At 73.9% G+C, this 57,671-nt stretch carries 28 protein-coding genes (2 of these 28 only partly in view); 20 read left to right on the top strand and 8 right to left on the bottom strand.

Annotated features, from left to right (window positions below; all coding sequences use genetic code 11):
• The 3 genes from ACZ6EG_RS05590 to ACZ6EG_RS05580 all read left to right on the top strand — a co-directional run.
• On the top strand, positions 1-131 hold the final stretch of the coding sequence (locus ACZ6EG_RS05590; protein WP_469601843.1) for a ricin-type beta-trefoil lectin domain protein. The gene continues 1,174 nt to the left of window position 1, outside the view; only the last 131 of its 1,305 coding nucleotides appear in the window; the start codon falls outside the window, past its left edge; it ends in the stop codon at positions 129-131.
• Between the two features lie 74 nt (positions 132-205).
• Positions 206-3,520, top strand: coding sequence for a right-handed parallel beta-helix repeat-containing protein (locus ACZ6EG_RS05585; protein WP_469601840.1), 3,315 nt, complete (start codon positions 206-208; stop codon positions 3,518-3,520).
• Positions 3,517-4,752: a S8 family serine peptidase gene (locus ACZ6EG_RS05580; RefSeq protein ID WP_391968753.1), complete on the top strand. Its 1,236-nt coding sequence runs from the start codon at positions 3,517-3,519 to the stop codon at positions 4,750-4,752. Before ACZ6EG_RS05585 ends, ACZ6EG_RS05580 begins: the two co-directional genes overlap by 4 nt.
• A gap of 77 nt (positions 4,753-4,829) precedes the next feature.
• On the opposite strand, the gene eccCa is transcribed toward ACZ6EG_RS05580, so the two are convergent.
• Complete coding sequence (gene eccCa, locus ACZ6EG_RS05575) at positions 4,830-8,912, bottom strand: type VII secretion protein EccCa (RefSeq protein WP_469601835.1); 4,083 nt, start codon at positions 8,910-8,912, stop codon at positions 4,830-4,832.
• 461 nt (positions 8,913-9,373) lie between these two features.
• Between eccCa and eccD the strand changes: the two genes are divergently transcribed.
• From eccD to ACZ6EG_RS05525, 10 genes are all read left to right on the top strand, one after another.
• Positions 9,374-10,780, top strand: a complete 1,407-nt coding sequence (gene eccD / locus ACZ6EG_RS05570; protein ID WP_469601832.1) for a type VII secretion integral membrane protein EccD — start codon at positions 9,374-9,376, stop codon at positions 10,778-10,780.
• Between the two features lie 121 nt (positions 10,781-10,901).
• Positions 10,902-12,539, top strand: coding sequence for a type VII secretion protein EccB (gene eccB, locus ACZ6EG_RS05565; protein ID WP_469601828.1), 1,638 nt, complete (start codon positions 10,902-10,904; stop codon positions 12,537-12,539).
• Positions 12,540-13,001: 462 nt separating this feature from the next.
• Positions 13,002-13,337, top strand: coding sequence for a hypothetical protein (locus ACZ6EG_RS05560; RefSeq protein ID WP_391968749.1), 336 nt, complete (start codon positions 13,002-13,004; stop codon positions 13,335-13,337).
• A gap of 88 nt (positions 13,338-13,425) precedes the next feature.
• Positions 13,426-13,734 carry a WXG100 family type VII secretion target gene (locus ACZ6EG_RS05555; RefSeq protein ID WP_391968748.1) on the top strand — a complete coding sequence of 103 codons (309 nt, stop codon included), beginning with the start codon at positions 13,426-13,428 and terminating at the stop codon, positions 13,732-13,734.
• A 126-nt stretch (positions 13,735-13,860) separates the two neighbouring features.
• A complete protein-coding gene (locus ACZ6EG_RS05550) occupies positions 13,861-14,331 on the top strand; it encodes a type VII secretion system-associated protein (RefSeq protein ID WP_391968747.1) in 471 nt (156 codons plus the stop codon).
• Positions 14,332-14,395: 64 nt separating this feature from the next.
• The gene (locus ACZ6EG_RS05545; protein WP_469601822.1) at positions 14,396-18,046 is read left to right on the top strand and encodes an AAWKG family protein; all 3,651 of its coding nucleotides are present in this window, start codon (positions 14,396-14,398) and stop codon (positions 18,044-18,046) included.
• A 124-nt stretch (positions 18,047-18,170) separates the two neighbouring features.
• Positions 18,171-18,626, top strand: coding sequence for a YbaB/EbfC family nucleoid-associated protein (locus ACZ6EG_RS05540; protein ID WP_391968745.1), 456 nt, complete (start codon positions 18,171-18,173; stop codon positions 18,624-18,626).
• 1 nt (position 18,627) lies between these two features.
• The gene (locus tag ACZ6EG_RS05535; protein ID WP_391968744.1) at positions 18,628-19,017 is read left to right on the top strand and encodes a hypothetical protein; all 390 of its coding nucleotides are present in this window, start codon (positions 18,628-18,630) and stop codon (positions 19,015-19,017) included.
• An 81-nt stretch (positions 19,018-19,098) separates the two neighbouring features.
• Positions 19,099-43,785 carry a lonely Cys domain-containing protein gene (locus ACZ6EG_RS05530; RefSeq protein ID WP_469601817.1) on the top strand — a complete coding sequence of 8,229 codons (24,687 nt, stop codon included), beginning with the start codon at positions 19,099-19,101 and terminating at the stop codon, positions 43,783-43,785.
• Positions 43,778-44,386 carry a type VII secretion system-associated protein gene (locus ACZ6EG_RS05525; protein ID WP_391968742.1) on the top strand — a complete coding sequence of 203 codons (609 nt, stop codon included), beginning with the start codon at positions 43,778-43,780 and terminating at the stop codon, positions 44,384-44,386. Before ACZ6EG_RS05530 ends, ACZ6EG_RS05525 begins: the two co-directional genes overlap by 8 nt.
• Positions 44,387-44,449: 63 nt before the next feature.
• Here the strand turns inward: ACZ6EG_RS05525 and ACZ6EG_RS05520 are convergent, their stop codons facing one another.
• Entirely contained in the window at positions 44,450-45,358 is a 909-nt protein-coding gene (locus tag ACZ6EG_RS05520; protein ID WP_391968741.1) for a DUF6597 domain-containing transcriptional factor, read from the bottom strand.
• 81 nt (positions 45,359-45,439) lie between these two features.
• Here ACZ6EG_RS05520 and ACZ6EG_RS05515 point away from each other — a divergent pair, with 81 nt between their 5' ends.
• Positions 45,440-46,036 (top strand): TIGR03086 family metal-binding protein, encoded by a 597-nt coding sequence (locus ACZ6EG_RS05515; RefSeq protein ID WP_391968740.1) that lies wholly within the window; start codon positions 45,440-45,442, stop codon positions 46,034-46,036.
• Between the two features lie 218 nt (positions 46,037-46,254).
• Here the strand turns inward: ACZ6EG_RS05515 and ACZ6EG_RS05510 are convergent, their stop codons facing one another.
• A complete protein-coding gene (locus tag ACZ6EG_RS05510) occupies positions 46,255-47,052 on the bottom strand; it encodes a hypothetical protein (protein ID WP_469601812.1) in 798 nt (265 codons plus the stop codon).
• A gap of 999 nt (positions 47,053-48,051) precedes the next feature.
• On the opposite strand from ACZ6EG_RS05510, the gene ACZ6EG_RS05505 reads away from it, so the two are divergent.
• The 4 genes from ACZ6EG_RS05505 to ACZ6EG_RS05490 all read left to right on the top strand — a co-directional run bounded on the left by ACZ6EG_RS05505 (position 48,052) and on the right by ACZ6EG_RS05490 (position 51,511).
• Positions 48,052-48,252: a hypothetical protein gene (locus ACZ6EG_RS05505; RefSeq protein ID WP_361013453.1), complete on the top strand. Its 201-nt coding sequence runs from the start codon at positions 48,052-48,054 to the stop codon at positions 48,250-48,252.
• On the top strand, positions 48,249-48,902 hold the full coding sequence (locus tag ACZ6EG_RS05500) for a sigma-70 family RNA polymerase sigma factor (RefSeq protein WP_356609981.1): 654 nt from the start codon (positions 48,249-48,251) through the stop codon (positions 48,900-48,902). The genes ACZ6EG_RS05505 and ACZ6EG_RS05500 overlap by 4 nt, the downstream gene beginning before the upstream one ends.
• Before the next feature lie 4 nt (positions 48,903-48,906).
• Positions 48,907-49,533 (top strand): hypothetical protein, encoded by a 627-nt coding sequence (locus tag ACZ6EG_RS05495; protein ID WP_356609979.1) that lies wholly within the window; start codon positions 48,907-48,909, stop codon positions 49,531-49,533.
• Between the two features lie 172 nt (positions 49,534-49,705).
• Positions 49,706-51,511: an NHL domain-containing thioredoxin family protein gene (locus ACZ6EG_RS05490; protein WP_469601807.1), complete on the top strand. Its 1,806-nt coding sequence runs from the start codon at positions 49,706-49,708 to the stop codon at positions 51,509-51,511.
• A 258-nt stretch (positions 51,512-51,769) separates the two neighbouring features.
• Here the strand turns inward: ACZ6EG_RS05490 and ACZ6EG_RS05485 are convergent, their stop codons facing one another.
• From ACZ6EG_RS05485 to ACZ6EG_RS05470, 4 genes are all read right to left on the bottom strand, one after another.
• Positions 51,770-52,597 (bottom strand): MerR family transcriptional regulator, encoded by an 828-nt coding sequence (locus tag ACZ6EG_RS05485; protein ID WP_469601805.1) that lies wholly within the window; start codon positions 52,595-52,597, stop codon positions 51,770-51,772.
• The gene (locus ACZ6EG_RS05480; protein WP_469601802.1) at positions 52,582-52,962 is read right to left on the bottom strand and encodes a nuclear transport factor 2 family protein; all 381 of its coding nucleotides are present in this window, start codon (positions 52,960-52,962) and stop codon (positions 52,582-52,584) included. Before ACZ6EG_RS05480 ends, ACZ6EG_RS05485 begins: the two co-directional genes overlap by 16 nt.
• A 31-nt stretch (positions 52,963-52,993) precedes the next feature.
• Positions 52,994-53,767, bottom strand: a complete 774-nt coding sequence (locus tag ACZ6EG_RS05475) for an SDR family oxidoreductase (protein WP_391968735.1) — start codon at positions 53,765-53,767, stop codon at positions 52,994-52,996.
• 243 nt (positions 53,768-54,010) lie between these two features.
• A complete protein-coding gene (locus ACZ6EG_RS05470) occupies positions 54,011-55,021 on the bottom strand; it encodes a serine hydrolase (RefSeq protein WP_469601799.1) in 1,011 nt (336 codons plus the stop codon).
• 618 nt (positions 55,022-55,639) lie between these two features.
• Between ACZ6EG_RS05470 and ACZ6EG_RS05465 the strand changes: the two genes are divergently transcribed.
• A complete protein-coding gene (locus ACZ6EG_RS05465; protein WP_391968734.1) occupies positions 55,640-56,362 on the top strand; it encodes a VOC family protein in 723 nt (240 codons plus the stop codon).
• 332 nt (positions 56,363-56,694) lie between these two features.
• On the opposite strand, the gene ACZ6EG_RS05460 is transcribed toward ACZ6EG_RS05465, so the two are convergent.
• Positions 56,695-57,453, bottom strand: coding sequence for an SDR family NAD(P)-dependent oxidoreductase (locus ACZ6EG_RS05460; protein WP_391968733.1), 759 nt, complete (start codon positions 57,451-57,453; stop codon positions 56,695-56,697).
• Positions 57,454-57,571: 118 nt separating this feature from the next.
• On the opposite strand from ACZ6EG_RS05460, the gene ACZ6EG_RS05455 reads away from it, so the two are divergent.
• Positions 57,572-57,671: the start of an Rrf2 family transcriptional regulator gene (locus ACZ6EG_RS05455; protein WP_391968732.1), read on the top strand. 335 nt of this gene lie beyond the right edge of the window; the window shows 100 of its 435 coding nt (coding positions 1-100); the start codon lies at positions 57,572-57,574; its stop codon lies beyond the right edge, outside the window.

Raw genomic sequence — 57,671 nt, 5'->3', positions numbered from 1 at the left:
ACGAGGCCCACGACCTCGTGAACACGGCCGTGGGCATGTGCGTCGAGATCGAAGGCCACGACCACAACGCCCGGGCCCGTGTGCAACTGTGGACCTGCACGGGGCTGGACAACCAGAAATGGAGCGTCTGAGCGGGGAAGCGGCCGTCCGCTGCCCGTTCGACCGGGCCCTGCCCAAGACGCAGAATGAGCTAGGAGGTTCGCGCGTGTCGCGCCAGGTACTGTCGGTCGGTCCCGACGACCGGGACCGTTTCCGGACGATCGGTGAGGCACTCGCCGCGGCCCGCACCGGCGCGCTCATCAGTGTCCGGCCGGGGACGTATGCGGAGAACCTGGTGATCCACACCCGGGTCACCCTCACCGCCGCCGAGGGACGGGGCACCGTGGAGATCCGGCCCCGGTCGGGCAGCGTCCTCGCGCTGCGCGCCGACGCCGTGATGCTGTCGGAGCTGACGCTGCGCGGCAACGACGCCGAAACGCCCGCCGTGGACGTGCGGCGCGGCCAGGCCGCGCTCGACGGCTGCGAGATAGCCGGTGCCGCCTGGACGGCGATGCTGGCCGGCGGCACCGGCTCGCTGGCGCTGCGGGACTGCCGGGTGAGCAACTCCCAGGGCGCGGCCATCGTGGTCACCTCGACCACGCCGACCACCGTGGAGAGCTGCACCCTGGAACACCTCGGCACCAGTGGCCTGGTCATCGCCGAGCAGGGTGAGGCCCGCGTCCGGGGCTGCACGGTGCGTGACGCCCGCGGCAACGGCATCCTCGCCAACGGTGAGGCCCGCGGCTCGATCGAGGACTGCGACATCTCCTCCACCGACAAGCCGTCCCTCGCCCTGGAAGGCAACTCCGCACTCACCGTGAGCCGCACGGTCGTGCACGACACCGCCAACGGCGTCCACCTGAGCAGCGGCGGCCGCACGACGCTGGAGGACGTCCGGGTCACCGGCGCGTCCGGCACCGGTGTCACCCTGGCCGGGGGCACCGACCCGGTACTGCGCCGTTGCCGGGTCTCCCGTACCCGGGGCCACGGGGTGGTCGTCACCGACCGGGCGCGGGGGACCTTCGAGGACTGCTGGGTGGACGGCGCCCAGGGCGTGGCGCTGCGGGTCGCCGGCGCGGCCTCCCCGGCACTGACCGGCCTGACGGTCCGCGACTGCGCCGAGACCGGAGTGCTCCTGGAGGAGGACGCGGCGGCGGAGCTGGACCGACTGGAGGTCATCGGCGGCGCCCCGGCGATCGCGCTGCGCGCCGGGGCCAACCCGCTGCTGCGCCGCGCCCGTCTCGTGGAGCCGTCGGGTGACGGCATCACCGCCGCCAAGGACGCCCGCGGCCGGATCGAGGACTGCGAGATCGTCCAGCCGGCCGGTTCCGGTGTGCGCGTCGCCGGCGGCAGCACCCTGTACCTGGCCGGCGGCGGTGTCTTCGACGCCACCGACAGCGGCCTCGTCCTGGAGGACGGCGGCAACGTCACCGTCCGGGACTTCCGCGTCGAGAGGTCCGGCGCGGACGGCGTCGTCGTCGACGCCGGCGGCGAGCTGACCGCCAACCGCACCTCGGTGCACACCCCGCGGGGTCACGGCGTGCTGCTGCGCGAGGGCGCCATCGCCTCGCTCAGCGGCTGCGAGGTGGCCGGCGGGGCGAAGGACGGCTTCCGCGTGGAGTCCACCGCGTCGATCTCGCTCGTCAACTGCCTCGCGCGAGAGAACGAGGGCGGCGGCCTCGTCCAGACCAACCCCGGCGAGCGACTCGCCGTGGAAGGACTCACCAGCACCGGCAACGGCAAGCGCGACGCCTGGGGTTCGGGCAGCGCCGAGAACACCGACCCGGCGGGCTCGGGGGCCGCGGACGCGCCCGCCAAGGACCGGCCCGAGGGACCGCTGGGCGCCCTGAACGCGCTGATCGGCCTGGACAACGTCAAGGAACAGGTCCGTACGCTGGTCAACCTCACCCAGCTCGCCCAGCGTCGCGAACAACTCGGCATGTCCGCCCCGCCGATGAGCCGCCACCTGGTCTTCACCGGCCCGCCCGGCACCGGCAAGACCACCGTCGCCCGCCTCTACGGCGCGATCCTCGCCGAACTGGGATCGCTGCGCGACGGACACCTCGTGGAGGTCTCGCGCGCCGACCTCGTCGCCCAGGTCGTCGGCGGTACGGCGATCAAGACGAGCGAGACCTTCGAACGGGCCCTCGGCGGTGTCCTCTTCGTCGACGAGGCGTACACCCTGACCTCGGACAGCGGACACGGCGGCGCCGACTTCGGCCGCGAGGCCGTGGACACGCTGCTGAAGCTGATGGAGGACCACCGGGACGACGTCGTCGTCATCGTCGCCGGCTACACCGACGAGATGACCAGGTTCCTCGCCTCCAACCCCGGACTCGGGTCGCGTTTCTCCCGCACGGTCGAGTTCGAGAACTACTCCGTGCCCGAACTGGTCGCCATCATGGAGAGCATGTGCGCCGCGCACCAGTACGAGCTGGGCGAGGGCACGGCGGCGGCGCTGGCCGCGCACTTCGAGGCGATGCCCCGGGACGCCGGATTCGGCAACGGCCGTGCCGCGCGCGGTGTCTTCGAGGAGATGGTGGACCGGCAGGCGGTCCGGCTCGCCACCCTCCAGCAGGTCGGCGAGCGCGACCTGCGGCTCCTGCTGCCGGAGGACGTCTCCACGTCCGCCGCCGAGCAGGCCGCCGGGACCGGCGTGCCGGAGGACGACCCGCTGACCCGCCTCGGCGACATGGTGGGCCTCGCCGAGGTCAAGCGCGACGTCACGGACCTGGTCAACCTCATCACCACGGCCCGCCACCGCGCCGCCGCCGGACTGCCGGTCCCGTCGCTCAGCCACCACCTGGTCTTCACCGGCCCGCCCGGCACCGGCAAGACCACCGTGGCGCGGCTCTACGGCGAGATCCTCGGCCGGCTGGGCATCCTCCAGCGCGGCCAGCTGGTCGAGGCGGCCCGCGCCGACCTCGTCGGCCGGTACGTCGGACACACCGCCCAGCTCACCCGGGAGGTCTTCGACCGCGCCCGCGGCGGCGTCCTCTTCATCGACGAGGCCTACACCCTCACCCCGCGCGGCGGCGGCAACGACTTCGGCCAGGAGGCGGTGGACACGCTGCTGAAGCTGATGGAGGACCACCGGGACGACGTCGTGGTCATCGTCGCCGGCTACACCGGCGAGATGGAACGCTTCCTCGCCTCCAACCCGGGCCTCGCCTCGCGCTTCCCGCGCCGCGTCGCCTTCGCCGCCTATACCTCCGAGGAACTGGTCACCATCGTGCGCGCCCAGGCCTCCGCCATGGGGTACGAGTGCGGTCCGGGGACCGGTCCGCTGCTGCGCGAGTACTTCGACACGCTGCCCCGCGACCAGTCCTTCGGCAACGCCCGGCTGGCCCGGCAGATGGTCGAGGCGATGGTCACCCGGCAGGCCGGGCGGCTCAGTTCGCTCGCCGCGCCCACACTGGACGACCTGCGGGTCCTGCTGCCGGCGGACGTCACCGCCGCGATTCCGAAGGCGGCCCGGTGAGGCGTCGCGGGACGGGCGCGGTCCGCCCCCTGTGCGGCGCGGCGCTGGCCGCGACCCTGCTGCTGCCCGTGGCCGCGCCCGCCGCGGCCGGGCCGGCGAGCGCGGCGCCCGCCGCCGACGGCAAGCGCCAGGGGCTGCCGCCGATGCCCTCCGCTCTCGATCCCGGGGCCGACGCCGTGGAGTGCACCGCGGCCTCGCGGGAGAGGGCCGAGAAGCAGGACTGGTCGCGTCAGCGCCTCGACCTGGCCCGGGCGCACCAGCACGGCACCGGGGCGGGGACGACCGTCGCCCTGGTCGACACCGGGGTCCGCGCCGACGCCGCCGGACTCGGCGGCCGGGTCACCGCCCGGGGCGCGGCCGGTGACGACTGCGTCGGACACGGCACCTTCCTCGCCGGACTGATCGTCGGGGAGGGCTGGGGCACCACCCGGCTGCCCGGCGTCGCGCCGGGTGCGGAGCTGCTGGCCCTGCGCGGCACCGACGAGCGCGGTTCGGCCGACGCCGCACTGGTCGCGCGGGCGGTGCGCGACGCGACCGCCGCCGGCGCGGACGTGATCGCCATCGGGGTGGCCCTGCCGAAGCGGGACGAGGGGCTGACCTCCGCCGTCGCCGAAGCGATCGACGCGGGCGCGGTGGTGGTCGCCGCCGCCACCCCCGACCCCCCGACCGGCAACGCCACGCGGGAGACGCCGACCCGCACCTACTGGCCGGCCGGCGAGCCCGGGGTCCTGTCCGTCGCCGACATGCTCCCCGGCGGCGACCGCCCTGACGACGCCCTGCCCACCGCCGACATCGACCTCGCCGCGCCCGGCGCCGGCGTGGTCTCCGGCGGTCCGCGCGGCGACGGCCACTACCTGGGGGCCGGTGCTTCCGTCGCCGCCGCCTACGCCGCCGGGACCGCCGCGCTGATCCGCGCCGCCCGCCCCGACGACACCCCCGAGGAGATCGTCCACCGGCTGACGGCCACCGCCTATCCGGCGGACACCCCGCAGCTGGACGCGTACGCAGCCCTCACCACCGTGCTGGACGACGCGGGCGCCCCCGCCCGGACGCGGGCCGCGGCGGGGCCGGTCACCGTACGGGACACCGCCTCCGCCGACCGGGCCGCGGACCGCGCCACCGTCTTCGTCCTCCTCGGCACCGCCGGCGTCCTCGCCGTGCTCTGGGCCGTCATCGCCGTCCCGCGGGCCCGCGCCCGCGGCTGGCGCCCGGCGGACACCGGCCGCGACTGAGCACCGCCTCCCTTCCGCGGCGCCCGGGGGCGGTCACCTGAGTGACTGCCCCCGGGCGCCGCGCGTACCGCGGTCCGTCAGCTCTCCGTTGTGCTCTCCACCAGCGCCGTCTGGATCAGCTGCGCCTTGCGGCGGGCGACGTGCAGGGCGCGGCCGGGCGGGAGGTTGCGTGGCTTGGTATTGCCGAAGAGGTTGCCCTCGGTGGGCGGGCAGGACAGCAGCACCGCCGGGTTGTTGGCCTCGTCGAGGCGGCGCAGCAGCGCGTCGCTCATGGCGCGGCCCGCGCCCATCGCGCTGCGGGCGACGATCATGTGCAGGCCCATCTCGAAGCCGAGGGCCAGGTGCTCGAAGAGCGGCTCGAAGGGGCTCTGGAAGGAGTTGCCGGAGACCATGTCGTAGTCGTCGACGAGGACGAACAGGCGCGGGCCCGTCCACCAGTCGCACCGGCGCATCCGGGACGGCGCGACGTCCGCCCCGGGCACCCGGGTCTTCATCGCGCGGGCCGCGCCCTCGACCGTCTCTTTGAGGTTGTCCAGGGAGATCACGTGCCCGATGCGGTACTCCTCGGGGATCGTGTCCACCAGCGTACGGCGGTAGTCGACCACGATGATCTTCGCCTCGTTGGGCGCGTACCGGGCGGTGATGCCCTCGGTGATCCGGCGCATCAGGTTGGTCTTGCCGCTCTCGGTGTCGCCGATCACGGTCAGGTGCGGCGTGCGGCTGAAGTCGTGCCAGACCGGCTCCAGGGCATCCTGGTCGATGCCGAGCGCCAGCCGCATGCCGCCGCCCTCGGTCGGCTGCGGGGCGGGGAGTTCGGCCACCGGCAGCCGGTGCGGCAGCATCCGGACCTGCGGGGCGGACGGCCCCGTCCAGTGCCGGGAGATCTCGGAGACCAGGTGGGCGACGCCCTCGCCGAGATCCTCCAGGAAACCGCTGCCGTCGATGCGGGGCAGGGCGGCCAGGAAGTGCATCTTGCTGTCGGGGGTGATGCCGCGCCCCCCGCTGCGGGGCACCGAGCGCGCCTTGCGGGTGTCGATCTCGGAGTCCATCGGGTCGCCCATCCGCAGTTCCAGACGGGTGCCCGACTGGTCTCGGACCTGCGCGGACAGCTCCACCCAGCGGGTCGTGCTGATCAGCAGGTGGATGCCGTAGTTGAGGCCACGGGCGGCCAGCTCGTTGAACTTCGGCACCAGGTCGTCGTAGTCCTGGCGGACCGTCGACCAGCCGTCGACCACCATGAACACGTCGCCGAAGGGCTCGTCGGGGAACTCCCCGGCGGCCCGGCGGCGCCGGTAGGACTGCATCGAGTCGACGGCGTGGTCCACGAAGAACTGCTCGCGGCGGGCCAGCAGTGTCATCACCTCGGCGACGGCCCGGTGCACGCGCTCCGGATTGAGCCGGGCCGCGACCCCGCCGACGTGCGGGAGGGAGGCCAGCTGGGAGAGACCGCCGCCGCCGAAGTCGAGGCAGTAGAACTGCACCTCGGCCGGGGTGTGGGTGAGCGCGAGGGCGGCGATCAGCGTACGGGTCAGGGTGGACTTGCCGCTCTGCGAACCGCCCGCGATGGCGACGTGGCCGCCGGCTCCGGACAAGTCCACGACGTGCGGGTCGCGGCGCTGCTCGAAGGGCTTGTCGACCAGGGCGACCGGCACGCGCAGCCGGCCGGTGCCTGACCAGCCGGCGGCGCTCAGGCCCCGCTCGGGGTCGGCGACGATGCCGGGCAGCAGCGCGTCCAGGGGGACGGGCGTGTCCAGCGGCGGCAGCCACACCTCGTGGGCGGCGGGACCGGAGTCGCGCAGCCGGTCCAGGGCCACGTCGAGCAGCGTCTCCTCCTCCTCGTCGGCCTCCGGGGTGACCGGCTCGGGCTCCGCCGGGGCCTCCGGGGCACGCGGCACGACCCAGCCGCTGGTCCACGGCACCACCTGACTGGCGACCCGGGCCCGGGCCACCGCGCCCGTACGGCGGGTGTAGGTGCCCGACGAGTACGCGGCGCGGAACCGGGTCAGCGACTCCACGCCGGACTTCAGGTAGCCGTTGCCGGGCGCGGAGGGCAGCTGGTAGGCGTCCGGCACCCCCAGCACACCGCGGCTCTCCATCGCGGAGAAGGTGCGCAGGCCGATCCGGTACGACAGATGGCTCTCCAACTGGTGCATGCGGCCCTCGTCCAGGCGCTGCGAGGCGAGCAGCAGGTGGACCCCGAGCGAACGTCCGAGGCGGCCGATCATCACGAACAGGTCCATGAACTCGCGGTGCGCGGAGAGCAGTTCACTGAACTCGTCGACCACCACGAACAGGCTGGGCAGCGGTACGAGACTGGCGCCGCCCGCGCGGGCACGCTCGTACTCCAGGGCCGAGGTGTAGTTGCCGGCCGCGCGCAGCAGCTCCTGCCGGCGCATCAGCTCGCCGTGCAGCGCGTCCTGCATGCGCTCCACGAGGGCGGCCTCGTCCGCGAGGTTGGTGATGACGGCGGAGGTGTGCGGAAGCTCCTCTAGGCCTAGGAAGGTGGCGCCGCCCTTGAAGTCGACGAGGACGAAGTTGAGGGTCTCGGAGGAGTTGGTCAGCGCCAGGCCGAGGACCAGGGTGCGCAGCAGTTCGCTCTTGCCGGAGCCGGTGGCGCCGATGAGCAGGCCGTGCGGGCCCATGCCGCCCTGCGCGGACTCCTTGATGTCCAGCTCGACGGGGCGCCCGTCGACGCCGACGGCCACCGGCACCCGCAACCGGGCGGACCCGGTCTGCCGGGCGAAGTGGGCCCGCGCGTCGTGCCGGTGGAGGTCGGGGATGCCGAGCAGCGCGGTCAGCTCGATGTCCGTCTCCAACGGCTGGGCGATGTCGGTGCCCAGGCTCATCCGGCGGGCGGTGAGCAGCCGGGCCAGGGACTCGGCGCCCAGCGGGCCGAGCCGGTCGGGGCGGCCCAGCGGCACCGACCGCTCCTTGCGGCTGCGGTCGGTGCGCACCAGGCTGACGGTGTCCGGCCCCACCGTCAGGCGCAGGGTGTTGCGGCCCGGACGCCAGCGCGTCGCGCCGGACACGTCCAGGACCAACGCGTTGCGGTAGCCGTGGCCGGCCCAGCGGTGGCCCTCGGGCACGGTGACGCCGTCCAGGACGACGACGGTGAACGGCTCGTCACGGCCGGGCCGGGCGTCCGGGTCGAAACCGGGACGCTCGGCGAACTCGCTGCCGAGCAGGTCGTCCAGTTCGGCCAGGTCCGCGGTGACCCGCCGGACCGGTCCGGCGCCGTCCTCCTCGTGCGGGTCCAGTACGTGCGGCAGCCACTTCACCCACTCCCAGTCGGCACGCCGGTCGTCACTGACGCAGAAGGCGAGCCACAGCTCCTCGGGGGCGTGGAAGACGGCGAGCTGCGCGATCACGGCACGCACCAGGGCCGCCAGCGCCTCGTCGGCGGGGCCGCCCGGACGCACCCCGGCCCCGGGCCGTGTCCCGCCCCCGCCACGCGCCTCCTCCGTACGCACCCCCTCGCCGGCGCGGCCGAGCGTCCGTCCCCGCGGCGGGACCTCCGCGACGGCGCCGTCCTGGCCGTCCGGATCCTCGGGGCGCAGCAGAACGCGGGCCGAAGAACGCAGGTAGAGGCCGAGGGGCTGCTCGGGAATGGTCGAGTAGGCGCGTATGAAGCGGCGCAGGGCGTGCGCGCACAGCGGTTCCAGGTCCTCGACCGGCCGGGTCGAGACCGGGTTGAGGGAGAGGGCGAGCTGCTGCTCGCCCACCGCGATGCGGACCTCGCCGAAGTCCTCGTCGGCCGGGCGCCGTTCCCACAGCCGTGAGGTGCGCGCCAGGGACCGCAGGGAGCCGGGCTCGGGATGGCGCCAGGCGAGCGCCCGCTGCTGCTCCACGATGGTCGCCCGCACCCGCTTGCGGATCTGCGTCAGGTAACGGAGGTAGTCGCGGCGCTCACCCTTCAGGCGCTGCTTGCGCTCGCCGGAGCGGCGCATCAGCTGGCCGAGCAGCATGGCGGCGGCGGAGAGCGCCATGACGCCCAGTGCCAGGTACATGAAGACGCCGTTCCCGCCGCCGGGGCGCAGGAACATCAGCATCATCGACATGGACATGAGCGCCATCGGCAGGTATGTCCAGATCGCGGAGGTGTCCGGCACGGTCTCCGAGAGGACCGGCGGTTCCTGGAGGGTCAGTTGGCCTTCGGGCATCTCCGGACCGCGCCTGCGGGCGGGACGGCGAAACAACACCACACTCAAGGACTGGACCTCCGCTATCACTGGGCATTGCGACCCGCACCGTTAATCGGTACGCCCGGGGCGGACCGGGTCGTACCGCGCCGGTTCCGGGCGGCCCGCGGGGCGGCGGAAGTCACGTGGATTTCCCGGGCGGGAATCGGGCACGGGACGTGCGCAGCGGGCAACTCCCTTTCCGGGCGCGGTGCGAGGCCCACGACACGATCCGACGGGCGTAGGCAGTAGTCTGCATTCACCGAACGCGGCCTGTCCACGCGGGGCGTGCGTACCGCTCGGTACGTGGCCCCGAATTCCCCGGCGTTCCGGCGTCGGGACCCCTCCGCTCCGCCGAAGCCGCGTTCCGTATTCTGCTCCCGTCCCCTTTTCGTGGAACTCCTTCTGCCGAAGTCCCCCCACGGATGACGAAAGTTGTGCTGATGACAGACAGCACGGTGGCCGAACTGTGCCGCCTGACCGTACGTGCGCCGAACGTCTCCGTCGACCTGGCCGTGCCCGCCGGGGTACCGGTCACCGACCTGCTGCCCACCCTGCTGCGGTACGTCGGCGAGGAGACCGAGGAGGCCGGGCTCGACCACGCCGGCTGGGTGCTGCAGCGGCTGGGCGACGCCCCGCTCGACGAGGAGACCACCCTCGCCCGCGCCGGCCTCGCCGACGGTGACGTCCTCTACCTGCGCCCGCACACCGAGGCCCTGCCCGAGGCCCGCCTCGACGACCTCGTGGACGGCATATCCGACACGGTCGGCCGCCGGATGCGCACCTGGAGCCCGAACGCCGCCCGCGGACTGCTGGGCGGCGCGGCGGTGGCGACCCTGGCCCTCGCCCTGGTGCTGGTCTTCCGGCCCGGGCTGGACGGTTCCGACTCGCTGCGGGTGGCCTGCGCCGGTGTGACCGGAGTGCTGGTGCTCGCCGGCGCGGGCTCGGCCAGCCGCGCGGTCGGCGACCGGCTCACGGCGACCGTCCTCGGCCTGCTGGTCGCGCCCTGCCTCGCCCTGGCCGGCTGGATCCTGCCCGGCGGCGACCTGACCGGCCCCGACGCGGCACGCGTGGTGGGCGCGCGCCTGCTGGCGGCGGGCGCCGCGGGCGCGGGCGGCGCGGTGCTGGCCCTCGCGGCGACCGCCGTCGCCGCCCCGTCCCTGTTCGCCACGGCGCTGGTGGCGGTGGCCACCGCCGTCACCGGCGCACTGATCGGCTACGCCGGGCTGCACGCGCCGGCCGCGGTGGCGCTGGTGATGGCGGTCCTGGCACTCGGCGCCGGAGCCGTCGCGCCGTTCGCCTTCAAGCTGGCCGGCATGCGGATGCCCGCGCTGCCGTCCTCCGCCGGCGAACTGCAGGAGGGTATCGAGCCCTACGCGGGCGACGAGGTCGCCGAGCGCACCGAACTGGCCGGACGCTGGGTGACCGCGCTCTTCGCCGCCACCGGCACCGCCGCCGTGGCGGCCCTCGCCGTCCTCGCCGAACACCCGAACCTGCCCGAGGTGCTGACCGCGCTCGTGCTGAGCCTGCTGCTGCTCCTGCACTCCCGCGGCCTGGTCCACATCGGGCAGCGGCTGACGCTGGCGCTGCCGGGCGTCGCGGGCCTGCTGCTGCTCGCCCGCGCCTGGGCGATGGACGGCGACGGCGACACCCGCCTGGTGGTCTTCGCGGTGCTGCTGGCCGCCGCCGCCGGCCTCGTGATCGCCGCCTGGACCGTTCCGGGCCGCCGGATGCTGCCGTACTGGGGCCGCACGGCGGAGCTGGCGCACACCGTCTTCGCGGTCGCGCTGCTGCCGCTCAGCCTGTGGGTGGCCGGCCTGTTCGGCTGGCTGCGCGGACTGTTCGGCTAGGGCCTGTCCGACCTTCACGGCGTCGCCCGGAGGCAGGCGCGAACGGTCGGACAGGCCCTGGAGGCCGCCACGAGGCGTGCCCGCGTCCCCGGGCACATGGACGACGAGACGAGGAGAGGCCGTGCAGTCCAAGCGCGACCAGGTACAGGCCCACAGCTTCATGATGGGCAGGCTCAGTTCGGGACTGCTGACAGCCGACCCGGACGCTCCCGAGAGCCCGCTCGGACGCACCACCCGCGGTGTCGTCTTCGGCGTGCTGTTCACCGTCCTCATCGGTGCCGGCGCCGTGGTCTACGGCCTGCTGCGCCCGGGCGGGAACGACAGCTGGCGCGACGGCCGGCACCTGGTGGTCAACCGTGACACCGGCGCCCGCTACCTATGGACCGACACCGACGGCGTACTGCACCCGGTGCGCAACTACACCTCGGCCCGCCTGATCGGCGGGGCCGACCTGCCGACCGAGGACGTCGGCACCGCCTCGCTGCGGGGCGTCCCCGTCGGCGGCCCGGTGGGCATCCCCGGCGCCCCGGACAGCCTGCCGGAGGCCGGACAGCTCGACAACGGGGCCTGGAACATGTGCGTCACCGGCCCGGACGGCGCGGACCCCAGCACGTCCGCGGCGGTCTCCGCCTCGGCCGTCGACGAGGCCGGGGCGACGACGCTGGTGGCCGGCGCGCCGGTCGACACCACGGACATCGCCGCCGACCGCGCGGTGCTGGTGCGCGGCCCGGACGAAACGGAGTACCTGGTGTGGCGGGGCAGCAGGCTGCCGCTGGACGAGAAGTCCGACGCCCGCACGGCGCTCGGCCACGGCTCCGAGGAGGCGGTGCCCGTCTCGGCGGCCTTCCTGGACGCGCTGGCCCCCGGCCCCGAACTGCGCTCGCCCGACGTGCCGGGACGTGGCGGGAAGGGCCCGGAGCTCGGCGGCGAGCCCACCCGCGTCGGGCAGGTCTTCGAGGTGAGCGTGCCCGGCGGCGAGAGCTCGTACCACCTGCTGCGTGAGGACGGCCTGGTGCCGCTGACCCGGCTCGGAGCCGCCCTCGCGCTGGGCGACCCGGCCACCCAGAAGGACGCCTACCGGGGCGAGTCGCCCGAGGCGCGCACGGTCGGCGCCGACGCGCTGCGCGAGCACCGGGCCGAGGGCGCCGGCCAGGCGGGCACGGCGGGCCTGCCGGACGCGCCGCCGGCCCCGCAGTCCGTACCGCGCGGCAGCGCCCTGTGCGCCCAGGTGGACGGCGGCGACGCCGGAGCCCGCATCGCCTCGGTGCTGGCCCCGCTGACCGCACTGGCCCCGGTGGCGGTGTCGGCGGGCACCGACGCCCCGGTGCGGCAGGCGTGCGTACCGACCGACGCCACCGTCGTCCGGCCCGGCCGCGGAGCCCTGGTGCGGGCGCTGCACGCCAGCGGTGCCGCCCACGCGGGCACCACCTACCTGGTCGCCGAGAACGGGGTGAAGTACCGCGTCCCCGCCGAGGACTCCCTCAAGGCGCTCGGGTACGCCACCGACGACATCGACTCCGTGCCCGCGCCGTTGCTCGCGACGCTGCCGACCGGCGCGGACCTGGACCCGGACGTGGCCTCGGGCGCCGCGAAGGCCAGGGTCACGGCACCCGACTGCCGGACGGACGCGCGGCAGGAGGGAGGGGACGCGGAAGAGAAGGGCACGGCTGCGAGCTTCGTCACAGCGGACCCGCCGGCCACTCAGGACACAGCGGACACCGCGTCACGGTCCCGACAAGAGACCCAAAGGGATTCCTGAGGGCGGAAAAGGAGGAAGGCGGAGGGCCTTTCCGTATGGGGCTGGTGTAGCGGCCACGGAGTCCGGACGCCTTTTCGTTCTTTCCGGTCGCCGCCGAACCTCAGGGAAAGCTCAGAATTTCCGGTCCGGCGGCCGTCCCGTGAATTGGGCCGGATGGCGCGCTTAACCCGCCCCGCGGGCCCGACCGATGACCGTTTGCCGCTTCCGCGCGCCCGAATGGCGCCCGCATCGGGTTCGCCGCCCGTACGGATGCCGCATGACGGACAGTTCGGCCCGGCGGAAGTGTTCATCCGCTCGAAACCTGCGGTCAACATCCGTGCCCGGGACGTATTTTGAGTCACCGTAAGAACTTCAGAAAACTTCCGGAGCGCGTTGCGCGGAACGGGAGCCTCTACTTAGCCTCAGCGGGCAACGGTGCGACTGATCACCCCAACGTGATCGCTCGAACGAAGGGAGCGCGACATGGCGGACAGCGCCGCGAGGAAAGCGGACTATGCCAAGGGCTTGGGGGGCGTGTCGTCCCTGGAGGCCGCCCGGAGCCAGGTGGAGAAGATCCAGAACAACGTCGCCGAGATCGCCTCGCGTTCCGGCGTCGGCGGCGACGAGGGCCAGGCCCTGCTGAAGCTCTTCCGCAGCTGGAACGCGGAGGCGCAGACGGTCGTCGTCCAGATCAGCAAGATGATCGACGCCCTCCAGGAGAACGTCACCTCCGCCAACCGTCTGGCGCAGGAGAACCAGGACCTTACCGAGGTTCTCAACAGCAAGACCAGTCAGGGCGTCTTCCAGGCGCTGCTCTGACGCGTCCGGCGCCGTGCGGCCCCGAGTGAGGCCGCACTTGTTCGAGCCCGCCGGACGCGAGACGTCCGGCCACCAGAGAGGAGACGTCATGGCCGACGGCATCATCGACGTGCAGTACCCCGTGGTCCGCAAGGCCGTCGAGGAGTTGACGGACCAGACGCAGCTGATCATCAACACCCTCAACAACCTGGAGGACGAGCTGAAGCCGCTCGTCGCCTCCTGGGAGGGTGCGGACCAGGAGATGTACCGCCAGGTGCAGATGGAGTGGGACCAGGCCACCAAGAACATGGCCACGCTGCTCAACGACAACGGCACGCTGATCCAGTCCATCCACGACAACCACTCCCGCGACGAGCGCCGCAGCGCCGACAACTGGGGCAACGTCCGCGCGCGTTGAGACCCGCCGGGCCCGGCCCACGTCAGTCACGAGAGGTGGGCGGCGCGCCGCGGCGGTCACGTACCGGTGTGCCCCCGCCCCTTTCGCAGCCCGCGTATCCGCCACCGAGCGGCAGGAGAGCTTCCGATGGCCGACAACCCGACAGACATCAAGCACTTCGACCTGTCCGCGATGGCGAACTTCCGCGACTACGAGGTCGACAGGGCTTACAAGAGCGCGAAGAGGCATCGAGAAGGGGGTGGGAACGGCGACCCCCGCACGCTCGGCGACCTCGTCGACGGCCACACCACCGAGGACAACCTCGACCAGAACCAGCAGCTGCTGCGCATCGGCAAGATGGCCACCGAGGCACTGGTCTCGGGACCGAAGCTCCTCGAAGGCGTCCGTGAGGCCGCCACGGCCCTCGACAAGCTCCTCGGCGACCAGATCGACCTGTACAAGGAGCTGCAAGAAGCGCTCACCGAGACCATCGAAGGGGCGGAGAAGACCCAGGCGAAGAACCTGGACGCGATCGACGCCCAGACGCTCCTCCAGCACTTCGACGAGGTCGACGCCCTCACCGCCGGCGGCAGCGGCGGGGACGACGCCGACTCCTAGAGAACCCGCGCCGCGCGGCACCCGTGTCGCGTGACCACGACATCCCGACCAGAGAGGGCGCCCGGTGGTCGACCGCTACGACGCGAACTCCGAAGAGAACGTCAACAAGTACGAAGACGTCACGGACGCGTCGTCCGACGTCTGGGCGGCCCTGGTCACGCACATCACCGGCTACCCCGTGCCGGACCGCAGCACCGTCTTCGACACCCTCCGCTCCGACCACGGCGGCAAGCTGTTCCGTATGGACATCAGGGACCGGGGCCTCGGTTCCTTCGTCCGGGACGCCTCCGGCTTCCTCCGCAACACCGGTGAGGACTACGACATCTGGTTCTTCGACAGCGGCAAGAAGACCCAGATCAAGCAGGCCAGGATCGTGTTCGAGGGCCGGGTGCGGGCGGGTGACGAGACGATCTTCGCCGACCCCGGGACGGACGACGTCGCCAACGCCTCCGTGCGCGAGGGCAACGAGTTCAAGGACTACAACAAGGACCAGATGAGCACCGTCGCGCTCGCCCGGTACATGAACGGGCCGCGCACGGCGCTCCTCGAACTGCTCGGCGGCAACACCGCGAACGCCCGCTTCAGCAACCTCGGGGTGGCCGAGGGCGCAGCGGTCGACCTCAAGTCCTTCGACACCACCGGCCAGAGCTTCGACTTCGCGGCCCAGTTCTTCCGGGACCAGGGGCCGAAGATCAAGGAGTGGGAGGACGCCCTCGGCCGGGAGGACGCCGCCTGGAAGGGCGAGGCCGCGGAGGTCTTCCGCAGCCTGCTGACGAAGATCCGCGAGAACTACGACGCCTACATCGAGACGTTCGACAGGACACCGAGCACCGGCGAGGGCGACGGCACCGGCAAGACGGTGTACTCGCGGGCCCTCTCCCAAGCCCGCTCGGCCCTGGAGAACGCCGCCGACAAGCTGCTGGACGCCTGGATCACCTGGGCCAACTCCGACTACTACGACCCGCACCGCGTGCTGCGGTACGTCCTGGACGACCTGGCCCAGTGGGTGGACGCCAACAACGTCGCCAAGACCGACATCAAGACGACCTACTCGGCGTACTCCTCGTCCACCTACCACGACCCGAAGGAAGGCTTCTCGCAGAACCATCCCGAGTACGGCGACCTCACCGACATCGCCAACTGGGCGAAGGTCGGCGACAAGGCCGTACAGATCTGGAGCCGGGGCGTCGACGAGTACCTCGTCAAGCCCGCGCGGGGCGTGCAGTCCACGCTGAACAACACCTTCCTGGACCTGGGCGGCGACTTCACGGAGAACGTCCCCGAGCCGAAGTCGACCAGCACCGCCTCGCAGGAGTACGAGGAGCGCAAGGCCAAGGAGGCCCAGGACGAGATCAACCGGCAGAACGAGGAGAACAAGCGGTACCAGGACGAGCTGCGCGAGGAGCAGAACCGGCAGCGCGAGGAGGACAAGCGGTACCAGGACGAGCTGCGGGAGGAGCAGAACCGGCAGCGCGAGGAGGACAAGCGGTACCAGGACGAGCTGCGCGAGGAGCAGAACCGGCAGCGCGAGGAGGACAAGCGGGCCCAGGACGAGCTGCGGGAGGAGCAGAACCGGCAGCGCGAGGAGGACAAGCGGTACCAGGACGAACTGCGCGCCGAGCAGGAGAAGCAGGCGGACGAGGCCCAGGAGCAGCTGCGCACGCTCAACGACCGGACGACGACGGACCTCGGCGGCCTCGACGACATGCTGAACCGGGACCTCCCGGTCACCGAGAGCATGGGCGACATGGGCGGCATCAACAGCGGCGGCGACGACGGCTCGCTCACCCGGAACCCCGACGCCCTCGGTGACGCCCGCAACGCGGTCGGCGAGAGCCTCGCCGGCCTGGGCGACACCGGCGCCACGGGCGACGGCGACCAGCAGACGACCGTGCCCCCGACGGCGAACCTGGGCAGCCTCGGCGGCCTCAACTCCGGCGGCACCAGGATGCCGTCCGAGCGCACTACCGGCCTCGTCGGCGGCAATCCGGTCGCGCAGTTCCCGGACGGCAGCAGCACCAGCTTCGACCCCGACACCGGGCTGCTCACCACCACCGGCCCCGACGGCACGACCACCACCACGGACCTAGGCAACGGCACGCAGGTGACCAACCCGGACGGTTCCGTCACCTCCCTCACCGACGACGGCAAGCTCACCACGACCTTCCCGGACGGCCGTACGGAGACCATCGACCCGTCGACGGGGCGGGCGGTCACGACCGGTCCGGACGGGACGACGACCACCACCGACCTGGGCAGCCTCGGCGGCCTCAACGGCGGGGCCGGTGGGGGCGTGCTGGAGACGCCGACGGGTGGCACCACGGGGCTGACGGGCGGCGATTTGAGCAGTCAGTTCCCCGACGGGAGCAGTACGCGTTTCGATCCGGACACCGGAACCCTGACGACGACCGGTCCGGACGGATCGGTGACGACGGCCGATCTGGGCAACGGCGTGGAGGTGACCAACCCGGACGGCTCGGTGACGTCGCTGGACGGCGACGGCAACCTGACGACGACGTTCCCGGACGGCACGACGCAGAGCATCGACCCGTCGACGGGGCGGGCGGTCACGACCGGCCCGGACGGGACGACGACCACCACCGACCTGGGCAGCCTCGGCGGCCTCAACGGCCGGAGCGACCTCAGCAGCCTGGGCGACCTGCCGACCCAGTCGAACGGGGAGCTGGGCGGGCTCGGGGACCTCGACCTGGGCAGCCTCCACGGCATCGGCCCGGACGGCGGCTCGGGACTCCGGACCCCCACGGGCGGAGAGACCTCGCTGGCCGGCGACGACCTGCTCACCCAGTTCCCGGACGGCAGCCGGGCGACGTTCGACACGCGGACCGGGATGCTGACCGCCACCCACCCGGACGGGTCCGTCACCACCACCGACCTGACCCACGGCGTGCAGGTGACCAACCCCGACGGATCCGTCACCTCCCTGGACAACGGCATGCTGACCACCGAGTTCCCGGACGGCAGCACCCAGGTCGTCGACCCGGAGACCGGCATCGCCACCGTCACCGACGCCCGGGGCAGCACCGAGACGGTGAATCTGCACGACCTCAACACCGGTAACACCCCGACGAGTTCGGTCGGCGACGGGATCCTCGACGGTCTCGGCTCCCTCGACGCGCCCGGCGGCGGTGGTGGCGTGGGCGGCGGCATCAGCACCGAGACCCTCTCGCCCTCCGGCCTGGGCCTGAGCAACGGGGGGTCCCTCGGCTCGGCCAACGGCGGAGGACTCACCGCCGGTGCCTCCGTCGGCACCGACGGCCTGGTGACGGGCGCCGCGGCCCCGCTGTCCGACGGCACCACCGCGACCGGGGGCAGCGGCCTCGGCACGGCCGCCGCGTCCGGCACGACCGGAGCCCCGGGCATGCCCGGCACCCCCGGTATGCCGATGGGCGGCATGGGCGGTGCCGGAGGCGGCGGCGAGAAGGGCAACGGCGAGCGGGTACGGGCCGTCCTCGTCGACGCGGCCGAAGAGAGCGAGCGCCGCAACCGCAGGCGGCGCAGCCCCTGGAACCGCCAGGAGGACGGCGACACGTTCCTGTCCCCGGCATCCCGCGTGGCCACCACCGGCGGTGACTCCCCGGAGGAGGAGACGACGGGCCAGGGCCGCGGGGTCACCACGTCCGCCGACTACCTGGAGGAGGACGCGGACGTGTGGGGCACCGAGGACGGCGGAACGCCGGCCGTCATCGGACGATGACGGCCGGGAGGGGCGACGGCCGTGCCCGTGCCGGGAGACGGACACCACCGGGCCCCGGCTGTCGCGGCGGACACCTCATCGGGCAAGATCGACTGTGCAGTCGCAGGACATCGGGGGAGCGGACGTGACGGAACCACTGGAACAGCGTCTGGAGAAGGCCATGGCCGAACTCCGGTCGGCGCAGGAGGCGGTCGAGCGGACCGAACGCGAGCTGCGGCAGGCCTCGTTCGCGGTGCTCTCCTCCGACCGTGCCGTCCGCGCCACCGTGGGCCCGCAGGGCGAGCTGGCCGGCATCGAGTTCCTGGAGGGCAAGTACCGCTCCATGTCCCCGCAGGAGCTGGCCGCCAGCGTCCTGGAGGCGGCGAGCGCGGCGCGGCTCAAGATGAACCGGCACGTGATGAAGGCGATGGCCCCCTTCACCGAACCCAGCAGCGAGGTGCCCGAACTCAAGGGCTTCGAGCTGGACTGGGAGCGGATCTTCGGCCCCGGCGTGCTGGAGAAGGACGACGAGGAGACGGCACGCGCGGACGGCGCGGCCCCGGGCTGGCGAGACGCGCTCGGCGAGGACGGGGAGGACTGACATGGGACAGCGGTACTACGTCGACCCGGCCCGTATCGAGGCCCTGACCGGGCAGTTGGAGGAGATCGCGAACCTGGCCAGGAGCATGACCGAGGAGTTCCTCGACGGTCTCGCTCCCACGGTCTCGTGGCCCGGCACCTCGGGTGACTTCGCGGAGAAGGCCAGACCGCAGGAGCAGAAGGAGCGGCAGACCACCAAGGACACGATGATGTCCGTCCGCGACGCGCTGGTGAGCATCACCGACGCCACGCTCAGCCAGGTCCGGCTCATGGAGGGCACCCGGGACCGCAACCTGGAGGACATCGACCGCAACACCAGCCGGATCGAGACCGACGGCTTCGGTCTCGACGGCCCGGGCGGCGGTGACACGGGCGGGCATGGCCGCCACTGACCCCCGCGCCGCAGGCCGCTCCCGCTGTACGCCGGGAGCGGCTCCGCGGTGCTGCCCGCACGGCCTCAAGGGCGGCCGCCGATGAGCATCATGCCGTCGCCCGAAGTCAACGCGATGATCTTCATCCTCACGGGAGAAAGGCTCATCGACGCGGACGAGGACCTCGCCTACGAGAGCCGCGGGCCCTACGCCCGGCTGGGCCGCAAGATCGACCAGATGTCCGCGCTGATCCAGAAGTCGGTGCACGACATCGGCCAGTCCATGCCGGACGACCTGTCGAAGGCGTACGCCGCCGCGATGGGTACCCTCACCGACGACGGCGGCAGGAACTACCTGCGCGAGTTCTCCGAGCAACTCGACAAGATCGCAGAGGGCCGGCGCAAGACCTCCATGGACATCATGGAGTCCAAGTGGCAGGTGATCGCCGAGGTCATCCGGCTGCTCATCGAGATCGCCATCTACCTGGCGATGTCGTTCTTCACCGGCGGCGCGTCGGCGAGCCAGATCATGCTCGCCAAGATGCGCAGCCGGTTCCTCATCCTCACCACGCTCAGCCACCTGCTCCAGCGGCTGCACATCGCGCCCTCGCTGACCGAGGCGTTCTCCGAGGCGTTCACCACGTTCGCGGTCCGGCTGGCGATGATGAACTTCGCTCCCGACGGCCGCCGTCCCGACGGCTTCGACTGGGGCCAGATCCTCAAGGACGCCGCGTTCGGTGCCGCGGCCGGCGGACTCACCAGCATCTTCGCCGACTTCGCCGGCAAGATCGTCAAAAGCTACGACGACGCCTTCCTGAAGAAGGGGCCCGATCTCGACTTCAAGCCGCCGCCGAAGGTGAGGAACGACCTCGACCTCGACGCCGGCAACCACACGCCGAACTCCAAGCCGGACCCGGACACCAAGGTCGACACCCCCCCGAACGGCCGTCCCGACCCGGTCACGAACAACCCGTACGTCCCGCCGACCGGCTTCCGGGACCTGTTCTCCTTCCGGAACAACTTCCGTGACAACCCCGACCTGTGGCGGAACAACCAGATCCTGCGCAACAACGCCGACCGGCCGGGCGCGATCGCCGGGCACTACGGCATCAAGGGCACGGCCGACTTCCTCGCCGCCGGCTCCGGCGAGGCGCTCGCCGAGATCCTCATCAAGGGCGCGTTCGACGGCGACTGGTCCACGAGCTGGTCCACCTTCGTCGGCGCAGGGATCAGCAGCCAGGTCGAGGCCACGCTCACGGACGGTGCCATGAACGGCGGCGCCGAACTGCGCAACATCCTCGAGGGGTTCCGCGACAGGCCGCCCACCGTCTCCGGCGGCGACGGCACGTCCTCGGGGACTGGGGACTCCGAAGGGCCTCCGCGCACCGGTGGCGGCACCGGTCGCGCCGACGGCCCCTTGCACCCGGACACCACCGGCGGCACCGGCACCACGCCCGTGCCGTCCTCGGCGGACGGCGGCGCCGAGTCGCCTCCGCCGTACTCCGTGACGGACCTTCCGCCGTACTCCGTGACGGACCCTCCGCCGTACACGTCGTCGGCCCCGCCGCCGTACTCCCCGGGCACGCTGCCGGTGACCGCCACGGAGAACGCCCTGTGGCAGCAGGTGCACCGCGGCTCCGCCGACATCCGTGAACAGGCACTCCGCGACCTCACCGCCCTGCGCGGCGCGCAGCCTCCCGGCGCCACGGAGATCGGCGTCCGCGACGCCCTGCACGGCAACCTGTCCCAGGCCCCGGAGATCCGCGTGGTCCCCCTGGGAAGCGGCCCCGCCGCGGAGGTCGACACGGACGGCGTGCGCCGTTCCCTGGAGAGCTTCGGCCCACCGGTGACGGTGACGCCGCCGCTCACCGTCACCGTCACCGACGGCACGGTGCCGGTGGGGGAGGGGAGCGGCTCCGGTGCGGGTGAGGGAACGGGGGTCGGCGCGAATACGGGTGCGGGCCTGGGTGCCGGCGCGAGTGTGGGTGCGGGGACGGGAACGGGCGTTGGTGCGGGTGCGGGTGCGGGTGCGGGCGCGGGTGGGGGGACGGGCGTCGGTGCGGGCGCCGGGAACACCGGTACGGGCACGGGCTCCGGAGCCGGCCCCAGCACCGCCCCCGGCACGGCGACCGCCCCCGGTACGAGTGCCGGGCCGGGGGCCGGTGCCGGGAGCAACGCGGGTGCCGGCAACCGTGCTGCCGTGGACTCCGACGGCGGCGCCACCGCGTCGGAGCAGGACCCGCCATCCTCCGGCGTGCCCGGTCGGGACGCCCCCGTCCCCGAGACGGTGACCTCGACGGACGGTGTGCCCGGGACCCGGGACGCGGCGTCCGGCGACACCGCCATCGTGCCGCCGAAGGCCGAAGCGACCGGCCCCGTCACCGTCGACGCGGGTGCCTCGCCGCTCACGGTCGTCGTGTCCGAGGGGCTGCTGCCGGCAGCCGGTTCGCCCGAGGCGGCCGCGCTCCTCGACCGGGTCGGCGCCGACCGCGCCGTGGTGCTGGGCCCACCGGCCGCGCCGGACGGCACCGGACGCCCGGTACGCGCCGCCGTCGAGCTGACCCGCGAGACACCCGAAGCCCCGGCCCGGGCACGCCCGCTCACCGGTCCCGCCACCATCACCGCGGACACCCCCGCTCCGGAGACCGACTTCCCCGGCGCGGACGTGCTGCTGCCGCTCGCCGACGCCCTCGGTCCTGCCCCGGACGTGCGGCCCGTCGTCACCGAGAGCGCAGCGTCCGTGGACACGGGTCCCGTGCCTTCGGTGGACGCGGCCCGGCCCGAGAAGGCACCCTTGGCGCCGGTCGAGCCCCTACCACCGACCACCGACGGAGCCGTCCCGCGCACCGACCTGACTGTCACCCCGGACGTCGCGGCCAAGTTCGACTCGGCGTCGCGGCCCTGGAGCGAGCCCGCCGTCGGACTGCACGTGGAGTCCGGTGACGACGGTGGCGCCAGCTCGCCCGTGGCCTCCCCGCCACCCGCCGCCCAGGTCGTCGTACGCCCTGTGGACGGGGTCGCGCGGCCGGGCGGCGAGCCGGCCCTGGCCACACTGGACGGGCGCTCCGTCCGGCTGGACCAGGTGCGGCGCCTCGTTCCGGACACGGCGGTACGGCCCGAACCCGGGCGCACCGTGCGGACGCTGACCATCTCCCAGGACCCGGCCGACGACGGCACGGCCCGAGACGCCGGGCGCCGGGCGCTGCTCGGACTCGACACCTTCCGAGGCGTACGCACGGAGTCCGGATCCGCCGCCCCGAGCACGGCGAGCACGACGGGCAGCGCGGACGCGGCGGACCCGGCGGGGTCCGCCCCCCGTGCCGTGTTCACCGGTCCGCCGACCGCGCTCCCCGGCGCCGGCACCGAGCAGGGCGCCGACTACTTCGTGGGGCACGGCACCCCGCGTACCGTCACCCTCGGCACCCACGACGCCTCCCGGCCCACCGTCAAGGTCAGCGGCGTGCAACTCGGTGAAGCGCTCAAGGCGTGGGCGGCCGAAGGCGACCGGGAACGGCCGCTGGTGCTGTACTCCTGCGAGACCGGGCGGCAGCCGAGGATCGCGGGCCTCCCGGTTGCCCAGCACGTCGCGAACCGGACCGGCCGCCCCGTGTACGCGCCGACCACCGAGGTCGGTACGGCCCGCGCTAAGGACGGCGACGTCCGCGCGGTGCTCGTGGAGGACGGGGACGGACCGGGCCGGTGGCGGCTGTTCACCCCGGAGCCCAGCGGCGCCGACCTGGACCGGCTGGCGCGCGACGCCGGTCTGCACACCGGCCCGGGCCCGGCGGACCCGTTCGCCCGCGCCCGCACGCTCCAGCAGATCCGCACCCTGCGCGACGTGCTCGGACCGGACGCCGAGAAGCGGCCCGGCAACCGGGACCTGCTGGCCGGCCTCGCGTACGCGGACGGCCTGCGCTGGCACGGCACGGACAGCGCGACGCGCTACGGCGACGGCCGTATGACCCCCGACCTGCTCCGCCGCATGGTCACCGACTGGCACGATGCCGGAGGCGGTCCGGCGGGCGGTCGCGCCGACGTCGACCCCTCCACCGGACCCACGCCCGAGCAGTACACCGCCTTCCTGCGGGCGGCACACGCCTCCCGGGTCGACCAGGGTCCCGGCACCACACTCGACGACCTGATCCCCCCGCCGCCGCCCACTCTGCCGCCGACCGCGCTCGTCTCCCGGGACGACGTGCGCGGCCTCGACTACGCCCGGTCGGCCCGGGTCGCCTGGGGGTTGTCGGACGATCCGCTGCCCCTCTCCGAACTGGGCCTCGGCTCCGAGGACACCGCCGAACTCGCCCGCCGCAGGCCCGACCTGGCGCCCGTACCGAGCCGACCGGAGAGCCCCGCCGAGGACCTGACAGCGTTCGGCCCGGTGACCACCACCCCCGAGCCGGGGAGCCTCCTCCGGGCGGGCGGACGCACCTTCCGCCGGGTCCTAGCCCGGCCCGACGGCAACTGTTTCTTCCGGTCGGTCCTCGACAGCGCGCGTTCCCGGGCGGTCCCGCCCGCCTGGGCCGCGTGGAGCGTCGGCGGGCTGCGCGCGCGGCTGCGGGACCGTGTCGCCCACACCGAACTGGGCGACATCGCCGACGCCCTCGTGCCGGACCCGGTCCACTCCGTCGTGAACGACCTGCGGCTGCGTGCCCTCGCCGGGGAGAGCGACGCGGGCGCGCAGCGCCGGATCGCGGAGGAGTGGGACCGGATCGCGCGGGAGGTCGTCACCGACGGCGACCCGGGCCGGTGGCGGGAGATCGTGGCCGGCAGCGACTACCCGGGGCTCGCCGAGGTGGCGCCCACCCCCGCCGACGCGCGGCGGCTGGGCGGACGCGGACTGCTCGCCGCCGCCGCCGCCCGCGTGGACCTGTGGCCGTCCCCCTTCGCCGACCTGATCCCGGAGACGCTGGCACACACCCTCGACCTCGACCTGAGGGTCGTACAGCCCGACCCGCGGACACCCGGCGCGCTCACCACGATCGCGCTGCACCCGGGCGGCACGGGCGACCCCCTGCACGTGGCGTACAACGGGTCCGACCACTTCGACGCCCTGGTCCCCGACACGGACTTCGCCCCCGACACGGACTTCGCCCCCGACACGGACCCGGTTCCGCAGCCCGCCCGGGACCCGCGGCCCGCCCCCGAGGGTTCCGACCCGTACACGGACTGGCTGCGCGAGATGGCCGGGATCACGGACACCGGCCCCGACCCGGCCGACGAGGACGAGCGGACGCCGCTGGAGACGCAGCTGGACCGGTACCGTCCGGCCCGGCTGTTGATCGGCCCGGACGCCCACCGGCCGGGCCCGGCGCCGCGCACGGTCACCTTCGAGGACGGCAGCAGGCTGCCCGCCGCGCTGATCAGGCCGGGAGCCGACCCGGACGACACCGACGCGGACGACGCCGACCCGGACGGGACACCGTCGGGCACCGAGCCCGCCGGGCTGTTCGCCGGGACCGGCGTCCTCACCCTGCGTGCGCCCGAACTCGCCGCGCGACAGATCCTCGACGGGCTGCCGGAACGGCTGCGGACGAGGTTCGATGAGGCGGAGCTGCTGCGGCTGCTGGCCGACCAGCCCTCGGCGTTCACCGCCCCGCGCGGCGCCCGCTTGGTGGGCCGGGAGAAGTCCGGCGTCGGCCTGGAGATGACGGTGGAGGCCGTTCCGTACCACCGCTGGGTACGCCTCTCCGACGTGGGCGGCGGCACGGTCAAGGCGGACACGGCGCGGCGCGGGCAGACCGGCACGGGCGGCGGGCGCACGGTGGGCTTCGGACGCCGGATCGCCGGTGCCCTGAGCATGGGCCCGCCGCTGGACTGGCTGCTGAAGATCGGTGCCTCGCTGGGCTGGGCCCGCCGCACCGACTACTCCCAGGGCACCACGGCGTACCATCAGTCCGAGCACCGCGCCCACGAGGGCTCCCACCTGCACCTGGACGATGTCCACTACCGGGTACGGGTCCACCGCGTCACCGAGACGCCCCCCGCCGCCGCCCCGGCCGTCACCGACGGGACGCCCGGCACGACCGGTACCGCGCCGGGCCCCCGCTGGACGCGACAGCTGCTGCACACCGCCGAGTTCGGCATGCGGGACGGGCTGAGCTGGCGGCTGCCCGACGACCTGACCGTGCCCTACGAGGGGCTGCGCCGGGCGCCCCGGACCCTCACCTTCCCGGCGGGGGAGCACCCGCGGCTGCTCGACTCCACGGGCCTGTACCTGACGGACCCGGCGGAGGACGTGGCACTGGCCCTTTCCGGCGCGCGGCCCGGCAGTTCGGCGCACCGCACCCTCGTGTCGTACACCCGTCCCGGGCGGCTGCTCGGCCTGTTCGGACGGCTCGCCGGACCGATCAGCGGACCCGAGCTCACCCGGGGGAGCGGTCAACGCCCGCTGGGACATCTGGTCGTGGAGCGCTCGGTGCCGCACCGAGCCGACCTGGTCACCGAGTCGACCAAGGTCGAGGTGCGCGACCTCACCCAGACCACGTACTCCAACCAGCGCGGGCACGTCAGGGAGACCCGGTTCGGCCTTCAGGTCAGCTCCGGGCCGAACCACCAGTTCGCCGGGCCGGTCACCGACGTGCGGGTCCAGGGCGGGCCGGTGGTCCGGACGGACCTCGCCGCCGGGCGCGGCCACTACCTGGGCACCGACGCGGCCCGCAAGGTCACCGGCCGGGTCCGCAACCAGCCCATGGCGCTGTACCGGGTCGAGCGCACCCTGATGGTCCGGGGCGCCGGCGAACCGACGTCCGCGGCGCGGCCGGTGCGGGTGGTCAGCCTGGACTGGATGTCCACCCAGGACGCCCGCAGGCTTGCCGGATGGGACAGTCGTACGCCCGGCCGTACGGGCCCGAACCCGGACGTCGAACCCCCCGTGCCCTGGTACCTCAAGAAGGAGGACCCGGTCCATCTCGGCGGCCAGGTCCGCGCGGAGGGCTTCCGGCCCGAGAACACCGCCACCGGCACCGATCCCGCCACCGATCCCGCCACCGGCCCGCAGACGGCACCGGCGCGGGACGGCACTCCGGAGCCCCCGCGCGACCCCCTGCGGACGTTCGCCGACACCGTCCTGGACACCCTGCACGCCTCCTACCCGTCGCTGTTCCTTCCGCCCGCGATGCGGAGCCACCCGCGGTCGGCGCGGCTCTGGTACGGCGACGAGCGGCTGCGGACCGCGTGGTTCAACGAGCGGCAGGTGCGCGAGGCGCTGAACCGGCCCACCCTCGCCCAGGCGCTGGACGACCTGACCACCACCGGCGTCCCGGTCACACTCGTCGAGGACGGCAAGGTCAGGCGCGGGCACCACACGCTGACCCTGCGGGCCCGGCTGACCGACCGCCGGTTCGAGACCACCCTCAACGAGCGGTCCCTGCGCAACGCGGTGATCGGCAACGAGGTCTCGGGTCAGGGACAGCAGCAGTCCAGTACCTACTCCGCCGGCGTCGAGGTCGGCGTCTCGCCGCGCGACCACGACAAGGTGAGTGGCACCGGGCTGCCGCGCCGGATCGGCAACCTCACGGTCGGTGGACGCTACGCCCACACCCGCCAGGAGGCCACCCGGAACACGGTCACCGTCGCCCACGACCACCTGACGGCCCAGAGCGGCATCGACCTCTACAGCTACCGGGTGGAACTCAAAGCCGACTTCGAGGGGCACCGGCGCCCGCGCGGCTGGCCCCGCCTGCTCACGGCCGGACTGCTCGGCGCCGGAGTCTTCGTCAGCACGGTCGCGGAACGCCCGCTGTTCCGCCGGGGCACCGAGCCCGTCGGACGTGTCGAACTGGCCGTCCCCGCCGCGCACGGCTCCCACCACCACGCCCCCGCGGACCCGCCCGCCGCGCCGTCCACCACGCCGTCCACAGCCCCGTCCGCCACCCCCACGGCGTTCACCGCCCCGACGACGTCCACGGCTACGACGTCCGCCCCCACGGACCCCGCCCCGCGGCGGCTCTCCGCCACCGAGGCCGATCAACTGCTCGACGGCACCAGCCCGTTGCCCCGGACCGACGCGAGGAGCCGGTCGCTCGTCGAACGGCTGCTCGGCTCCCCGCACGTGGTGCTCAGCACCCAGGGCGGCCCACGACGCCAGGAACTCATGCAGGAGACGGCGGACCGCGCCTCCGGCGGCTCCTGGCACACCAGCGCGCCCGGCACCCCGGTCCGCACCGCGCTGCGCCGCGCGGTGGCCGACCTCGGCGTGGCCGGGCAACTCGGCCAGTATCTCGGCCCGTTCGGCGCCCGCATCACCGGACTGAACGGCGTCGGTCCGTTCCGTACGCACTACCTCAAGGCCGCCCTCCGCGGCGAGCTGGACAACGTACGGGTCATGAGCGACCCGGGCCCCGCCTCGCTGGAGAACACGGTCGCCAACGACCACAAGGTCACCGGTGGCTGGAGCGCCACCTCGCGCACCACGCTCGGCCTCCAGGGCAGCGTCTCGCCCCTGCAGCAGGCCCCCGGCACCCAGCCGGTGTCCGGCTCCTACGGCAGCACGCTCCAGTACGCCTGGGGCAGAGGCCGCGCCCTCGCGCAGTCCGTCACCCGCGGACGCAGCACCACCCTGACGTACACCGGACGCACGTACCTGGTGGTCGCCGACGCCACCGAGACCGTCGCCGTCCGCGATCGCTGGACGGCCGCGATGGGCACCATCGGCACCCGGGCCGGACAGCGGATCGGCACGGCCGCCGGACGGCTCTCCGACCGCGCCGGGCGGGCGCTGTCCCCCCGCCGTGCCGCCGCCGCGCTCCACCGCGTCCGGGACGCGGTCATGTTCCACCTGCCGATGCAGGACGCCATCGAGACCGGCCTCGCCCCGGACGGCCTCGGCACCGGCACCCCGCGCAACCTCGGCGGCGGCTACCGGGTGCCGGGCTTCCTGCGCGGCCGGCGCTTCCCGACCCACCCCAACGGCCGGCTCGACGCGAGCCGCGCGGCGCAGCAGCTCCTGCCGCGCCTGGAGAAGGCCGGCGTTCCCTCGCACGACCGCGAGCAGGTCCTGCAGCGACTCTCGCCCGACTTCCTCCTCGCCCACCTGCACGAGCTGACCGCCGACGGACTGACCCTGCCGGTCCGCCACCGCGCCTGGTCGAGTCCTCACCACCTGCCCGTCGGCGGCAGCCCGGCACAGGTCCGGTTCAAGCTGACGCCCGTCGACACCACCGTGCAGCGGCTGCGCACCGGGTACGAGGTGGACGACTACCGGCCCATCGCCCGCGACCTGGCGCTCGGCGTCACCCAGGACCGCGGCGGCGACCTCACCCTCGGCGCCGGCCAGCGCACACCGGGCAGCGACGTCCTCGCCGCCCACCCGTCTCTCCAGGGCACGGCGACCGGACAGCGGGGTGGCACCCGCACCGACACCTTCGGCAGCACCGCGATGCCCGACATGGCCACCACACAGGCGCACGCGGAGGTCGTCGCGGGCTACGTCCTGACCGTCACCATGACCGACGCCGCGGGTGACCTGCTGGCGCCGCGCGCCGTCGCGCACGTCGGCACGCTCCACGAACTCGTCTCGGCCGGACTGCTCACGCCGTCCGGCGCCGGCGACGACGGCACGCTCACCGAACAGGACGTCACCGAACCCGAGCGCGCGGTACGCATGCTGACGGCCGACCAGGCGCGTCAGGAGGCCGTCGCCGCCTGGCGCGCGGACGGCGACGACATCCTGCCGTTCGACGACAGCACCGGTTCCGGCATGCTCGCCGTCGACATCCGCGGCGCGGCCAACGTCGAGGACGCGCTCACCCTCGCCACCGCCCGCGCCGACGGCCTCGGTGACGGTGACCTCGGCAGGCGCCACACCGGCGAAGCGCTGACCGGTCAGGTGCGCATGGCCCGGCACACCCCGCTCGGCGCCCTCGGCACGGCGGCCGCACAGGCGCAGCAGGAGGCCACCTCCCAGGGCGGCCTCACCGCAGGATTCCGCGAGGCACTCGGCGCGGACGGCTCCGTGCTGCCCACCCAGTCCTCCGCACGCCTCTTCGGCCAGTCCCACACCGTCGACTCCCGCCTCTACGCCAAGATGCACCGCCGCGGCGCCCGCCTGCTCGCCGTCGAGAGCGCGCCCCGCATGGAGGCCATGCAGCGGCACAAGACCTCCCAGGCGACGGAAGCCGGGATCACCGACAGCACCGAAGGCGCCCTCGGCACCGCGCCGCTGGTCGCCACCGGCGGCGCCGGCGTCACCAACCCCGGCGCCACCGGCCCGGTCGGCGGCGCCCTGGAGGGCATCGCGCCCAAGGGCGCCGAGGACGTCACCCTCGGCACCCACGTCAAGTTCGGCACCGACCGCAGCATGCTCTTCGCGCTGCCGGTGACCTGGCTGGCGGTCTCCGAGGCGGACCACCGGATCACCGACAGCCGGCCCCTGCGCACCCTCGGCAAGGCGAGGCGCGGCCCGCGCGCCGCCGAGGCCGAGACCACCGCCCTGGTCTGGCTGCGCGAGGACCAGGCCCGCGACCACGGCCTCCTGGACGACTCCTCCTTCCCCGAAGAGGCCGCCACCGCCTGGGACGACATGGCCAAGGCCGCCGCCGACCTCGCCGCCGCCGAGAAGGAGTACTACGACGCCCGCGCCCGGACCCGGGAGGCGTGGCTCTCCCTCGGCCCCGCGGAGCGCGCCGCGCTCGGCGACGGCGACCCCGGCCTGACGGCCGCGCTGACGACCGTCCTGCCGCGGGACCTCGCCGGGTCCCCGGCCGTCCGCACCTGGCAGGCCGCCCGCGACGACGCCCACCTGTGGCGGGGGCGGGTGGACGCCGCCGCCGCGGACCACCACCGGCTGCACCTCGCGGCGTCCCGGCTCACCGCCCACCACCAGGGCTCGGCCGCGGTGCCGGTGCGGGACGCGCCGCAGCAGTACACGGAGCCCGCATGGCGCTCCGAGGCCCCGGCCCCGTACACCGTCACCGAGCCCGACGGCACCGGAGCGCGCACCCTCACCTCACCGGACGGCACCGTCGTGCGGGCGGTCCACGACGTACCGCACGACGGCGCCTCGTTCTTCCACGCGCTCATCGCCGCGGCCCGGGAGCGCGGGCGGCTGCCCCGGCTGCTCGGCGCCGACCTCGCCGACCGGTTCACCGCGTCCCCGGGCGACCCCGAGGTCACCGCCGACGCCGTCCACACCGCCCGCGACCGCCTCGCCCGGGAGCTGGGCCGGCCCGACAACAGGGACCTGCTCGACTCCCTCGCCCCGGACACCGCCGACACCTTCACCCAGGCGGAGCTGGACGCCGCAGGCATCACGCTGTCCCGGGAGCAGCAGGCCGAGTTCGACGCCCTCGGTCGGCTCCCGGAGACGTTCTGGCCGACGCCGGCGCAGCGGGCGGCGCTGGCCTCCCTCGCCCTGGCCCGCCCGTTCGCCACCGAGCCGCTGCCCGCCGACGCCGGACGGACCGACGACACCCCGGCCCCGCCCGGGCGCCGCGCCGGTGACCACGGCGGCGCCGACCTGCTGCCCGCGCTGGCCGCACGGCTCCTCGGCACCTCGCTGACCGTGGTCACCGGCGAGGGCCGCGAACAGCGCTTCCTCCCGTACCGCGACGACCAGGACAGCGCCGCCCGTGACGGCTCGGCCGCCGTCGACCGCGCGGCCGACCCGGTCCTCCTCGCCGCCGACGGCCACTTCCACGCCGCCCTGCCCGCACACGCCCCCGCCCCGTCCACCACCGCACTGCCGGCACCGGTACCCGGGGGCCCCGGCTCGTCCGGTACGTCCGGCGCGTCCGGCGAGACCCGGGCCGCGAGCGGGAAGCCGCCCAAGCCGCCCACGCACCGCAGCCACACCACCGCGCCCTGGCTGCCGCCCGCCGACGGCGACGGCCCGCGCTACCGCCTGGCCCGCGACGGCGTCCTCACCGCGCCCGACGGCGCCACCTACACGCAGGGAACGCCCACCGGCCGCGGCAACGGCTTCTTCGGCGCCCTGTCCACCGCCCTGCGGCACGCCGCCGCGCAGCCGAGCCCGGACAGCCGGGAGGCAGGCCGCCTGCGGTCGCGTGCCGAGGCGTCGCCCGCCCAGCTCATGCGTCTGAACGGCCTGCCGGGCACCCCGGCCGAGCGGACCGCCCTCTTCTCACCGCCGCCCCCGGTGCGGCCCCGCGGCGCCCCCGCGCCGAGCCAGGAGGCGAAGGACGGCCACCTGCGCCGTCACCTCGCCGAGGCCCGCTGGACCACCACCGAGGCCGACCTGGCGGTCGCCCGCTGGGCCGCCGCCGCGACCGGCACCACCGTCACCCTCGTCGAGGAGAACGGCACCGCCCACACCTACCCCGGCCCCGGCGGGCACGGCGGCACCCACCTGCGGCTCCGTCGCCGGGGCGGCGACTTCGTCCCGCTGATCGAGCGCACCCCGGCCCCGGCCCGGGTGGCCGGGACCGACCGCACCGCGCCGGACACCACGACGACCCGGACCCCGACCACGGACCCGGCCCCGGACGCGGCATCCGTCCCGCTGCCGCCGTCCCCGCCGTCGTCACCGTCTCCCTCACCGGCCTCCTCGCCGTCTCCCACGCCGCTGCCGTCACCCACCGCGACCGCCACCCGCAGGCGGCCGGCCACCGAGACCCCCGCCGACGGCACCGGCACCGCTCCGGACGCCTCCGAACCGACCGCCCACGCCGTCTCCCATGGCGACAGCGGGGACGTAAACGTCGGCCCGCACCCACGGGACGCCGGCCCGCACCAAGGCCAAGAGCCCGTCCCCGAGGAGGCGTTCGGTCTCGAAACGCTGTCCGGCGCGCAGGACTCGAGCGGGGACCCCCGGCCGCGGCCCGCGCGCACGGAGGCCGAGGCACTGGCCCGGTTCCGCTCCACGGAGGACACCGAGGCCGAGCGGCTGGCGCAGCTCCAGTTCACCGAAGACATCGACAGCGGCGCGCTCCCGCCGCCGCTGCCCCCGGGCCGCCCGATGACGACGGTGCGGGAGGCACCCGAGGAGTCCGAGCCGTCCGACGACGAGCCGCATTCCGACGACGAGGACGAGCAGCCGCGCTGGGCCGACACCGGCTGGCTGAACACCGTCTTCGGCCCCCGGTGGGAGACCGTCCCGAGCGACCGGCTCAGGGAGACCTCCGAGGCACTGTTCGCGCTGGTGTCGACCGAGGCGGGCGAGGACCAGGAACCGCAGTCGCTGTTCCGCGCCCTGAACCGCGTCACCCGGCAGGTCCTGCACCTGCCCGCCGACGCCCGGCCGGGCCCGGCCGACCACCGGCTCCTCGGCTCCCTGGCACTCGACGCCTCCTCGGACGACCTGGAGACCACCGACGACCTCGCCCGCTACTTCGTCGAGCGGCAGATCGAGACCGGACGCGGCGCCCTGGACGAGGGCACCCTGCTGAGCGACCCGGCGGGGAACGCCGCCGGACGCGACTTCGGCCGCACGGGGCAGCACCCCGCCCCCTCGCCCGGCTCCTACGTCCTGCGCGGCACCGGCCGGGTCGTCGAACGGCCCGCACCGTGGCAGAACCCGTACGTGATCGTCGCCCGGGTGGCGGACGGCGGCGTCGAGGTCTCCCTCATGCCGGGCCGCACCTTCCGGGTGACCCGCCTGGACGAACTCGCGATGCTCATCTCCTACGACAGCCGGCGGCCCCGCGGCGCGGACATCGTCCTGGCACTGCCCCCGCACATCGCCGCGCCGCTCGCCGTCCTCGTCGCCGGCACCACGGGCCGTCGCGTCTGGCGCCCCGAGGCACCGGTCGCCGTGGCCACGCACCCCACGGCCGGGTCCCGGCTCGCCCTGGACCTGCGCGACGGCGACACGGGCGCGGGCTGGGCGCCGGTCGACCCCTCGGAGCGGGACGGCCTCCCCGGCGCCCGCGACCTGAGCAGCGACAGCGAGAGCGACACCGGCCCCGACAGCGACGACGACGGCGAACGCTCCAGCAGCGACGGCGACGCGGAGTTCGACCGCCTCGCCGACCGCCTCGCCCTCGAACGGCGGATCGACGAGCGCCGCACCCGGCCGCTCATCACCCGCGACTACGGCGTCATCGACAAACACGGCACCGGCGTCCTGTTCACCAAGCCGCTCCCGCGGCACGTCGCGGAGGTCGGCGCCGGGGACGGCACCGGCGCCGAGGCGGACGCGCTGCTCCTGCCGAGCCAGGACCACGGCACCGTCCTCATGGCCGACCGGCCGCCGCTGCACATCTCCGAGGACCGCACCCTGGCGCTGCTCGCCGACGGCGAGGGCACCACCGGCCGCGGGCGCCAGGTGTACGCCACCCGCGCGGCGATCGACGCCTCGTCGGCCCGGCTGGCCGCGGCCGGAGCGGGCGTACGGCTGAAGGCCGACGAGTCGACGGGCGTCCTGCTCCCCGAGGAGGACGGCTCCTACGGCGAACCCCTCTTCCGGGTGGAGCCCGAGTTCCTGACCGCGTCCGGCTCCTCGGAACACGCCTTCACGCGGGACTTCGCCCAGATGGTGGCCGGCACCGGGATCGCGTCCCTGTCCCACATCGCCTTCCGCGGCCCCGCCGGCGACACCGTCGCCACAGCCCCCGTGAACGGGCAGCACGGCCGCGAGGTCACCGGCACCCACCACCTGGCGCAGGCCCTGACGGAGGTCGCCGAGGGCACCCGCCCCGCCGGTGACGTCACCCCGCGCTGGGCCGCCCGCCGCACCGGCCTCGACCAGCGGTTCACCGGCGGTGTCGTCGGCGCCCCCACCCCCGGCGAACGCTACGGCGGCGCCCTGAGCCACGAACCGGCGGACAACCCCCGCCGAGCCCCCCTGTCCGCGGCGGCACGGCGCATCGGTGTCAACGAGCACGCCTGGGCGGGCGTCGGCGAGGGCTACCTGATCCAGTCGGTCAGCACCACCAACGACAGCGGCGCGCAGCTCTTCACCCACAACCACGCCAAGCCCGGCGACCGGGTCGGCCCGCACGCGCCCTACCACTTCGCACAGGTCGTCCTGGCCAGCGAGGACGGCACCCACCAGATCACGCTGGAGAACGAGACCCACTCCCGCGGCGGCAGCATCCCGGACGACGAACTCGACGCGATCGTCGACGACAACCTCGACCGGCACGGCGGCGACGGCCTGACCCGCCTTGCCCGGGCGGCCGAACGGCGGCTGGCCGACGCACGGCGCGACGGCGCGGACGGCACGGAGACGGCCCGTCTGGACGACCTCGCGCGGGCCGCCAGGGCCCTGGCGGAACTCCACGACGCGGAGCGCATCCCGTTCTACTTCGACGAGGACCGGCCCGAGCACGCCCTGGCCCAGCGCGACGCGGACCGGGCGCGCACCCGCGCCAGGGAAGCCGTCAGGGCCGCCGCGCCGGTCCTCGACCCCAAGGACCTGTGGTTCTTCCGGGCGTACAGCCAGCGGCCGGGAGAGTCGGCGCACGAGGTCAACGCGGCGCTGCTGTCCGAGGAATCCCCCGCGCTCGCCAACCCGCTGACGACGGTGGTGCTCCACGGCCACACCCCGCGCCCCCACCAGCGGATGATCCGCTTCGCACGCGAGCAGCACGGCCTGCCCGAGGGCGCCGACGGCACGATCGAAGCCCTGGCCCGGACGCTGGCCCGCGTGGGCCTGTGGAACCGGGCCCACGGCCTGCCGCTGCCGGCGGTCACCGTCACCGGCCACGGCAACCGCTCGCAGGCCCGCGCCCGCAAGCGCGCCGAGGCCGTCGGCAGGGAGCTCGGCGCCAGGCTGGCCCGGATCCTGGCCGCCTCGCAGCAGGGCGTCGCCGGAACACCCCTGGCCGTACGGGACTTCGGCCTCACCCTGGACGCCAAGCGGGTACGCGGCGCCACGGACCCCGACGCGGGGCGCACGGTGACCGTCGACATCGACGACCACCGCCAGGCACCGCCGACACCGCCCCCCTCGCTCACCGGCGCCGCGCTCCCGCGCCCGACGGGCGACGTGCCGACCGCCGACGTGCCGACGGGCGCCCCCCGACCCGTGGTCGCCCCGCCCGGGAACACCCGGCCCGCGACGCCCCAGTCCGCGACGCCCCAGTCCGCGGCGCCCGAGTCCGCGGCGCCCCGGTCCGAGGGCGCCGTCCCCAGCCGCGCCGCGTCCCGCGCGCGCAGCCGCTCCCCGCTGCCCAGCCCGGAGCACCGGAACAGCGCCGCACCGCCGTGGGTCATGGCACGCATCCGCTACGCCGAGGAGTCCCTCGCCTTCGACAAGCGGCTGGGCGAGTACCTGGCCGAACACGAGGCCGTGGTCGCGGAGTACCGCAAGATGGCGAACGCGGCGTGGAAGGCGGCGCGCGAGCGGCACCCCCGCAGCCTCGACCTGTTCGGCGACACCAGCAAGTACAAGGCCGGCGTCGTCGGCGCCTCCCGCCCCGCCCTGCAACAGGTGCTGCGCGGCGGGAACCTGCGCGAACTGGTGGCGCTGCTCTACGAGGGCATCTCCAAGGACTTCGTGCCCGACATGCTCGGCGGCCGGGAGGAGGAGCACCCCGAGATCGCCGAGGAACGGCCGAGCCGGCGGCAGCGCGAGACCCACGCCGAGTTCGAGCGGCGCGCCAAGGAGCTCCTCGCCTCGCCGGACCTGACCCCCGCGCAGAAGAAGAAGGCGGTCGAGGAGCTGGAGCGGTCGGTGACGATCCGGACCCGCCCGGAGGACGCGCGCCCGCCGCTCAGTGAGGCCGAGCGGCGCATCGCGGTCAACGAGCACGGACTGACCTGGCTGCCGGCGACGTCCCTGTACGACATCGCGATGAGCGCCGGCTTCCAGCAGCGTTCCGAGTCCTCGGGCGGCCTGGTGGCGACCGGCACCGCCGGATCCACGTACCGCTTCATGCTGCACGCCGCCCGCATGCGGGACCAGTGGGGCGTCGACCTCGACCTCGGCCTGATCCGCGCCGGGATGCTGGCCGTCTCCCTGACGGTCGACCACCACACCTTCCACGAGGTGATGCGCGGCGCCCAGCTCGCCCTCGACGACATCGCGGACCACGACAGCGCCCTGGACTACACGGACAACTGGGGCAGGTACTGGAACATCCACCCCTTCGGCGAGCAGGAACTGCGCACCCACGTCGCGCGGGACGGACGCTTCCCCGACGAACACGCCGAGGCCCTCCGCGACGAGCTGGAGAGTGGGTCCGGAACCGGTACCCGCACCGCAACAGGCCTTCCGATCCGCCCGGCAGGGGCCCGCCCCATCCACACCCGGCCCGCCACCACCGGCCTCAACAGCCCCCAGCCCCGGGCGCCGCACCGCACCAACCCGTTCGGCGACCCCGCGACGACGGTCCCCGGCGCCTCCCCGGGCGTCGCCATGCTCCAGGACGTGACGTCCGACGAGGCCGAGCGGCACCGCGAAGCCCTCCTCGACGCGCTGTACGGCCTCGGCGCCCTCGGCGACGTCGACCGGGACCGGGCCGCCGAGGCACTGGAGCGGCTGGACCGGCTGCGGGGAGCCGACCCCCGCCTGCGCGGCGGTTTCCTGGACCTGGACGCGATGGTCCGCCGGGTGCTGCTGCTCGGCCCCGCCGAGCAGGTGAACGCCGCGGCCCGCGGCGCCCTGGTACGGCTCATGACACTCCCCACGTCGGCGGGGGCCACCTCCCTGGCCGCGCTGTCCGCCCACTACCTGGCCCACCGAGGCGTGTTCCACCCGGACTTCCGGCTCAGCGACGCCCAAGGCCGCCCACGCGGCCGGAACTGGACCGGCCGCGCCCTGCCGGGCGACTTCGACGCGGGCAGTACCGGCCGGCTCCGGCGCACCCCCGACGGCACGACCGCCGACGGCGGCACCGAGGACGCTCCGTGGCGACCCGCGCCGGGCGACCCCGACCCGTACCTCGTGCTCGCCGCCGGGCGGGACGACGCGGTCGTGGTGCGCGGGCTCGGCGGATTCACGCGCTCCGTGCCCGGCGAGGTGCTGCGCGAACTGCTGGCCCTCGACCAGGTCCTGGCCCACCGGCCGGGCGCGGTCCTCCTCCACGTCGAACGGTCCGGCGCCGCCCCCTCGGACCTGCCACGCGCACTCGCCGACCGGCTCGGCCGAGAGGTGTGGGCCGCCACCGGCCGGGCGGTCATCGGACACCCGCCGAGCGCCCCGGACCGCTCGATGCTCCTGCTCCTCGACGAGGAGGGGCGGACGACCCGGGGCCAGTGGCTCGCCGACACACCCGCGGCCCCGGGCACCCCGCCCGGCGGAACGGATGACGACCGGGTCACCGCCCTCTCCGTCGCCCACCACGGCCACCGGTCCACCGGCTACATCTCGATGCCCCTCGCCCAGGAGGCGGACGGCGGCTGGTCACGGACACGGGAACACAGCCGCCTCGGATCGGTCACCTCCTACACCTACGTGCGCAGCGGCTACGACCACGGCAGCACCCCCGCCACCCTGCCCTGGGTCGAACTCGGCCTGCCGACCCCGTACTTCCCCAACAACCACGGCGCGCCCGGCACCGTCATGTGGCACACCCCGCAAGGCCCGAGGGAGGACGACGGGCCGCGGTTCGCGCGCACCCTCGCCCGCCGCCGCAGCCTCACCGCGCTCGACCCCGGACACCCCGTGGTGCCGCTCATCTGCTACGCCGCGGCACGCCCCGGCATCGGCGGCGTCCTCGGCGGTGACATCAGCGGACCGCTGCCCTTCGTGCCCGACCCGCTCGCGGTCGTGGCGACCGGCCAGCACATGGCGAACGAGACGGGCCGCACGGTGTTCGCGACCGTCCTGTCGAACTCGGTCGGCCCGGCCCGGCACAACGACCCCGAGACGTACGTCAACCTCGTGACCGACGCGCGTGGGCGCGCTCACCAGTGGGTCATGTTCCGGCCGGAGCCGGCCGGCGAAGCGCTCGACGGGCCGGCCCGCGAGGCCGCACTGCACACCGGCACGGGCGCCGCCCCGGACGCCGTACGGGAGCGGACCCTGCGGCTGGTGCGGGCGTTGCGCGAGATCTTCGGCCCCGCGGTCGACGACAGCCCGGAGTACCCGGTACTGCTGCGCGGCATGGGCGCGCTCGACCTGATGCACGAGGCCGACCCGGCCCTGAACCGCGACGGCGCGCGCCGGTTCACCCTGGACCTGTACGAGCGGATCCTCGGCCGGCACCGTTCGGCCGGACTCGCCCCGGGGCCGGTACCGCCGGCCACCCCGGACGACCACCGCCGCCTCCTCACCGAGGCCGCCGGTCGCCTCGACGCCGGGCAGCGGGGCCCGCTGAGCGACTGGCTCGCCCTGCCGCACCTGGCCCACCTGCTGGCGGGCCTCGCCGCGTCCCCGCAGCGCGAGCACCTGGCCCGGCAGGTCCTCGGACTCGACGCCACGGCACCGGTCGGCGAGACCGAGTGGTCGCGGCTGGTGTGGGCGTCGTTCAAGGTCGCCATGGTGACGAGCAGGGTGGACCGGGGTGCGTTCGCCGCCGCCGTGCTGCACCTGCCCGCCCCCGACCCGGCCCGGTTCGGCGAAGCGGTGACCGCGGCCCGGAAGGCGGCCGCCGTGGGCCGCGACCCGCGCCGGATCCACGAACTGGCCGCCCACCACCTGGAGCAGCAGGGCGCACTGGCACCGGAACGGCTGCTGAGGAACGCCGACGGCACCGCATGGGGCCGGACCCTGGACGGCACGGCCCGGCCCCCGGGCACCTTCGACCCGAGTGTGATCACCCTGCTCGGGCGCGGGCCCGACGGCTCGCTGGTCCCGGTCGGCAGCGAGCCCGCACCCTGGGCGACGCAGCCGGGCCGCCCCACCCCCTTCGTCTACGTCGCCGACGGCGACGCCGACGGGCTCGTGCTGCCGGGTCCCACCCCGGCCACGGTGCCCGCCCGGCAGTTCGGCGAACTGGTCTTCCACGACGCGGAACTGCTCGGGAAGGCCGGCAACGCCGAGGTGATCGCCGTGGTCCCGCACGGCAGCCCGGCCGGAACCCGGTCGCCGCAGGGCAGCCTCCCCGACGAGGGCACCCGCAACTCGGCCCGCAACTGGTGGACCACCCGAGGCGCCACCACCCTCCACCACGACCCGGCGACCGGCACCTACACCGTCGCGATGCTGCCCGGCCCCGACGGACAGCCGGCCCCGACCGGCACCTGGGGCCGGACCGGCCGCCCCAAGGGCGACCCGGCGGCCGACGCCACGGGCCCGGTCGCGTCGGCCACCAACTCCACGCCCACGCACCGTACGGACGCGCCGACAGAGCCCGTGTCCGGGCCCGCCGGTGCCCTCGCCGCCGCCTGGGACGCCCACGCGCGGGCGCTGGCCGCACTGGGCCGGGCCACCACCGAGGCCGCCACGACGGAGCGGGCCGGCGGTGACGAGACGGCGGTCGCGGACGCCCGCGCCGAGGCCGACGCGGCACGTCTCGGGCTGGAGCACGCCGAGGCACGACTGCGGACCCTGGGCACCGCCCCGGAGACCCTGGGCGCGGCGCGGGAGGCCGAGCGGGGGAGCGGGGAGAGCGCCGCGGCGCCGTCCGTCCCGGGGGACGCCGCCGCCCGCCGCTGGATCGCGGACCGGCTGACCGAGACCGACCTGCCGCCCGCGCAGTCGCCTCCCGCCGAGGACGAGACCGTCGGCCCGCGCGACCTGGAGGCGGCGGGCATCACACTCTCCGTCGGCCTGCGCACCGAGATGGCGCTGCGCGGCGACGACCGGCTCCCCGCTGCCGCGCTGCCACCGCTCGACCTGGCCCGGATCAGGATGACCGGCCCCGGTGCCTGGACGGCCGCGTCGGACACGGCGGCCGCCAACGCCGCACGGCGGCTGTGGGCGCGGGCGTACGCCGACTTCGCTGCCGCGGCTCCCGAGGGCTCGGACGAGGCCGACACCTCCCGTGCCTGGGCCGCCGCCGTGGTCCTGGTCCTGCCGGCCGAGCCGCACGAGGCGCGAGCCGACTACCGGTACGCGGGCGAGGGCTTCCAGGAGGCGGTACGCCGGGTCGCGGACCACGCGCTGACCGGGCCTACGGACGCCGAGTCCGCCGCCGAACTCGCCGACACCCTCCGCTCCGACCTGGGCCTGCGCCCGCGCTGGACCGCGCCCGCCCCGGACGCGGAGGACTCCGCCGAGGGCACGGCGGGGGACACCGCGTCGGACGCCGGGGCGCCCGGCGCCCGCACGGCGCCGTCGCCCGGCACCCGGCAGCCGGCGCCCGCGGCCCACCCGGGGTCGGTCACCGGCACACCCGACGCCACCACGTCGCCGCTGGACGAACCCGCCCCGGACACCACCGGCCTCGCCCTCACCGGCCTCGACCCCTCCGGCCTCGACCTCGCCGTCCTGGCCGGCACGGACCTCGACCACGTCGACCTGGCCGACCTCGGCAGCACCGCCTTCGACTTCACGCCCATCGCTTTCGACCCGCCCGGCGACTCGCCCGCGTCGGCCCCCGCCACCCCGGTCCTCGCCATCCCGGTCTTCACGGCCCGGGGCCCGACCGCGCGGGACGCGGCCGACGGGCAGACGGAGACCACCGCGCCGGAAAGCGCCGCCAAGGCCCGTTCCTCGTCGGCGGGGGACCCCATGGAGGGCGTGGAGACGACTTCGGCTCCCACGCCCGCGCCTCCTCCCGCCCCCGCGCTCACCACCCTCACCCAGCCGTTCTTCACGGGCCCGGTCGCCCCGGCGCCGTCCGCGCTCCCTCCCCGTAGCCTCGTGGCGTACGCGCGCGAGGCGACGGCCCCGTCCGCGACCGGCCTGGAGACCATCGAGCGGCTGGCGCACCAGGTCGCCGCCGCCGGGCTGCACAACCGCCGGGAGGGCTGGGCCCCACCGCGCGTCGAGGTCACCGGTTACGGCGCCGACGGCCAGGGCAACCGGGGCCTGAGGCGCGCGACGGCCGCCCGCAACCACTTCGTGCGACAGCTGACGCAGGCGCTTCGACGGTTGCAGCAGCACCTCCCCGCCGACGCCCCGCGCCTGACCGCCCAGGACTTCCGCGTCAAGGCGCTGGCCGTGAACCGGGTGCCCGACGACTGGACCGGCACGGGCGCCCTCGCCGGCGTCGGCCGGGCCGACCTGGGACGGCAGGCGACGATCCGCGTCGTCCAGGCGCCGGACGCGGCCGCCACGCAGACCCTCGACGCCCTGCGCCGCCGCCACCGCACCCTGCGCCACGGCCCGCTGGACGTCGACGCCCTCGCCTCCCGTGTCCTGCACCTCACCCCGGGCACGTCCGTGGACCAGGACATCCGCGACGCCCTGTTCGGACTGGTGAACAGGGCCGCCGCGGCCGGCCGCGCGACGAGCCTGCCCGCCCTGGCCGCCTTCCACCTCACCGAGCTGGGCGTGACCGGACCGGGCCGCGCCCGCCACTTCACCGCCGGGGGCCGCCGCGTCCCCGGCCTCAACTGGGCCCCGGACACGAGCGGGGCCGCCGAGCTGGACACCACCCGCAGCGACGTACTGGAGGACACCGGGCCCGGCCCGTACGACATCGCGGAGACACGGCCGACCCCCTGGCCCCGGGGCGTCACCCCGTACGTGGTCGCGGCGGGCGGGCGGCACGACAGGGTGGAGGCACTGTTGCCGGACGGCTCGACGCGGGAACTGGACGTCGACGAGTTCGTGGAGCTCGTCGCGGCGGACGCGGCACGCGAGCGGCTGCCGAAGGACACGCCGATCGTGCTGGCCGTACCCTTCGCCGGTGACCAGTACCTCGACCTGCCGCGCACGCTCGCGGACCGCACCGGCCTGACGGTGTGGGCGCACAGCGGCGAGGTGACGCTCAGCTCGGACCAGGGCGTGAGCACCGTCGACACCATCCGGCGCCCCGGGGCCCCAGAGGGCGACTGGACCGCGAGCGGGCCCGGCCTGGCACCCGACCCCGACGAGGACGTGCCGGACTGGTACCAGCAGGTGGCCACCCGCCCCATCGTCAGCGCGCTGACGGGCCGGCAGATCGGCCGCGCCTCGCACCACGCCGCGGAGTGGGCGACCGCCTTCGAGGACGACGACCGCCACCTGGACCGGATGTCGACGTACGTCCACTACTACCCGGCCACGGGGCGGATCTCCGCCGAGCACGAGCTGCCGCGTCCGGGCGTGGAGAGCTCCGCCTACCGCCTGGACACGCACGGCTCGCCCGGCCGCCTGCACCTGGCGATGAGGGACGGCACCGTCAGGCCGGTCGACGAGCGGGAGGCCGGGCCGTGGCTCAGGCGCCGCAAGAGCCTGTCGAACCTGCCGAAGGACCACTGGATCGACTTCGTGGTCTGCTGGAGCGGTGCCCCCGGGGACCGCACCGTCCCCGTGCCGCCGAACACGGCGAGCGACGCCTACGCCGGCCCGTTCGTCCCCGACCCGCTGAGCAGCCTCTCCCTTGGCCAGCAGCTCGCCAACTCCACGGGCCGCGGCGTCCGGCTGTCCTACGGCTCGCAGGGCACCCGCAGCCACGACGGCCGTTACACCCGCACCCTGTTCGCCGACGCGCAGGGCCGTCACCGGGCGTGGGCCCTGTTCCGCCCCGACCCCGCGGGGCCCGACCTCGACCGGCTGGCGGCGGTCGCCGGCCTGAGTCCCGGCGACGACGAGGTCTCCGACGAGATGCGCGCCGGAACGCTGCGCCTGGTACGGGCGCTGCGGCTGACCTTCGGCCACGACGTGGACGACGCCCCCGACTTCGCGGAGCTGCTGCGCGGCGTGGCCGCCGTGGACCACATGTGGCGCGGCGACACGGACTTCGACGCCGCCGGCCCGTTCACGCTGGACCTGCTCAACCGGGTGGTCGCGGCGCACCCGGAGGCGGCGTCCGGCGTGGACCGGGCGGCCGTGCGCCGCGTGCTGGCCGTGGCGGCCGACCACTGGGCCGCGTGGCCCGGTGACGACCTGGTCGGCTTCGTGGAGGTTCCGGCGATCGAGGCCGCCGCGCAGTGGATGCGGGGCGGCGACCTGGAGGACGAGGCCGTGACCGCCCTGGACCTGTCCGGCCCGCACGAGGTGGGCGAGCCCGAGCGGTCCCGGATGTTCTGGGCCCGGGTCAAGGCCGAGGAGATCCTGAGCGCTCCCGGCACGAACCTCGACGCCCGCGTGCCCAAGGTGCTCCACCTGCCGCCCGGCACCCGGCCGAACGGCTACCGCGGCACCCTGCTCGACCTGCTCACCCGCGCCTTCGCGGCGGGCCGGGACGCCACCGACCCGGACGTGGCGGCCGCCTACGACCTGGACGAGTCCGGGGCGTACGCCACCACCGGCGTGCGCACCACTGGCGGCGACGGGAGCGGCGACGGCCGCGACTACACCGCCGAGCGGACGCCGGCGACGGTCGACCTGGCCCGGTTCGGCACACCCAGCGGCATGACGGACACACCGTGGGCGGACCGGAAAGGCCCCGCCCCCTACCTCGTACGGGTCACCCCGGACGGCAACGCCCCCGACGTCTTGGAGCTGACCTTCGACGGGGAGACGTACCGCGTGCCGATCGGCGAGTTCCTCGAACTCCTCGCGCACGACACGTCGTTGACGGGCAAGGAACTGGACGTCCCGGTCGTCCTCGCGTTCTCGGCCCACGACGACGACCCCGGCGACCTCGCCGAGCGGATCGCCCAGCGCCTCGGCCGCACCGTGTGGTGGACCGGCTTCCCGGTGGACCTGTCCCCACCCGGCGCCCCGGGGGAGCCGTTCCTCACCCTGCGGACGACGCCGGACGGTGCCGAACCGGACGCCGACGCCTGGCAGAAGGCCCGCCCCGCCCAGGCCACGGCCCCGGGTGACGCACCGCGCCCGATCCAGGCACCCCTCGCGAGGCCCGCCGCCCGGCCCGGCCCGCACACCGACGACGATGACGACGACGTGAGCGAGGCCGCCGCCCGGCCCGCACCGACAGAACACGGGACGAGAGGACGAGATGAGTGAGCCCGGCGCCAAGACGCCTGCCGCCGCCGACACCACCCTGGACCCCGCGCCCCCGGAGGAGTACGTCCAGGCCGCCGGCCTCGCCCCCGACCACTGGCTCTACCTGCCCGACCCCGCCTGGCAGGGCGAGGGACCACCACCCGACTGGGCCGTGGTCGGCCAGTGGCGTTCCGACTCCGACGGGACGATCGTCGAGTGGGAGGACAACCCGGAGTACCGGCCGTCCCCGGAAGCGATGGGCTGGCCCGAGCCCGCCGACGACATCGACCGCGCCATCCAGCTGGCCACCACCGGCTACGGCCCCGCCGAGGCCGTCACCGAGGCCCTGTCCGGCGCCGAGGTCGCCGTCCTGGTCACCGCGGACGGCGAACCGGTCCGCGCCTCGGCACCCGACGGCACACCGGTGGTCCTCGCCTACACCTCCCCCCGCTACCTCCACGCCGCCGGACGCCTGTCCTTCGCACAGCTCCCGGTCAGCACCCTCCTCACCCGCGTCCCCCCGGACCACGGCCTCTACCTCAACAGCAGCGCACCGGTCGGCATGGTGCTGCCGACGGAGGGCCTCGCCGCACTGCTGGAAGGAGGAACACCGCCGAAATGACCGGTCCCCGCAGGGGGTGTACGGGTGAAGCGTGAAGCGCGTGGATACCGGCCCCGTACCGCCTCAGGCCGCGCTCCGCGCCGCGTAGGCGGTCGGCGGGACGCCGACCGTGGCGGTGAAGTCACGGACCAGATGGGCCTGGTCGGCATAGCCCAGCTCCGCGGCGATCCCCGCCCAGTCGGGTGCTCCGTCCGCCGCGGCACGTTCCAGGGCGTCGAGCAGCCGGTAGCGGAGGATGACCCATTTGGGACTCACCCCGACGTACGCCGCGAAGAGCCGCTGGAGTGCCCGGACCGAGAGTCCGCCCAACTCCGCGAGGCGGGCGGTACGGCACACCGTGCGGTCGTGGCAGGCGAGTCCGGCCAGCTCCACGGCGAGGGCGGCCTGCGGGTCGGGGCGCGGCTCCAGTGCGAGCAGCCAGGAGTCGACGGCGGCCGCGCGGCGGGCGTCGTCGCCCTCCTCGCCGAGGGCGGCGAGCGCCTCGGCGAGCGCCGGACCGGCGCCGGTGACCTCCTCCGCCGGAAGCCGGCGCCCGGTCCATTCCGAGACGGGCACTCCGGGCGCGAACGGCCGGAAGCCACCCGGCCGGAACTGCACCCCGGCCACCCGTCCCGCACCTTCCAGCCGCTCGGTGTGCACCCGCAGCCCGACCCCCGACACCTCGCACCGGGACCGTCCGCCGCGCCACTGCAGGACGGCGTTGACCGACGGATGCGGCAGCACCCGCGCCTCGTACGGGGAGGGCAGGTCCCAGTCGATCAGCCAGTAGTGCTCGACGTACGGCCGGAGCGCGGGCGTCGGCGGCAGGCGCCGGAAGGAGGTGCGGCGCAGCAACGCCGACGGATCGAGGATCCCCCGGGTGTCACCACGAGGCGCCGTACCCCTGGAGGAACCGGGACCGCCGGGGGCGGGGGTGCGGGCGGCGGCGCTGTCACCGGGCCGGTCCGGGGAGGTGGCGGCTGCGGGACTCACGGGGCGATCTTAGGACCGGGGCCCGGGTCGGTGTCGCGTTTCTTCAAGCAGGCGCGCCGCCCCGTGCCTAGCGTCGGAGGCATGACCACCACCTCACCCGCCACCGGCCACACCCCCGTCGCCGTCCTCCTCGACGCCGCCGCCCGCCAGGCCGTACCCGTGGTGCGCGGCATCGCGGACGACGCGCTCACCGCGCCCACCCCGTGCGCCGACTACGACGTGCGCGCGCTGCTGGACCACTTGCACCACGTCGTCGTCCAGTTCCAGGAACTCGCCGCCAAGAAGGAAGCCGACTTCTCCACCACCCCGTCCGCCGTGCGCCCGGACACCGACTGGCGCGCCGCGTTCGCCCGGGAGACCGGAGCACTGGTGGAGGCGTGGGCGGCACCCGGCGCGGAGGAGGGTACCAGCGGGCAGATGGGGATGCCGGCGCGGACCGTCGCCCACATGGCGCTGCTCGACCTGACCGTCCATGCCTGGGACCTGGCCGCAGCCACCGGTCAGCCCTACGAGGCGGACCCGGCGGTCGTCGGCGAACTGGTCGGTGCGGTGGCGGCGATGGCCCCGCAGGCCCGCGAGTACGGCGTCTTCGGCCCCGAGGTGCCCCCGCCCGGGCACGCCACGGAACTGGATCGGGTACTCGCCTTGACGGGCCGGAACCCGCGCTGGAGGCCCTGAGCACCGAGACGCGCGCCCCGCTGCCTGAGGGGTACCGGTCGGCCTGGCGACAACTCCGCTGCTGCTCTGCAGTCGCAGACCCGCATGAGCGCCGGGACGCAGCGAGATCAAGGTGTACGGGTTGCGTCCCCAGACTCGCCGCGGACCTGCGGAGGGCGGCCGAGACCACCGGCTGCTGCTACACGCGACGCACCCGCCTCACCACGCAGGCCGTGGTCTCAACGCCAGGCCGTCTCGTCCATGGTCACCACTGCGGCGCGCGGCAGGACGACGTAGACGAAGAGCAGTCGTTGCCGGATGCCGGCGTCCAGGCCCTCGATGCGTTCCTGGAACGCGTCGATGATGTCCTCGTCATCAGTCCTCAGTTCGCCGTCCTCGTAGAGGCAGGGGTTGTCGGCCGCTTCCAGGACCACGCCCACGGTCTTGCCCTGATACGTGCCGAGCTTGTTGGTCACCCCGCTGACGAGTCCGGTGACCAGGTCCTGCACGGTCTTGCAGCCGCCGACCTTCAGGGTGTCGGCGACCACCGTGCAGGCGGCGTAGAAGCTCTTGTCGTCATGCCCAGTCGGTGAGGGGTGGCGGCCGTCGATCACGAAGTCGGGTTTGGCGGCCGTGCCCTCGACGGGCCAGGGCAGGATCTCCGTGTGTCCGGTCTGCCACAGGGCCTTGGCGACGATGAGTTCCAGGGCGGCGTTGTAGCAGGTGCCGTGCAGGGCGCTCGGCGGTCGGTAGCCCGGGTTCTCCATCAGTTTCTGGATGGCGGGCTTCTGCGCGGCGGCGGCGTCGATCAGGTCGAGATGCAGTCCGATGAGGATGCGCCTGGCCTCGGGGGCCAGGACGCCGGGGTCGAGCAGACTGGCGACCAGTTCCTTGCCCCGCTCGGTGATGGTGGCTCGCTGCTCGGTGGACAGCTTCTTGACCATGCCGTTCTCGGGACCGAGGGCGCCGTTGCCCTTCACGATGTCGTTGATCTCGCTGGTCCAGGGGCCGGGCCAGGCCGGTATCGCCGTCGCCATGACTCATCAGCTCCAATCACTGTCGAGGGATACGTGGCAACCCTGGTCAGGAGCCCGGCATGCCCGTCGACACCCCCCGGGGCGCGCGGCACGCCCGCAGCGGTTCGATCCGCAGGGCGACTTGGTTGTGCGAGGTGATGTGGCACGACGACCGTACGGCACGCGTATCGGCCGGGGAGAGGTATTCCACCCGAAATGGCCGAAGGCGACTCGGTGGCAGAAAACGCCCGGTGTGCGCAGACCGTCGCACGCTGGAGGCGTAGCGCGGGCGTGTCCTGAGGCGCCTTGGATGCCGGCTCGTCGGGCCAGGCAGGCGTCCGCGCCCGCGGCGGTGCACAGGAACGTACGCCCGTGCTCGTCGACCGCTTGCCCCGCCCCGCGCACCTGGTGCTCGCGGCCGACGGCGGTTGCTGCGGCTGAGCCGCCTGCTCAAGCGGCCAACCGAAGCGCTCGGTCGCAAGGGTGTACACGACTTCACGGGCGAGGTGTCGTCCCCTCCGCACTGCGCGGCTTCACGGGACGGGCATCTTCGCGTCGCTGGGCGCGGGCCATCGACAGGAGGCTTGAACGCCCCCTCTGCCCCGTGCGCGATGTTCCGAGGTGCCCGGCTCGTCCGGGGCACGGCCCGCCCGCTTTCATACGGGCTTGGCGCGCCAATTGTTCAGATCGCGAAACATTCCGACCCTGTGATGCCCATCACACGTTCGATGGATCGAGGGAGTGTCCGATCGGGCGGGAGTGGCCCCTCCCTGGGGTGTGGGGTCGGCGTTCCCGCAGGTCACGTATGGTGCCTGAGCGGTAACTTAGCGCTGTGGTCTACTCCTGTGCGTGGTGATGTGATCACCTTGCGTCAAAATTTGGTCGGTTAGGGCATGCGCGTTTGCCCCCCGCGATCCGAAATCCTGCAGTCGAGGACCCAGAGCGGCGTCCTCCGCAGCGTCATCTCCCCTCAACGCAAGGCGAGTTGATGCTGTGTTGGCAGGAGAGGACCAGGTCCCGATGTCCGTGAACGATCTGTTCGTGCTGCTGGCGGCCGCCACCGCCGCGCGCGTCTTCCTCCCCGACGTCGTCGCGGGACTGCGCAGGGTGCTGCGCGCCGGCGCCCGGGTCGGCGTCGCCGAGCTGCTCAGCGCGCAGCCGGCACGTACCGCGGGCACCGAGGCCCTCGCCCCGGTGCCCGCCCGGGACGAGGAGGCATGACGATGGCCGTACCCGAGGACAGCAACACCCCCACCCCCTACACCCTCCCCACACCGCCCAAGGAACTGAACGCCTTGCAGGGCATCCACTACGAGATGCCGTCCGACCTGGACGCCTTCTACCGCATGTACGCCCGCCCCCAGCTGCGCTACGCCGCCACCGTGCTGGGCGACACGAAGGCCGCCCTCCAGGTCGTGCGCCGCCTCTACAACCACCTCGCCCTCAACTGGTCCATCGTCCTGCTCCAGGACGGGGGACCGGAGGCCTACGCCTGGCGCGTGCTGAAGATGCGCGTCGAGATGCACCTGCGCATGAACGTCGGGCCCTCCGCCGACGGGCGCAGCACCACCACCGCCGGAACCGCGCGAACCACCGCCGTCCACGACGCCGTCCGTGCCACGCTGGAACACATGCGCACGCAGCTGGCGGCCATCGACTCCCCCCTCGGTCTCTACACGGCCATCGCCACCCTGCCGGAGCGCCAGTTCGACGTCATCATCCTGCAATACGTCCTGGGCTACCCCTGCAAACAGGCCGCCAACATCATGGGCATCACCGCGGCCACCGCTCGGACCCACCGCCGCCTGGCCCGCAAGCGCATCGCCACCAAACTCGGCATAGACCTCGGTGACGACGAGGAGAAGGAGTAACACCGTGCCGCGCAGCATCGACGACTACCTCGACCAGGCCGCCCTCGCGGACACCGTCACCGACGCCGACCTCGACGCCCTGCACCGCGAAATCGTCCGCGACGTCACCGCCACCCTCATGTTCGGCGCGCGCCCCGCCCCCGAAGGCCATTACCCCACCGCCCTCGACGGCGCCGAACAAGCCCTGATAGCCCTGTCCGCCGAACTCATCCACAGCACCAAAGCCGCCGAACACCTCGCCCGCATCGCCGACGCCCCCTCCGACGCCGACGGCGCCCTCCACTTCGGCTGCCTCCTCAACCTCGCCCAGGAACCCGACAGCGCCCTGTGGTGGTGGCAGTTCGCCGCCGGCGCCGGCAACGCCACCGCCGCCTACTGCCTGCACCTCCACCACCTCCTGCGAGGCGAACTGCGCGACGCCGACCACTGGGCCCACCAAGCCCTCGACCTCGACACCGACATCCATCTCACCCCCAGCACCCCGACCACCACCCCCTGCCCCGCCCATCCCGCCCCAGCCCTGCGCGAAGCCGTCGAACGCCTCAAGGTCGAAGAACTGGCCGGCGTCCCCTTCCACCACCCTGACCGCCGCCTCGCCGACCAGATCGAGGAACTCGCCGAAGCCTGCTGATCTTCCCCGCGGCCCCGGCGGCCCCGGCGCCCTGCGGACGCATCCGTCGGCTCGGTCGACGAGCGTCACGCACGTGCCGAGCCCGCTGGGGGGCGCGGGGCAGGGCGAGCCTGGACCACGCACGCGTCGCATGCTCCCGGTCGGCGCGCGGGCGGTGTGATTGGCTTGGATCATGGCGAAGCGCGCACGGGTCCGCGCCCCTGAGCTGGTGGGCAGGGGCGGCTGGATCAACACCGGTGACCAGGAGCTGAGTCTCGCGGCGCTTCGCGGACGGATCGTGATCCTCGACTTCTGGACGTTCTGCTGCATCAACTGCCTGCACGCCCTGGACGAGCTGCGCGAGCTGGAGGAGAGGCACCGGGACACCGTGGTGATCGTGGGAGTGCACTCGCCCAAGTTCACGCACGAGGCCGAACACCGGGCCGTCCTGGACGCCGTCGAGCGCTACCGCGTCGAGCATCCCGTCCTGGACGACCCGGACCGGGTCACGTGGCAGCAGTACGCCGTACGCGCCTGGCCCACCCTTGCCGTGATCGATCCCGAGGGTTACGTCGTCGCCCAGTACGCGGGAGAGGGACACGCTCACGCCCTCCAGCGGCTGGTCGAGGAACTGGAGGTCCAGCACGCGGCCAAGGGCACTCTGCGGCGCGCCGACGCTCCGTACGTGGCGTCGAAGCCGGAGCCGACGACCCTGCGCTTCCCCGGCAAGGCCGTGCCGCTGCCCTCCGGCACCTTCCTGGTCAGCGACACCACCCGGCATCAACTGGCGGAGCTCGCCGGGGACGGGGAGAGCCTCGTGCGGCGGGTCGGCAGCGGGAGACGGGGCTTCGCGGACGGCCCGGCCGAGAGCGCCTCGTTCAGCGAGCCGCAGGGACTCGCCCTGCTCGGCGACGGCTCGGTCGTCGTCGCCGACACCGTCAACCACGCGCTGCGCCGGTACGACCCCGTCACCGGCGAGGTCACCACCCTGGCCGGGACCGGCAGGCAGGGGAGGCCGGGCGGGTCCACCCGCGGAGCCGGACGTGCCGTCGGTCTCAACTCGCCCTGGGACGTCGCCCTGTGGAACGGCCGGGTGTGGATCGCCATGGCCGGGGCGCACCAGCTCTGGACCTACGATCCGCGGGACGGGAGTGTCACCCTCGCCGCCGGGACCGGCAACGAGGGGCTCGTCGACGGGTCCGGCCGCGAGGCCTGGTTCGCGCAGCCGTCCGGGCTGTCCGCGACGGAGGACCGGCTCTGGGTGGCGGACTCCGAGACGTCCGCGCTGCGCTGGGTGGACCTCGACGGCACGGTCCGCACGGCGGTGGGCACCGGACTCTTCGACTTCGGGCACCGCGACGGTCCCGCCGCCCGGGCACTGCTCCAGCATCCCCTGGGCGTCACGGCCCTGCCGGACGGCTCGGTTGTCGTCGCCGACACCTACAACCACGCTCTGCGCCGCTATCACCCGCCCACCGGTGAGGTGAGCACGCTGGCGACCGATCTGCGCGAGCCCAGCGACGCCGTGGTCGTCGGCGACGACATCCTCGTCGTCGAGTCGGCCCGGCACCGGTTGACCCGGCTTCGGCTGCCGCGGGAGGCCCTGGGCGCGGGGGCCGCCGGCGGCGTACGGCGGGAGACGACGGAGGCGGCGCCGGGCACTCTGCGCCTGGAGGTGACCTTCCGGGCACCCGCCGGTCAGGAGCTGGACCTGCGCTACGGGCCCGCGACGCGGCTCCTGGTCTCCGCCACTCCACCCGAACTGCTGCGGGCGGGCGAGGGCGCGGGCACCGATCTGGCCCGCTCACTCGATCTGGACCCGTCGGTGCCCGGGGGAGTGCTGCACGTCTCCGCGACGGCCGTGTCCTGCGACGACGACCCGGACATCCCGTACCCGGCCTGCCATGTCCACCAGGAGGTCTGGGAGATCCGGGTCCGACTCGTCGAGGGGGCCGGCGACCGTCTCTCGCTCGTCCTCGCCGGCGTCGAGTCTGCCTGACGGGTCGGTGTCAGGAAGGCTCGGCCGTCTTGGCCGCTCCGGCCGCTCCGGCCGCTCCTGAGCGTCGGCAAGGCGGACGCGCCTCATGTCGCCGCAGGAGGACGGCGCTCGGTTCCCCCAGGCGCTCGGCGCTCGCCGCAGCACGGGCACCGGCGCCCCCGAGCCGGGCAAGTACGTGCGCGGGCCCGTCGCAGGCCACTCCCTCCGTTGACCCGCGGCCCCGGCCGGCGGGCGGCAGACGGCACCGTCCGCCCCGGGTCAGCCGTTCTGCGGAGCCATCAGCCACGCCACGACGGTGCGCCACCGCTCGGGCTGGTCGGTGTCGCGCGGTCCCACGAGGTAGACCTCCTCGACGAGGTCCTGGGAGCGCAGGGCGTTGCGGGCGACGAAGGAGCCCACGGCGCCGTAGGTCAGGTCGAGGTCGTCGTGCTGTCCCTGATGGGTGGCGACCGCGGCCGTCCGCCGCGGCAGGTGCAGCTCGCGCACCGTGCCCGGCACATCCGCCGGCAGTGGTGCTTCGGAGGGAAGGTACACGGTGGCACGGCCATGGCCTTCGGTGAACAGGGTGTGCTCGTACCGACCGCCCGGTGGGAGGACGGAGCGCTCTCCGGCTGCCGTGTCCAGGTCCCGCATGGCTGTGTCGTACCACTTGAGGCCGGCTCCCTCCGGTACGTCGAGGGACACCGCCAGGACGCGCTGAGCGGGGAGTTCCTCCAGCGTCACCGCCCGCTCCGCCTCCGGGTCGAGGAGTTCCCGGAGTGCTTCGACGGCCCGTTGGGTGCGGCCGAGCCGGTCCTCGAGCCGGCGGAGGTGGGCCGCGACGACCTGCTGGGCGGTGCCGTCGTCCGGCCCGTCCGCGGACCCGGCGGCGAGGAAGCGCCGCAGGTCCGCCAGCGGGAGGTCCAGGTCGCGGAAGCGCCTGACGGTCAGCGCCGGCCGGATCTGCGTGGGGGAGTAGTAGCGGTAGCCGGTGTCCGGGTCGACCTCGGCGGGGACGAGCAGGTCCTGCTCGTGGTAGCGGCGGAGCATGCGGATGCTCAGGTGCGTGATGCGGGAGAACTCTCCGATCGTCAGTCTCTGCGCCATGGTGCGCTCCTCCTCGTGGGCGGCCCGTCGTCCGGCCGCGCGTCGTCAGGGGTGATGGTCAGCACGGCGATCTTCCCCCGTGCGTCGCGTTCGAAGGCGAAGCGGAGGGTGACCGGGCTGCCGGGGAAGTCCCCGCAGACCTGCGCGACGGCTCGGCAGACGGCAGGAGTGCCGGCCACCTCCAGCAGGTCGTAGTCGACGTTAGGCGTCCCCTCGCGCCAACGGCGTACTTCCGCGAGCCCCCTGAGGCTGCGCCCGTCGTCGTGCACGGTGGCGTCGTCGTGGAACAGAGTGACGTAGCGCTCGCGGTCGGGACCCGTCGCCGCGGCGACGTACTCCTCGACGAAGGCACGGATGTCTTGCACGGCTGTCTCCCATGTCGTGACGTGGATGTTGTCACACGGTGCGGATGGTGCCGCCGTCGACCACGTACTCGGCTCCGGTGATGCCGCTGGCCCGGTCCGAGACCAGGAACGCGATCGTCTCGGCGACCTCTTCGGGCTCCGCGGGCCGTCCCAGCGGGATGCCGCCCAGTACCCGCATCAGCTCGCCGAGCGCGGCCTCGCGGGTGATGCCGCTCTCACTCATCCGGCGTGCCAGCAGACCCTCCGCGCCGTCGGTGCGGATGAAGCCGGGAGCGACCGAGTTGACCCGGACACCCGCCGGGGCCACCTCGTTGGCGAGACCCTTGCTGTACGTCGTCAGAGCACTCTTGGCCGCGGCGTAGGCCAGGGTCGAGTCGTGCAGCGGCATCCGGCGCTGGATGGAGGTCACGTGCACGACCGCGCCCGAACCACGAGCCACCATGCCGGGGACGATCGCGCGGTCCAGGCGGACCGCGGGCAGGAGGTTGAGTGACAGTTCCTGCGCCCACCGTTCGTCGTCGAGCGCCGCGTATCCACCGGCCGGAGAGCGGGAGCCGCCCACCACATGCACCAGCATGTCCGGCACACCGACCAGCTCGGCCACGGCTTCCGACGACGTCGCGACGCCCTCGGGTGTGCTCAGGTCGGCGGGCACGAAGACCACGTCGGCCGTTGCCGGAGCCGTACGGGCGATGGTGACGACCCTCGCCCCCGCCTGCCGCAGCAGCCGTGCCGTCGCCAGCCCGGCTCCCCTACTTCCGCCTGCCACCACGGCGACGCGACCGTCGAGATCATTGCTGTTCATGTCCGCCAGCGTGGGCCCTCTCCCGGGGGGAGACTCAAGTCCGCCCGCCGCACCCGCTCGCGCTGCCGGTCAGGCTTCGGCCCGAGGCACACATCGTTCACCCGCCCATGTGCTGAGGAGGCAGGGGATCCCCAGGGGTGTGCGGAACTCGGCAGAGGAAGCACATGCACGCGTTGGGGAGCGGGAGGCGACCGAAACGCGCGCGAAATGGATCGGGAGGGCGGTGGGGCCCTGGCTGGGGCGTCAGGTGGTGGACTTCTCCTTGAGTTTCCGGGAGAACGCCGTCGCGGACGCGCGCGACGCCTGCTCCACGATGCTGATGCCGACCTCCTGGGTGCTGCAGCCGTCGAGAAGTACCGCCATCAGATAGACGCGGCCCTCGTGCTCTATCCGACCGATGCTGTTGACGTCCCATTTCTCGGTCTGGGTCCGCTTGAGCCACCCGTTCTTCAGTGCGGTCGTGCCCGAGTCGGCCGCTGCGGACACGCCCCAGGCCTGGCTTCCCACGACGTGCCGCATCAGATCCTGGATGTAGGCACGCGACGCCTCGCTCAGGGGAGACTTGTCGCCGAACACGGACTGGAGCAGGCGTATCTGATCTTCCGCTGTGGTTTGGGTGATGCCCCAGACGGTCCCTCCACCGCCCCGTGTCCGGGACAGGCCGAGCCGCTCGTTGGCGGCGTCGAGCCCCGGGGCACTGCCTATCCGGGTCCACAGGGCACTGGTGGATTCGTTGTCGCTCTTCTGGATCACGGCAGCGGACTGGACGCGCTCCTCGGCGCTCAGACTCCGCCCCTGGTCCTGGGCCTGGAGCAGCAGGGCCGCCAGGATGTTCACCTTCACGATGCTGGCGGTGTCGAAGGCGTCGTGTCCGTACGTCGCCATGGCGCCGCTGTCGACGTCCAGCATCGCCACGGACATCCGGTTGTCGCCGAAGAGCGCGGTCACGGGGGCCAGAGCCGGTCCGAGATCGAACGGCTTCTGCGTCGCGCTGGGCGACGGCAGCGGTTCCGCTTCCGCAGGCACCTCGCCTGCCTTCGCCCGGGCCGAACCGGCCGGTGGGGAGGGAGCCTTCGCCCGGGCGGACGCGGACGACTCACCGGAGTCGCTCCCGGTGATGGCATGGACGGTGACGCCGATGAGGATCACGACCGACGTCACGGCCCACGTAGTGCGGCGTCGTCTGGCCTTGCGGCGACGTCGTTGCTCCCGGCGGGAGCGGCCGCGTCGCCGAGCAGGTGGGTTCGCATCCACGGATGAGATCATAATCGAATCGAAGTTCGAGATCGCCAGGTGTTCCGGCCACCCATGCGGTGAAGCACCCGCTGGCTCCTCGGCACCGTCGACGGCCCACATGCGGGGCCGGTGGCCAAACGCATTGGCGGCCACGGACTGCACCTGGGCCAGACCGTCAGTGAGAGGGGCGTCGTTGCTCCGCGCGACAGGAAACTGATCACCGCTCACCTGCCCGTGGCACCCCCGAACACGGTCAGTCCCACGCTTCCCTCCGCCCTGCCGCACTGAATCCGGCAGGCGGTACCCGTGGCAGGCCTACCCGGCCAGCTGCTCCCAGTCTGCTTCGGGGGTGCCGGGAACGACCGTGCCGCGGGACGTCGTGGTGGGGAGCGCGACATCGAAGGCCCGGCCCGGCTGGTTCCCGTGCGGACCTGGATCGACCGCACGGAGCGGACCCAGCCGAGCCGGACCGTTCGAGCGCGGTGATCCGGCCGCGGCCGTCCGCGCTCTGTTGATCGGTGTGACCGGGTGAAAACCCGGCTGCGGGAGGTCTCCTCATCCCTTTAGGCTTCCTCCGCGGGGCCGCTGGTGCCCGGTGGGCAGTGTTCGGTCAGTGGATCGGAGAGGCACGGGATCATGACTTCTCAACTGCTGGCGGTCTGCCTGGGTGCGAGTCAACCGCTGCGTCTGGCCCAGTTCTGGTCCGGGCTGCTGGGCTGGGAGCTGGACGACCGTCCCCGGGACGGCGTCGTGCTGTCGCCCACGGATGGGACCGGGTTCCGGATCCGTGTCGCTCCGAGCCGGGAGCAGAAGGTCGGACAGAACCGGATGCACTTCGATCTGACGAGTGCATCCCTGGAGGACCAACAGCGCACGGTGGCCAGGGCACTGGCTCTCGGCGGGCAGCACATCGATGTCGGCCAAAGTCCGCAGGACGAGCACGTGGTACTCGCCGACCCTGAGGGCAACGAGTTCTGCGTCATCGAGCCCGGCAACACGTTCCTTGCCGACTGCGGTTTCATCGGAGCGCTGGCCTGCGACGGTTCCCAGGCGGTCGGGTACTTCTGGAGCGAGGCGCTCGGGTGGCCGTTGGTCTGGGACCAGGACCAGGAGACCGCGATCCGCTCACCGCACGGCGGTCCGAAGTTCACGTGGGGCGGTCCACCGGTGGCACCGAAGAGAGGCAGGAACCGGCTGCATTTCGACCTCGCCCCGCCCGCCCACGCTGACCCGCAGGCAGAGGTCGAGCGCCTCCTCTCCCTCGGGGCGACTCGCCATGACTCCGGCCGGGGCGAGGCCGGCTGGGTGGGGATGACGGATCCCGACGGGAACGAGTTCCGCGTACTGGCGCCCGGATAGCGCCGCGACAGACCGCAGTCACGACGGGCCTGGTCGAGGAGTCGGGCGTCGAGGTGATGCGGGTCCCGGCGAACCGAGGTTGTCACGCGCAGGCTGGGAAGGGCCGCGCGACAACTGGCTCACGTGCGCGTTCGGCGGTGCGGGCCGAGCCCGCAACCTCGAGTCCCAGCGGGCCAGGGTTCGGGGAGTTGTTGCGACAGATCAGTGCCTGGTTCTGGTGGCGTCGCAGCTCACCGCGTGCCGCCTTCGAGTCGTACGCCGCGTCGCGGGGTCTCGGCAGTGCGCGCCCCGAAGGCGTGATGCCCTTCGGGGCGCGCGGCAGCGGTTCGGGTTCAGGCGTTGTAGCCACCGTGGGCGTCCAGCACCGCGCCCGTGACGTACGACGCGGAGGGGCTCGCCAGGAAGGCGATCGCGGCGGCGATTTCGTCGGGGTGCCCCATGCGTTGCAGGGACAGCGAGCCGACCAGGGTCTTGAGGGTCTCGGGGTCCGGCGCTTCCATGCCGCCCTCCATCAGTCCGGCCTCCACGACGTTGGCCGTGATGTTCCGGGGCCCGAGGTCGCGTGCGACGCCCATGGTGTACCGCTCGATCCCTGACTTGGTCGCCGCGTAGTCGGCAAGGCCGGGGGCCCCGACCCGGGAGCCCAGCCCGGAACTCACCGTGACGATGCGGCCGCCCGTGCGCAGCACTCGGGAGGCGGCCCGGATGACGGCGATCACACCGAGGTAGTTGGTGGCGTGCATCCGGTCCAGTGCGGCGGTGTCGGCGCCCGGGTCGTCCACCGTGCCGGCCACGGAGATCGCCGCGTTGTTGACGAGGATGTCCAGGCCGCCGAAGTGCGCGACGACGTCGTCGATCAGCGCCGGCGCCCGGCTCGTGTCCGCCTGGTCGGACTGGAAGGCGACGGCCTTGGCTCCCTTGCCGTGCACCTCGTCGACGACGGCTTGCGCCTGCCTTTCGGAGCTGACGTAGGTGAAGGCGACGTCGGCGCCCTGTTCGGCCAGCTGCCGTACGGTCGCGGCTCCCAGTCCGCGCGACCCCCCGGTGACCAGGGCGACCTTGCCCGTGAGTGGCTTGCTCAATCTTCTCACCTCGTTGATTGGCTCTCCTGACAGTCGAAACACTAATCGTTACGACTGACTGTTGCAACCATAACTGTTACGACCGCGCTGTCGTAACATGAAGCGTTGCGGCCGAGAGGAGCAGTTCATGAGCGCCAACAGCAGGCTGACCATCGCCGCCCATGCGCTGGCCTGGATCGGCCTCTACCAGCGCCAGGGCCATGAGGTCGCCACCTCCGAGCAGATCG

The organism is Streptomyces sp. NPDC041968 (assembly GCF_055589025.1).
This window is presented reverse-complemented; position numbering and strand designations above follow the sequence as displayed.

What these genes read in the sequence shown, in the direction of transcription:
- ACZ6EG_RS05530 (WP_469601817.1), top strand. Translation starts at nt 19,099, where the DNA reads ATGAGCATCATGCCGTCGCCCGAAGTCAACGCGATGATCTTCATCCTC.
- ACZ6EG_RS05510 (WP_469601812.1), bottom strand. Translation starts at nt 47,052, where the DNA reads ATGGCGACGGCGATACCGGCCTGGCCCGGCCCCTGGACCAGCGAGATC.
- ACZ6EG_RS05535 (WP_391968744.1), top strand. Translation starts at nt 18,628, where the DNA reads ATGGGACAGCGGTACTACGTCGACCCGGCCCGTATCGAGGCCCTGACC.
- ACZ6EG_RS05550 (WP_391968747.1), top strand. Translation starts at nt 13,861, where the DNA reads ATGGCCGACAACCCGACAGACATCAAGCACTTCGACCTGTCCGCGATG.
- eccCa (WP_469601835.1), bottom strand. Translation starts at nt 8,912, where the DNA reads ATGCCCGAAGGCCAACTGACCCTCCAGGAACCGCCGGTCCTCTCGGAG.
- ACZ6EG_RS05505 (WP_361013453.1), top strand. Translation starts at nt 48,052, where the DNA reads ATGTCCGTGAACGATCTGTTCGTGCTGCTGGCGGCCGCCACCGCCGCG.
- ACZ6EG_RS05560 (WP_391968749.1), top strand. Translation starts at nt 13,002, where the DNA reads ATGGCGGACAGCGCCGCGAGGAAAGCGGACTATGCCAAGGGCTTGGGG.
- ACZ6EG_RS05490 (WP_469601807.1), top strand. Translation starts at nt 49,706, where the DNA reads ATGGCGAAGCGCGCACGGGTCCGCGCCCCTGAGCTGGTGGGCAGGGGC.
- ACZ6EG_RS05500 (WP_356609981.1), top strand. Translation starts at nt 48,249, where the DNA reads ATGACGATGGCCGTACCCGAGGACAGCAACACCCCCACCCCCTACACC.
- ACZ6EG_RS05485 (WP_469601805.1), bottom strand. Translation starts at nt 52,597, where the DNA reads ATGGCGCAGAGACTGACGATCGGAGAGTTCTCCCGCATCACGCACCTG.
- ACZ6EG_RS05525 (WP_391968742.1), top strand. Translation starts at nt 43,778, where the DNA reads ATGAGTGAGCCCGGCGCCAAGACGCCTGCCGCCGCCGACACCACCCTG.
- eccD (WP_469601832.1), top strand. Translation starts at nt 9,374, where the DNA reads ATGACAGACAGCACGGTGGCCGAACTGTGCCGCCTGACCGTACGTGCG.
- ACZ6EG_RS05515 (WP_391968740.1), top strand. Translation starts at nt 45,440, where the DNA reads ATGACCACCACCTCACCCGCCACCGGCCACACCCCCGTCGCCGTCCTC.
- ACZ6EG_RS05555 (WP_391968748.1), top strand. Translation starts at nt 13,426, where the DNA reads ATGGCCGACGGCATCATCGACGTGCAGTACCCCGTGGTCCGCAAGGCC.
- ACZ6EG_RS05475 (WP_391968735.1), bottom strand. Translation starts at nt 53,767, where the DNA reads ATGAACAGCAATGATCTCGACGGTCGCGTCGCCGTGGTGGCAGGCGGA.
- ACZ6EG_RS05465 (WP_391968734.1), top strand. Translation starts at nt 55,640, where the DNA reads ATGACTTCTCAACTGCTGGCGGTCTGCCTGGGTGCGAGTCAACCGCTG.